The sequence below is a fragment of the Vibrio sp. 2092 genome (assembly GCF_033339635.1).
In the GTDB taxonomy this organism is placed as follows: domain Bacteria; phylum Pseudomonadota; class Gammaproteobacteria; order Enterobacterales; family Vibrionaceae; genus Vibrio; species Vibrio alginolyticus.
In genome coordinates this window covers 163941-221611 of the sequence record NZ_JAWOUY010000004.1, presented here as the reverse complement: position 1 = coordinate 221611, position 57671 = coordinate 163941, and the positions used below count along the sequence as shown (strand labels likewise).

The 57671-nt window shown below is 44.8% G+C and carries 52 protein-coding genes and 1 pseudogene (2 of these 53 cut by a window edge); 33 read left to right on the top strand and 20 right to left on the bottom strand.

Annotated elements, in window-relative coordinates; translation table 11 throughout:
* The 6 genes and pseudogenes from icmH to R7P80_RS09650 form a co-directional block, all read left to right on the top strand.
* Positions 1-15: the final stretch of a type IVB secretion system protein IcmH/DotU gene (gene icmH / locus R7P80_RS09675; protein ID WP_005373354.1), read on the top strand. The gene continues 777 nt to the left of window position 1, outside the view; only the last 15 of its 792 coding nucleotides appear in the window; its start codon lies off the left edge, out of view; its stop codon occupies positions 13-15.
* 147 nt (positions 16-162) lie between these two features.
* Positions 163-730: pseudogene (locus R7P80_RS29410) on the top strand (DUF4150 domain-containing protein); the annotation flags it as partial.
* 902 nt (positions 731-1632) lie between these two features.
* Positions 1633-3789 (top strand): hypothetical protein, encoded by a 2157-nt coding sequence (locus R7P80_RS09665; RefSeq protein WP_005386124.1) that lies wholly within the window; start codon positions 1633-1635, stop codon positions 3787-3789.
* Complete coding sequence (locus R7P80_RS09660) at positions 3782-4540, top strand: hypothetical protein (protein ID WP_005373345.1); 759 nt, start codon at positions 3782-3784, stop codon at positions 4538-4540. Before R7P80_RS09665 ends, R7P80_RS09660 begins: the two co-directional genes overlap by 8 nt.
* Before the next feature lie 31 nt (positions 4541-4571).
* Positions 4572-5075 (top strand): hypothetical protein, encoded by a 504-nt coding sequence (locus tag R7P80_RS09655; RefSeq protein WP_225491566.1) that lies wholly within the window; start codon positions 4572-4574, stop codon positions 5073-5075.
* Between the two features lie 203 nt (positions 5076-5278).
* On the top strand, positions 5279-5689 hold the full coding sequence (locus tag R7P80_RS09650) for a hypothetical protein (protein WP_054577796.1): 411 nt from the start codon (positions 5279-5281) through the stop codon (positions 5687-5689).
* Between the two features lie 114 nt (positions 5690-5803).
* Here R7P80_RS09650 and R7P80_RS09645 read toward each other — a convergent pair whose 3' ends face one another.
* On the bottom strand, positions 5804-6940 hold the full coding sequence (locus R7P80_RS09645) for a multidrug effflux MFS transporter (RefSeq protein ID WP_225491567.1): 1137 nt from the start codon (positions 6938-6940) through the stop codon (positions 5804-5806).
* Positions 6941-7039: 99 nt separating this feature from the next.
* Between R7P80_RS09645 and R7P80_RS09640 the strand changes: the two genes are divergently transcribed.
* Positions 7040-7813 (top strand): AraC family transcriptional regulator, encoded by a 774-nt coding sequence (locus R7P80_RS09640; protein WP_017820362.1) that lies wholly within the window; start codon positions 7040-7042, stop codon positions 7811-7813.
* A 90-nt stretch (positions 7814-7903) separates the two neighbouring features.
* Here the strand turns inward: R7P80_RS09640 and R7P80_RS09635 are convergent, their stop codons facing one another.
* Positions 7904-8812 carry a LysR family transcriptional regulator gene (locus tag R7P80_RS09635; RefSeq protein WP_005373334.1) on the bottom strand — a complete coding sequence of 303 codons (909 nt, stop codon included), beginning with the start codon at positions 8810-8812 and terminating at the stop codon, positions 7904-7906.
* 135 nt (positions 8813-8947) lie between these two features.
* Here R7P80_RS09635 and R7P80_RS09630 point away from each other — a divergent pair, with 135 nt between their 5' ends.
* The 9 genes from R7P80_RS09630 (at position 8948) to mnhG (ending at position 17014) form a co-directional block, all read left to right on the top strand.
* Positions 8948-9667 (top strand): SDR family oxidoreductase, encoded by a 720-nt coding sequence (locus R7P80_RS09630; protein ID WP_005373333.1) that lies wholly within the window; start codon positions 8948-8950, stop codon positions 9665-9667.
* A gap of 393 nt (positions 9668-10060) precedes the next feature.
* Complete coding sequence (locus tag R7P80_RS09625; protein ID WP_005373330.1) at positions 10061-10996, top strand: universal stress protein; 936 nt, start codon at positions 10061-10063, stop codon at positions 10994-10996.
* Between the two features lie 109 nt (positions 10997-11105).
* A complete protein-coding gene (locus R7P80_RS09620) occupies positions 11106-11297 on the top strand; it encodes a hypothetical protein (protein WP_005373328.1) in 192 nt (63 codons plus the stop codon).
* A gap of 164 nt (positions 11298-11461) precedes the next feature.
* Positions 11462-14131, top strand: a complete 2670-nt coding sequence (gene mbhE / locus R7P80_RS09615; protein ID WP_225491568.1) for a hydrogen gas-evolving membrane-bound hydrogenase subunit E — start codon at positions 11462-11464, stop codon at positions 14129-14131.
* Positions 14131-14484: a Na+/H+ antiporter subunit C gene (locus tag R7P80_RS09610; protein WP_017633704.1), complete on the top strand. Its 354-nt coding sequence runs from the start codon at positions 14131-14133 to the stop codon at positions 14482-14484. Before mbhE ends, R7P80_RS09610 begins: the two co-directional genes overlap by 1 nt.
* Positions 14481-15977 (top strand): Na+/H+ antiporter subunit D, encoded by a 1497-nt coding sequence (locus R7P80_RS09605; protein WP_053349220.1) that lies wholly within the window; start codon positions 14481-14483, stop codon positions 15975-15977. The genes R7P80_RS09610 and R7P80_RS09605 overlap by 4 nt, the downstream gene beginning before the upstream one ends.
* The gene (locus R7P80_RS09600; RefSeq protein WP_005373320.1) at positions 15974-16450 is read left to right on the top strand and encodes a Na+/H+ antiporter subunit E; all 477 of its coding nucleotides are present in this window, start codon (positions 15974-15976) and stop codon (positions 16448-16450) included. Before R7P80_RS09605 ends, R7P80_RS09600 begins: the two co-directional genes overlap by 4 nt.
* Complete coding sequence (locus R7P80_RS09595; RefSeq protein WP_005373317.1) at positions 16443-16721, top strand: cation:proton antiporter; 279 nt, start codon at positions 16443-16445, stop codon at positions 16719-16721. The genes R7P80_RS09600 and R7P80_RS09595 overlap by 8 nt, the downstream gene beginning before the upstream one ends.
* A complete protein-coding gene (gene mnhG, locus R7P80_RS09590) occupies positions 16721-17014 on the top strand; it encodes a monovalent cation/H(+) antiporter subunit G (RefSeq protein WP_005373314.1) in 294 nt (97 codons plus the stop codon). Before R7P80_RS09595 ends, mnhG begins: the two co-directional genes overlap by 1 nt.
* Positions 17015-17033: 19 nt before the next feature.
* Here mnhG and R7P80_RS09585 read toward each other — a convergent pair whose 3' ends face one another.
* On the bottom strand, positions 17034-17741 hold the full coding sequence (locus tag R7P80_RS09585; protein WP_047101298.1) for a GntR family transcriptional regulator: 708 nt from the start codon (positions 17739-17741) through the stop codon (positions 17034-17036).
* Positions 17742-17921: 180 nt separating this feature from the next.
* On the opposite strand from R7P80_RS09585, the gene R7P80_RS09580 reads away from it, so the two are divergent.
* Both R7P80_RS09580 and R7P80_RS09575 read left to right on the top strand, forming a co-directional pair.
* Positions 17922-19250, top strand: coding sequence for a 6-phospho-alpha-glucosidase (locus tag R7P80_RS09580; protein ID WP_047101299.1), 1329 nt, complete (start codon positions 17922-17924; stop codon positions 19248-19250).
* Between the two features lie 55 nt (positions 19251-19305).
* On the top strand, positions 19306-20856 hold the full coding sequence (locus R7P80_RS09575; protein ID WP_047101519.1) for an alpha-glucoside-specific PTS transporter subunit IIBC: 1551 nt from the start codon (positions 19306-19308) through the stop codon (positions 20854-20856).
* A 178-nt stretch (positions 20857-21034) separates the two neighbouring features.
* On the opposite strand, the gene R7P80_RS09570 is transcribed toward R7P80_RS09575, so the two are convergent.
* The 3 genes from R7P80_RS09570 to R7P80_RS09560 form a co-directional block, all read right to left on the bottom strand.
* A complete protein-coding gene (locus R7P80_RS09570; RefSeq protein ID WP_114139527.1) occupies positions 21035-23065 on the bottom strand; it encodes an acetoacetate--CoA ligase in 2031 nt (676 codons plus the stop codon).
* A gap of 87 nt (positions 23066-23152) precedes the next feature.
* Entirely contained in the window at positions 23153-24079 is a 927-nt protein-coding gene (locus tag R7P80_RS09565; protein WP_017820355.1) for an electron transfer flavoprotein subunit alpha/FixB family protein, read from the bottom strand.
* Complete coding sequence (locus tag R7P80_RS09560) at positions 24076-24828, bottom strand: electron transfer flavoprotein subunit beta/FixA family protein (protein ID WP_005386149.1); 753 nt, start codon at positions 24826-24828, stop codon at positions 24076-24078. Before R7P80_RS09560 ends, R7P80_RS09565 begins: the two co-directional genes overlap by 4 nt.
* Before the next feature lie 155 nt (positions 24829-24983).
* On the opposite strand from R7P80_RS09560, the gene R7P80_RS09555 reads away from it, so the two are divergent.
* The 9 genes from R7P80_RS09555 (at position 24984) to R7P80_RS09515 (ending at position 35726) form a co-directional block, all read left to right on the top strand.
* Positions 24984-26621, top strand: a complete 1638-nt coding sequence (locus tag R7P80_RS09555; protein WP_064354685.1) for an electron transfer flavoprotein-ubiquinone oxidoreductase — start codon at positions 24984-24986, stop codon at positions 26619-26621.
* 243 nt (positions 26622-26864) lie between these two features.
* Positions 26865-27665: an ABC transporter ATP-binding protein gene (locus R7P80_RS09550; RefSeq protein WP_005373297.1), complete on the top strand. Its 801-nt coding sequence runs from the start codon at positions 26865-26867 to the stop codon at positions 27663-27665.
* Positions 27665-29617, top strand: a complete 1953-nt coding sequence (locus R7P80_RS09545; protein WP_005373296.1) for a long-chain fatty acid--CoA ligase — start codon at positions 27665-27667, stop codon at positions 29615-29617. The genes R7P80_RS09550 and R7P80_RS09545 overlap by 1 nt, the downstream gene beginning before the upstream one ends.
* The gene (locus tag R7P80_RS09540; protein WP_005373295.1) at positions 29617-30510 is read left to right on the top strand and encodes a branched-chain amino acid ABC transporter permease; all 894 of its coding nucleotides are present in this window, start codon (positions 29617-29619) and stop codon (positions 30508-30510) included. Before R7P80_RS09545 ends, R7P80_RS09540 begins: the two co-directional genes overlap by 1 nt.
* A gap of 11 nt (positions 30511-30521) precedes the next feature.
* The gene (locus tag R7P80_RS09535) at positions 30522-31589 is read left to right on the top strand and encodes a branched-chain amino acid ABC transporter permease (protein ID WP_005382737.1); all 1068 of its coding nucleotides are present in this window, start codon (positions 30522-30524) and stop codon (positions 31587-31589) included.
* A gap of 45 nt (positions 31590-31634) precedes the next feature.
* Positions 31635-32879, top strand: a complete 1245-nt coding sequence (locus R7P80_RS09530; protein WP_005373285.1) for an ABC transporter substrate-binding protein — start codon at positions 31635-31637, stop codon at positions 32877-32879.
* A gap of 80 nt (positions 32880-32959) precedes the next feature.
* The gene (locus R7P80_RS09525; RefSeq protein WP_017633695.1) at positions 32960-33781 is read left to right on the top strand and encodes an ABC transporter ATP-binding protein; all 822 of its coding nucleotides are present in this window, start codon (positions 32960-32962) and stop codon (positions 33779-33781) included.
* A gap of 9 nt (positions 33782-33790) precedes the next feature.
* A complete protein-coding gene (locus R7P80_RS09520; RefSeq protein WP_206957766.1) occupies positions 33791-34993 on the top strand; it encodes a phenylacetate--CoA ligase family protein in 1203 nt (400 codons plus the stop codon).
* Positions 34994-35129: 136 nt separating this feature from the next.
* Positions 35130-35726, top strand: coding sequence for a methyltransferase domain-containing protein (locus tag R7P80_RS09515; RefSeq protein ID WP_054574666.1), 597 nt, complete (start codon positions 35130-35132; stop codon positions 35724-35726).
* 288 nt (positions 35727-36014) lie between these two features.
* Here the strand turns inward: R7P80_RS09515 and R7P80_RS09510 are convergent, their stop codons facing one another.
* The 3 genes from R7P80_RS09510 to budA are packed head-to-tail and all read right to left on the bottom strand — an operon-like array spanning position 36015 to position 39288.
* Complete coding sequence (locus R7P80_RS09510) at positions 36015-36773, bottom strand: SDR family NAD(P)-dependent oxidoreductase (protein WP_005373277.1); 759 nt, start codon at positions 36771-36773, stop codon at positions 36015-36017.
* Positions 36770-38473, bottom strand: coding sequence for an acetolactate synthase AlsS (alsS, locus tag R7P80_RS09505; RefSeq protein WP_005373275.1), 1704 nt, complete (start codon positions 38471-38473; stop codon positions 36770-36772). Before alsS ends, R7P80_RS09510 begins: the two co-directional genes overlap by 4 nt.
* Before the next feature lie 29 nt (positions 38474-38502).
* Entirely contained in the window at positions 38503-39288 is a 786-nt protein-coding gene (gene budA / locus R7P80_RS09500) for an acetolactate decarboxylase (protein WP_005373273.1), read from the bottom strand.
* Between the two features lie 97 nt (positions 39289-39385).
* On the opposite strand from budA, the gene R7P80_RS09495 reads away from it, so the two are divergent.
* Together R7P80_RS09495 and R7P80_RS09490 are read left to right on the top strand one after the other, a co-directional pair.
* Positions 39386-40267: a LysR family transcriptional regulator gene (locus R7P80_RS09495; protein ID WP_005373271.1), complete on the top strand. Its 882-nt coding sequence runs from the start codon at positions 39386-39388 to the stop codon at positions 40265-40267.
* A 178-nt stretch (positions 40268-40445) separates the two neighbouring features.
* Positions 40446-41201, top strand: a complete 756-nt coding sequence (locus R7P80_RS09490) for a PhzF family phenazine biosynthesis protein (protein WP_005373270.1) — start codon at positions 40446-40448, stop codon at positions 41199-41201.
* 69 nt (positions 41202-41270) lie between these two features.
* Here R7P80_RS09490 and R7P80_RS09485 read toward each other — a convergent pair whose 3' ends face one another.
* Genes R7P80_RS09485 through R7P80_RS09475 form a run of 3 tightly spaced genes read right to left on the bottom strand, consistent with a single transcriptional unit; the run spans position 41271 to position 43820 of the window.
* On the bottom strand, positions 41271-41399 hold the full coding sequence (locus tag R7P80_RS09485) for a DUF2474 domain-containing protein (protein ID WP_005373267.1): 129 nt from the start codon (positions 41397-41399) through the stop codon (positions 41271-41273).
* Between the two features lie 20 nt (positions 41400-41419).
* Positions 41420-42427, bottom strand: a complete 1008-nt coding sequence (cydB, locus tag R7P80_RS09480) for a cytochrome d ubiquinol oxidase subunit II (protein ID WP_005373265.1) — start codon at positions 42425-42427, stop codon at positions 41420-41422.
* A gap of 28 nt (positions 42428-42455) precedes the next feature.
* On the bottom strand, positions 42456-43820 hold the full coding sequence (locus R7P80_RS09475) for a cytochrome ubiquinol oxidase subunit I (RefSeq protein ID WP_005373264.1): 1365 nt from the start codon (positions 43818-43820) through the stop codon (positions 42456-42458).
* Positions 43821-43956: 136 nt separating this feature from the next.
* Here R7P80_RS09475 and R7P80_RS09470 point away from each other — a divergent pair, with 136 nt between their 5' ends.
* A complete protein-coding gene (locus tag R7P80_RS09470; protein WP_206957786.1) occupies positions 43957-45390 on the top strand; it encodes a PLP-dependent aminotransferase family protein in 1434 nt (477 codons plus the stop codon).
* A gap of 9 nt (positions 45391-45399) precedes the next feature.
* On the opposite strand, the gene R7P80_RS09465 is transcribed toward R7P80_RS09470, so the two are convergent.
* Entirely contained in the window at positions 45400-45948 is a 549-nt protein-coding gene (locus R7P80_RS09465) for a sugar O-acetyltransferase (RefSeq protein WP_025767897.1), read from the bottom strand.
* 337 nt (positions 45949-46285) lie between these two features.
* Between R7P80_RS09465 and R7P80_RS09460 the strand changes: the two genes are divergently transcribed.
* Positions 46286-47152 (top strand): mechanosensitive ion channel family protein, encoded by an 867-nt coding sequence (locus R7P80_RS09460; RefSeq protein ID WP_005373258.1) that lies wholly within the window; start codon positions 46286-46288, stop codon positions 47150-47152.
* Positions 47153-47250: 98 nt separating this feature from the next.
* Here the strand turns inward: R7P80_RS09460 and R7P80_RS09455 are convergent, their stop codons facing one another.
* From R7P80_RS09455 to R7P80_RS09425, 7 genes are all read right to left on the bottom strand, one after another.
* The gene (locus R7P80_RS09455; RefSeq protein ID WP_005373256.1) at positions 47251-47571 is read right to left on the bottom strand and encodes a DUF1840 domain-containing protein; all 321 of its coding nucleotides are present in this window, start codon (positions 47569-47571) and stop codon (positions 47251-47253) included.
* Positions 47572-47744: 173 nt separating this feature from the next.
* On the bottom strand, positions 47745-48647 hold the full coding sequence (locus R7P80_RS09450; RefSeq protein WP_005373253.1) for a hydroxymethylglutaryl-CoA lyase: 903 nt from the start codon (positions 48645-48647) through the stop codon (positions 47745-47747).
* Complete coding sequence (locus R7P80_RS09445) at positions 48628-50676, bottom strand: acetyl/propionyl/methylcrotonyl-CoA carboxylase subunit alpha (RefSeq protein ID WP_005373251.1); 2049 nt, start codon at positions 50674-50676, stop codon at positions 48628-48630. Before R7P80_RS09445 ends, R7P80_RS09450 begins: the two co-directional genes overlap by 20 nt.
* On the bottom strand, positions 50669-51451 hold the full coding sequence (locus R7P80_RS09440; protein ID WP_005373249.1) for an enoyl-CoA hydratase-related protein: 783 nt from the start codon (positions 51449-51451) through the stop codon (positions 50669-50671). Before R7P80_RS09440 ends, R7P80_RS09445 begins: the two co-directional genes overlap by 8 nt.
* A gap of 104 nt (positions 51452-51555) precedes the next feature.
* Complete coding sequence (locus tag R7P80_RS09435; RefSeq protein ID WP_005373247.1) at positions 51556-53163, bottom strand: carboxyl transferase domain-containing protein; 1608 nt, start codon at positions 53161-53163, stop codon at positions 51556-51558.
* 115 nt (positions 53164-53278) lie between these two features.
* Positions 53279-54448, bottom strand: a complete 1170-nt coding sequence (locus R7P80_RS09430) for an isovaleryl-CoA dehydrogenase (protein ID WP_005373245.1) — start codon at positions 54446-54448, stop codon at positions 53279-53281.
* A gap of 45 nt (positions 54449-54493) precedes the next feature.
* Entirely contained in the window at positions 54494-54880 is a 387-nt protein-coding gene (locus tag R7P80_RS09425; RefSeq protein WP_005373242.1) for a MerR family transcriptional regulator, read from the bottom strand.
* Between the two features lie 209 nt (positions 54881-55089).
* Here R7P80_RS09425 and R7P80_RS09420 point away from each other — a divergent pair, with 209 nt between their 5' ends.
* The gene (locus tag R7P80_RS09420; protein ID WP_005373232.1) at positions 55090-56268 is read left to right on the top strand and encodes a thiolase family protein; all 1179 of its coding nucleotides are present in this window, start codon (positions 55090-55092) and stop codon (positions 56266-56268) included.
* A gap of 70 nt (positions 56269-56338) precedes the next feature.
* Positions 56339-57671, top strand: the 5' portion of a protein-coding gene (locus R7P80_RS09415; protein ID WP_005373229.1) for a CoA-acylating methylmalonate-semialdehyde dehydrogenase. Its footprint extends 161 nt past the window's final position; 1333 of the gene's 1494 nt are visible here — the first part of the coding sequence; it begins with the start codon at positions 56339-56341; the stop codon falls past the right edge of the window.

Here is a 57671-nt window from a genome sequence, read left to right as displayed (position 1 = left end):
GAAATGTATAGATAACCAGAGATCTAAAATGAGATCTTCTGCCAGTTTTAGGGCTTATTGTGAATATCACTGGTCTTTTAGTGAAATTCACTAGTCATTTAGAGAGGTTGCAGTTTGCGATCTCTTTTATCATTCAATCAATAAAATTCAAATGGATTGGTTATGGGCGTAACAGTTGGTGCGAATGGACTTTCGATAGTTCATAAAGGCTCAGGTGGTGAAGCGAATGCAACGCTCCCAGATGTTTGTTTAACTAAGGTCGGCAAGCCAGTCGTCCCTATCCCTTATGGCAACAATGCTAAATCAGCAGACCTTGCTGGTGGGACTACGACAGTCTCTATGGATGGCGGTAACAGTGTCGCTATCAAGGGCAGTACGTTCTCAAAAAGTACCGGCGATGCGGGCGGTGACAGAAAAGGCGTTGCCTCAGGCACGATAGAAGCCGAAGCAAAATTCATTTCAGCTTCACCAACGGTTAAGTTTGAAGGTAAGGGCGTATGTCGCCTGTCCGATCAAATGACCATGAATAAAGCCAACACTGTGTGTCTTGGCGGCGCACAAAACCCATCGGTTTCTGTGAGTGAAGAGCAGGAAGGGACGTATACGCTGGATATAGAATGCAAATATCCAAATGGGCTCCCTTACTCTAATGCACAATTTTCTTTAGTCGAACCTTCAGGTGCTGTCATTGGGAGTGGAGTGCTGGATTCTAGCGGAAAAGCATCTGTTAATGGTCTCGCTCTAAAAGAATGCAAGTTAGTGCTCAGTGAAACTCAAGACTCTTACACCCCGAACCAATCTTTAGCTGAAAATATTGTGACGGAAACTTACCCTGATCCGAATGATTTTTGTACGTTTGTCGCAGGTCGCCGCTCACCATTTTGGGAAGATCGTGTTGGGGTTGCTAATGACTGGGGGATATTGATGTCCCCATCCTTCAGTGATGATGACTTTAAAGACATTGTGTTAGAGCAAAGCCGTATATCGTCTCCTTATGCGATTAGTCAAAATCACTCTAAAGACTTTTCTGATGCTTATGTTTCGGCACTTTATCACATCCAAACTGATACTACTGCGCTAGAGAAATATGAACCTTTAGTTGAACTGCTCTTGGAGCAAGTGCACGAAAATGGCGATATATTGAGAGTCTTATATCAAGCTGATGTGTTTGAGCCTCCCTATGAATTATTAGCGAAGCTTCGCTTTTTAGGGACTGGGAATACTGTGAAGTATTTGCAGTTTGTTTTATGGACGTTGATAAACAATCAAATCTGTTCATACATCGATGAGCTAAACAGTGAAATCATCGGTCGTTTAGATTTCATACAAAGCCAAGCTTCTGCAAGATCGTTGAGTTCTGTTGAAGAGGGTATAAACGGTTATAAAAAAGCACTTAACCACTTCAAACAAGCACTTCCTGACGTCATTAGCCAAATTTTCGAAACCAAAAATGACACCCTAATTTCTATATCGGCAATGGCCCTTGGGAGTACCGTTAACATAGCGAGCCAATCTAGCTTTGCTACTAATTTAGGTAGGGTTAATGCGGTGGTGTACACGAAGTCAAACAACTTGAACCGCCCATCATTTGTCACTTTTGACGATAACTTTTCTGACTAGGACATTTAAATCATGGATGCAGTTTTTCCGATAGCGCAACGAGAAGGTGACGCTTACTACACGCTCAGTGATTTTACGAAATTGTTTGATCAAGCTAAGAGCGGTCGTTATTTAATAGGACAAGGGTACGGTTGGCATAGTGGCATTCACTTAACATCAAAAATGTTACCGTGGGGGAAAGGGCTCAGACCTATTCAAGCGATGCTTGATGGAAAAATAGTGGCATTTCGCATAAATCCTGATTACCTAACATCAACGTACCAAGAGCAAGAGTTTAAGTATAGTAATAACTTTGTGCTTATCGAGCATGAGGCTGTAAACCCCGAAGATAATGAAGATGTATTTAAGTTCTATACACTTTATATGCACCTTGCGCCACCTTCAGATATTGGCGCCAATTCATCTATAACCACGCGTTACCGTTTACAAGAAGCGAGAAATGTACGCACTTTCAAACATAGTGATGTGCCTACTAATTCTGGTGAAAAAAAACAGTCGATGTCTAAAGGAACATTACTTGAATACCTGTATGCAGAAGAGAAGGAGACCCATCCATACCAGATCGACAAAAATACCTACAAAATGATAAAGTGCCGTGTGGTAGAGAATGGTAAATCGGCAAGTGGTAGCGAAAAAGCACTGTTAAACAAGATTGTTTGGTTTGCTTCGGGTCTCAATAGTGACTTTGACATTTTAGAAGATTCCTCTGCTGTCCTATCAGAACCAGTTTCAGAACCTAAATGGATGTCGGACAAGGCGGCAATGATTAGGGACGGTAGTGTGGTTTCTTTACTCCCACTCCTATTTAGAGAGGGGATAAAGGTTTCAGCTGGGGAAGATATCGGTTACATGGGACTGCATGAGTACAGTAACGATGCAATTGGAACTAAGAAAGAAGATAATCGTGTGCATATCGAGATGTTCTCTTTTGAGGAGCCGCCCGAATTTTTCAAAAAACAGATTTCTCCCAAAAATGCGGAAGAAAATCCACTTGTTGTTCTCGATGGGGCCGATAGTAGCGGTGCCGTTGATATGAGTAATTCGTTTATTCAGCAATTACTTGAATCTGTGACAGAAGATCAAGTAACGGACTTCTCCTCGTTCACTGCTCGCGATGCCAAAGTATACTTAGACGGTAAGCGTAAACACTTTGAGCGATTTATTGTGAAACATCCTACAGATTGGCATACAGAGTCGTCACAAAGTCTTTATGAATCAATCCATCAGACCGCAAAGGAAGCTCTAGATATTAAGTGCTCCGCTGGTTTTGTGACTATAGAGGACTACCGTAACTCCCCATGGCGCGATCAAGTGATGGATAGCTTTGATCTTTTCTCGCAATTCGAACTGGAAAGAGCAGATAAGTTCTCATGGATGCAAGATTTACAAGGTGATTTGCAACTAAGCGATGATAAGAGTCTTTGGCATTATTGGCCTTTTGTAGGAAATCACACCCAAAGTAAATGTTTCTGTAATCGTGATATTTCCAAGAGTTTTTTACTTGAAGTCTTAGGTGGAAAAGAAACTATTTTTGAGAACTCTCATTATGACAGTATGAGAAATGTTTCTTTAGATGAGTTATTAAATAGCTTGAATGACATGTTTAGGACGTATGAAATCGATGATTGTTTGAATAAAATCCACTTTCTGTCTCAAGCATTTCAAGAAAGTGATTTTTTCAAAACGACGGAAGAGTACTATTATAACGGGAAATATCCAGAGAAATGGAATAAGTACAGAGGTGGTGCATTCTATCATGGACGTGGTTTATTACAGATAACACATATAGAAAACTATGCTAAATACTTTGGTGTGAATACTAAAGATCTTACAAAAGAAATGATAGAAAGCGTTGCTAAAGATTTACACACGGCAGTAGATTCTTCAGGGTGGTTTTGGGTAAAAGGTAGTGCTTGGGGAGATATTCGTCCATTCGCTACCAAGAATGATCTATTTCGTGTAACGATCTCAGTAAATGGTGGTTACAATCATTTGTTAGAGAGAAAAAATAACTTATTAAAACTTTCAAAGTTGATTAATTGTAATTCAATATCCGATAACTATGACTTTAGTAAGTTTTATCTTAAGGATAGTTCAATGATCAATAAAAATTACTATAAAAGAAGTAAGAGTGTACATCACAAGCTGGAGTTAATGATAAATGAATAAAATGATTACATTTAGTTTAATCTTTTTATCAACATATTCTTTTGCGGAAAGCAGCATTACGCAAGAGCAAAAATTCACAGAGGCTGAGGGGCCTTTTTGTCAATATTCTCTAAAAGCAAATGGAACTTCATATGATTTTAGCTTTTTTGACTCATGTGGCACAAGCGATTTAATTAAATTGAATGAAGAGCTTTATTTGGTTGACTTGACTAATGGTAATATAAATAGCGAAGCATACTTTATTTTTGACACAGAAAAAAAAGAAGTTCCAAAAGAGATTGGTAGTTTGAACCTTAGTTATGACATTTACGATTATGGTTTTGATATTATCGATCATACATTATTGGACAGAGATAATGGTAAAATAATAAAAAACGCTAATAATAATTATACTGGCGTGTTGTCTTACATTTTCCAGAGAGATAATTTTAATATGAATATACCTAAAGATAGGATTTTGTATTGGAATAGAAATGGAGAAGAGAATTATTGTTCTTCTACAATAGTTTTTTCTGCTAATTATGACGAACATAGGCGAGATGTTTGCTGGAATAGTTTTTCATCAAGATATGAATATGTTGAGATTATTGAAGGTAGAGTAAGTTTAAGGATAAAGGGAGAGTTTGATGGAAGGCAGTTTAAGTTTGATAATAATGGTGAAGAACTGACGATTAATCCATATAATGGAAAGTATAGTACTAACAAAACCAACGAAAAATTCCCTGATGAAGACTATTTTAATATAAAGTGAATATATTGTTTTTATTTTTAATGTAGTTGAAATGCTTAAATTCAATGAAATTTATAAATCAATTGTGATGGTCGGGTTTTCATTTATTGTGTCGTTTTCAAATTTTGTAAGTGCAAGCTGCAACCAAAATTCTGTCATATTTACGTGTGATTTAGAAAATAAAGGTGGCAGTTTGAAAGCTTGCTTTAATCAAGCTGAGAATTCGATGTACTTCGTTGTTGACGAAAATGGGTTGAAAACAGTTTATGCCCCACGAAAGGGGAAGAGTTTAGATAACTATAAATGGATAGATATTTCTCTTGAAGAACCTGAATTCATTCCTTTGAAATTTGAAGTAAATGAAAACAAGAATGCGTACTTTTCATTGACTAGAGGTGGTGGACGGTTGAGTGTCGTTGCTAGCTTCGTTGACATGATTGAAGATGAAAATGCTGTTGAGTACTACTGTGAATTGGGAACTGAAACAGCTCTGGATCCCAACGTTAGATTAAAAATAAAACACGTAAAGCCTAACGACTTTGAAGCTTGGGGTTAAATAGCAATAGATTCCGGTGAGAGCCTAAATAAAATTCATTGTAATAAAAAGTTAGCTTTTCTAGAAAATCTACTCGAGACGTTTGGATAAGAAATGTTCAGATAAAAAGCGCCGAAAGGCGCTTTTTATTTTCTTTAAAATAAAGTATGGTCTCCCTCCTTTTAAAATGGTAAGTGTTGAATAATTATACAGTGGTTAGGTAAATGAATAAAATAACTAAACTCGCTTTGGCTTTGTCCGTATTGACATCTGTTGTTGGGTGTCAACTGGTCTCAAATACGCCGATGCAATCGACAGCAACGAAGGAAATAATTGAAAAAGCAAAGGCAGAGTTTGATGGACAACGTTTTTATAAGTTGAATGAATATGATGAAGAAATCAACGTTTCAGATGACGGGGTCATTACCTTCAAGTCTTACTTACCACGCAGTGGCGGCTATGAATGGGTACCAATTGTTATACGCGATACTAGTTTTCGTGTTTCTTGCGATTATTTCAGTGAATATGTTGAAGCTGGAATGGTTGTTCAGGTTCAGTTTGTAGGTAAACGCGGGCGCATTGAAAATTACGACAAGCAACGTTGTGAAGAGTACGGTGAGCCAACATGGCAATAAGATCTATGGATAATTAAAGCGCCGACAGGCGCTTTTTATTTACGTTTTAGTTAACCGTTAGAAAAGATGTAGACCAATCTTCGGAAGATTAGGCAAGCAATGCGTAGTATCTGGTCACAAGTTGGTATGAACTTGCCTTTTAGAAAACGCTAATAAAATCGCTAAACAGCTACATGATAATAGAACGACACCTAAGTTTTGTACTGTTCCAGCCATCGCTAATCCCGTCCCGATCATGATGTAGTACATGAGCCCAAATAAAGCGCCTGCGCTGCCAACCTGTTGTTTATAATTAACGAGTGCATCACTGAGTATGTTGGGTATCGCAATCCCGTAAGACATGACGACTAACACCATTGGAGCAACAAACCAGATTGATTGGTTCAGAATCAACACAACGACTGATCCAACGCTAATCAATATTGCTGAGAACCAAAGTAGCTGGCTTTTTTGAACATTTTTGGACACTAGGGATTTGTTTAAATAACTCCCAAGCAGAGTGCCTAACCCCAGTACCATGCCACTGTATCCAAATTGTTCGGAGTTATACCCAAGTGCTGAGAAAGTAAATGCGCCAAGCTGGTAATAAGAAAATAGAGCAATGTTATACAAAGCAACCAGTAATCCTGAGCGCCAAATTCGCGCGTCTCTTACCATTTTCCAGCTAAGTTGATGCAACCGTACTGGTGTCTGTTCCTTCTGTGTTTCAGGAAGCTTAATAACGTTATAAGCGAACAATACTAACGCGATTAAAAACAAGGCAAAAAATACATAACGGTATCCACCAAGCGCTGTAAGCTGCCCGCCTAATAGCATGCCAACTACCGGGCTGATTGATATACCCATCCCCATTAAGCTGAAGACTTTACTCAGTTCTTGACCGTCAAACGCGTCACGAAGCATGGTCTGTGTGACAACGGATCCTACCGCGATACCAAATGCGCTTAGGGCTCGCGCGGCCATGACAACAGCAAAGCTTTCGGTTTGAGTTGCGAGTAAAGATGCGCAACCATAGATAAAGAGCCCAATAAGCATGGTGGGCCTTCTTCCCAGTTTATCTGCGAGAACTCCCCAAACTACAACGCCAATGGCAAAAGCTAGGAAGTAAATCGACAATGTTTGGGCTGCTTGTGCGTGGTTTACATCAAATGATAGAGCGATTGAGCTCAACGCTGGGCTATAGATGGTTTCTACAATTTGCGGAAACATCAACATAACCAGCATGAGCCATAAAGAGGGCTTAGTATTCATATTGTTACCCATCGTTAATGAAGTTGGCGGGCAGTATAAATGAGGCTATGATTGATCTAATAACAACATAAAAACCAAATACATCAATATTCGGACAAAATGGCGCTTATTAACGAAAAAACACAATTTGATGCAGACAAGATTACTAATTATGTAGTGGGAATTGCTGCGGATATTGGCAAGCACGACTCAGGTATGCATATGCACAAGAAAGGGCAGTTATTGTACGCACCTCAAGGTTGTATGAGTTTTGCTCTGGAAGACTCGATTTGTATTTTGCCACCGACAAAGGCGGTTTGGATCCCACCTAATACGCCGCATCGTGCACTAATGACGAATGTGGTGGCGTATCGATCTTTGTATTTTGATTGTGAGGAGTTTGCCTGTCCGAGTAAGATCGCGATGATAGAAGTGAATAATTTACTCCAAGCTCTTATTGATAAAATGTCATTTTGGGAGTGGGATAAGCCTAGCAGCGAGATGGTAAATACGACGGCGCTTTTTTGGGAGGAGTTTTATGCTGCGAAACGTTATTCGTTTCAGTTGCCTTTGCCATCGCATCGGCGCTTAACAACGTTTCGTCGAGAGTTGGTTGAACCTTCATTTCTAGCTCCTTCGCTTACTACTCTTGCAAGCAAAGTTGGGGCAAGCACCAAGACGGTAACACGATTATTTAAGTCGGAAACGGGTATGAATTATCAAGATTGGCGGCAACAGTGGAGGCTTTTAAAAGCAGTTGAATTGTTATCAACGGGCATGCCAGTCAGCGCAGTTGCCGATTGGCTGGAGTTTTCGTCAGACAGTGCATTTATTGCATTTTTCAAAAAGCAAACTGGACAAACACCTCTGACGTTTATGAAAACCAAGCCTTAAGAGTCAAAATGCTCACACTCTTTCTAGAACAACCCCCAGGTTCACAGGCTCAGCCTATAAAGCATACATAGACAGGTACCAACGTGCAGGTTACTTGTCTTTACTCTGCAGTTTGCGAAAGTATTGCGTGGTAAAATCAACAAAGGCTCGGATGCGTTTTGGTTGATGTCGGTCGTGATGATAAAGGAGTGAAAATTCCACACTCGGAATGCTCCAATTGGTAAACACTTCTTTTAGCTTGCCTGTCTGGAGTTCTTGTTGACAATAAAGTGCTGGCACACGGATGATGCCATTTCCCGCCAAGGCTGCTTTTATCATTACTCTGCCACTCTTACATCGTAACTGTCCACGTATCTGGTGTTCCGTTGACTGCTTTGTATTCGTGTTCTCAAATGCCCACCGTGTCACACTACCTGTCAAACAAACGTGTTTTTCTAAGTCCTTTGGATGCGAAGGATAGCCATATGTTTCTAAATAGTTTGGGCTTGCGTATGTCCCCATTTCCACATCGATCAGTTTGCGAGCGATAAAGTTGGAGTCGTCTAACTTTCCCATTCGAAAAGCGATATCGAATTCATCTGCGATTAAATCGACACGATGGCTGCTAAAATCTAAGTTAATGCTCACTTGTGGGTGTTGGATTAGAAACTGAGCAACGATATCTGCGACAACGTCTTCTCCTAAATAGCCCCCCACACAGTTGATACGAATGTCACCTCTTAAGTCTTCTACATCATCAACCACTGCCATAACAGCTTGATCAATATTGTGAAGGGCAGTTTCACACTGTTTATACAGAACCTTGCCTGCTTCGGTGAGGTTCAGTGTTCGAGTGGTCCTTTGTAGCAAAGTGACACCAATCTGTTGCTCCAGATTTGTTATTTGACGTGAAACGTGTGAGCGAGAAACGCCAAGTTGCTCTGCTGCTTTCGTGAAGTTTCCTAGTTGAGCGATTAGGACGAAAGAGCGAATATCCGCAAGGTTGATGTGTGTTTGCATGATGACTTCTTCATAATTCAAAAAAGTATTGTTGCAGTATAACAACAGTGTTTCAACTAGGTCGGTATATATCAACAAACAAAGTTTTCTTAAACTTACCGCCACTGATGTAAACCGTTCGATTAAGGATTCAAAATGAAAAAGTTAATTGTTATTACAGGCGCTAGTTCAGGCATTGGTGAAGCGATTGCACGTCACTTCAGTGAACAGGGCCATGCTCTTCTTTTGTTAGCAAGACGTGTAGAACGTTTGGAAGCATTAAACTTACCAAATACGCTTTGTGAAAAGGTAGATGTGACCGACAAAGCTTCTTTTGAGGCTGCAATTGAGAAAGCTGAAGCGTTGTATGGTCCGGTAGATGCACTTGTAAATAACGCAGGCGTTATGCTTCTCGGTCAGATAGATACTCAGGAAGCATCGGAGTGGAAGCGCATGTTTGATGTGAACGTAATTGGTTTGCTCAATGGCATGCAGTCCGTCCTAGCACCTATGAAAGCACGTAACAGTGGTACGATCATTAACATCAGCTCTATCGCGGGCAAGAAAACATTCCCTGATCATGCTGCTTATTGCGGTACCAAATTTGCGGTTCATGCTATTTCTGAAAACGTACGTGAAGAAGTTGCGTCATCGAATGTTCGCGTTACGACGATTGCACCTGGTGCAGTGGAAACGGAATTACTTTCACATACAACGTCTCAAGATATTAAAGATGGCTATGACGCTTGGAAGGTGGATATGGGCGGCGTGTTGGCAGCAGACGACATTGCACGAGCAGTGCTGTTTGCTTATCAGCAACCGCAAGGTGTATGTGTTCGTGAAATTGCTTTGGCACCGACAAAACAACAACCTTAACATTGAGTTACGGCGATTTTAGGTCACTAAAGCCGTAAAACTTTGCATATCGATTCGTGATTGAGATTGCATCTTTAAACTAAGTTGCGTGAAAATTTAGGTCATCCATTTAAATCCGGACACTAAGTGTGTTATTGCTTATACCCAAGTTACTCAAGGTGAGAAAAAACTTTGAGTAATTTGGGTTTTTATTTGGTCTCAATTTTAGGTAGCGGAATTTATTTAGGTCGAAGGCGATAGTTGTGAAGAAAGGAGAGTGTGACGTAAAACAAAATGAAGCAATATCCGTCTCTTAATGAGAATTGATTTCATCAACGTCACAAGCCGTTACAATTATCCGTTAGGTATTATACTTTGTGGGTGGTTAATATTTAACCAAACAAGGAGGTGTGTATGAAACGATTCGCAAACATACTTTTTGCAACACAAGGATTGCCAGGCCATAGTGACGCCCTCGAACAAGCGATGAGGATTGCATCTAGCAACAAAGTGCCTGTCTCAGGGCTAATAGCGTGTCCTGATTTCCCAACAGACATGATCCAGTATCAGCAAAGTTATGAGCAATCGCTGCAAGACTCCCTCAAACAAAGTATTCACGAATACAGACAGAAGCTGGGACTCTCTGAAGAGGATCTCGCATTTCCTCTTACTGTGAAAAGCAGTGAAAAGCCCGCTGTCTGTATTATTCAAGAAGCATTAGCTGATAACAAAGATCTCATCATCAAAGAAGCTGAACCGCTCGGTGAAGGTGCTGAGGGTTTCAAAGCTATTGATATGACTCTGTTACGAAAATGCCCTTGTCCGCTTTGGTTGCACCGACCAATTGATAAGCCAAGAGATAAACGCCGTGTTGCTGTGGCTATCGACCCATTAACGGCAAGCGATGAACAGCACTCATTAGCCGTGCGTTTACTCGAATTATCGCGTTCGATAGCCGACACCTGCGATAGTCGTTTACACGTGATTTCTTGCTGGGAGTATTACTTAGAAAACTACCTTAATGGTAACGCTTGGATTCAAGTCGATGATGCTGAGTTGAAACATGAACTCGATAAGGCAAAAGCCGATCATAAACAAGCTCTGCAACAGCTGTTGGAGGAGTCTGGGATTACAGGTGAAATTGTGATTCACCACCTGCATGGAAAACCCGACGAAAAGATTCCAGATTACGTAGAGAGTATTGAGGTAGACGTGCTGGTAATGGGAACCTTAGCGAGAACTGGTATATCTGGCTATGTCATTGGTAATACGGCTGAAAATATTTTGCAATCGATTAACTGTAGTTTGGTCGCTCTTAAGCCCGATGGTTTTGTCTCACCGATTCAGTAATTGGGGTGTAACAAAGTTGGGTTTAAGTGATGTTTTAGGTAAAGGAGGGAGATGGATCTCTAGAACATGGAATTATCAATGTATCAATAAGTTATCAGAGGAGAGTGACATGAAAAACCTATGCCCGAAATGCCACACAGAAATGATAGAACGTTCGAATGTTTATGTTTGTCCGAGAAATGATATCGGTGACTGCACCTACGATGCATTCGAGTTAGCTGATGACGATAATCCATATACATTCAGCCAAGAACACGTAAGTAGTGACCTACGTTCTTATGCCGTAGCAGACAGCAAATAGCGGTTTGTATCGGCGTTCCTCTAAGTAGCACTCAGTGATTACTGTTTGCTACTTTTCCCTTGGTTTCATGATCGTTTTTGAAGCGCTTGGGCTAAAACAATACAGTGGAGTTTGTCATTTGCGCCGGATAGGGCGTATCTTCTTATAATAACGAATGGGCTGCGATGTTGAATAACATAACGGGTAAAGAAAACCTACCGAAAAACCTAGATAATCAGTTGGTCTTACTGATTTTCCCTGCGCTGCCAGTTTTAATCTTCTCTTTTCTCTTCTATATCTATACTCCTGCAGGCGTGAGCTGGAATGCGGAATGGATACCAAGCCTCGATATCAACCTTAGCTTTAGATTAGATGGTCTTTCATTTCTTTTTGCGGGACTGATCAGTGGGATTGGCGCACTGATTCAAATCTACGCTTTGGCTTATTTACGAGAAAGTGATAGCCGGTTTTCCTTTCATTTGTATCTAACCCTATTCATGCTTGCCATGCTAGGGATTGTGATGAGCGATAACATTCTGTTGTTATTTGTTTTCTGGGAACTCACCACCATCACTTCTTACTTACTGATCGGGTTTAATCACGAAAATAAAACGTCTCGGAAAAACGCCTTGCAGTCGCTGATTGTTACCGGTGCTGGTGGACTAGCGTTGCTAGCTGGTCTTATCTTGCTGGGAGCAATGGCTGGGAGTTATGAGCTAAATACCATTATCGAGCAGGCAGACACTATTGCGCAGCATGAATGGTTTATCCCATCTCTAGTGCTCATACTACTCGGTGCATTTACTAAATCTGCGCAATTCCCGTTTCATTTTTGGCTACCTAACGCGATGGCAGCTCCCACTCCGGTCAGTGCGTATTTACACTCGGCAACAATGGTAAAGGCAGGCATTTACCTATTAGCACGTTTATCGCCAGTTTATGCCCACAGCGAGATCTGGTTTTATGCTTTAGTCATCACTGGGAGTATCACGGCCATTTGGTGCACATTTGTCGCATTAAAACAAACTGACTTGAAGCTGATGCTAGCCTACAGCACGAATGTTGCTTTGGGTAAATTAACATTATTACTAGGTATGGGCACAGATTTGGCCGTTAGTGCGGTATTGATGTTTATTCTCGCTCACTCTTTCTATAAAGCTGCGCTGTTTATGGTGGTGGGTAATATCGACAAAGCGACAGGAACACGAGATATTGATCAATTGTACGGTCTGAAGTCAGTTCTCGTCATCAGCATGGTTGCGGGGAGTTTGGCTGCATTGTCTAAAGCGGGGTTCCCGCCGTTGTTAGGCTTTTTGAGCAAAGAATACATGTACAAATCCGCAGTAGAGCTCAATAACAGGATCGCCTTTGTACTTTTAATCGTGAATATACTGATGGTCGCGCTAACCATTATGCTTATTGCGAGACCATTCTTTGCTCGCCGTGATCTCGTGCCGATTGAAACTAAGCCAGTTGAGACAAAAAAAGCCATGTGGATCTCGCCTTTGCTCTTGGCAGTTGGCAGCCTCCTAGTTCCGTTATTCGGTTTGAATTGGTTAGATCGCAATATTATTTTTCCGGGCTCTGCTGACATTCTGCCCACAGCAACTCTTAAAGAGACATCACTATGGCATGGCGTGAATGTACCGTTAGTGTTAAGCGTTATTACGCTAGCGTTGGGGTATGTGGTGTACCGTGTTTATCCTACTGTGTCTGCATTTTTTCAGCGGTTACATCTATTCGTCCCCAAAGCGGAGAATATTTTTGAACGACTATTAGATGGCATGATGACAGTGGCGAAGTGGCAAACGGCGCGGTTACAGCAAAAGAAATTGAGTCGCTATGTCCTATTATTTTTCACGGTACTTGCCGTTGCGTTACTGAGTCAGGTAGCGCTTATTCCTCTGCCTTTGGTTGGCGAACTTTCAAGTGTCACTTTCTATGAGATTGGTATTGCCTTATTGTTGATTGGTGCTGCGCTCGTATGTACGTTGTCCCACGCAAGACTTCTTGCGATTTCTGCGCTTGGTATGATTGGCTTCATGACCACGCTTGTTTTTATGATTTATAGCGCCCCGGACGTTGCGAAGACTTTACTGTTAGTGGAAACATTAATGGTGGTCTTTCTTGCATTGTTAATGCGTCATATGCCACGTCTAACCACCGTGCCCAAGCATTCAATAAGACGTAAAGTAGCGAATATTTGCATAGCAGGTGTGATAGGAGTTTCGGTTACTTTACTTTTGTTAGGAATCACGTCTCAGCCGATGGACTCTTCGGTGTCAGATTTCTTTGCAGAAAACAGTGTCCCGGGTGGACATGGGCGAAACATTGTTAACGTTATTCTGGTCGACTTTCGCGCATTTGATACATTGGGAGAAGTTGTCGTCGTTGTTATTGCTGGGATTGCGGCAGTGAGCTTGCTTAAGACAAGAGCGAAAAAGCAAAATCGTATCCAATCATTAATTTTTGCAACCACGGCACACATCGTTTCGGCACTCATGCTCGTATTTTCAGTGTATCTGTTGTTACGTGGTCATAACGAACCGGGTGGTGGCTTTATTGGTGCGTTGATTGCCGTTATTGGTTTATCACTTCTCATGTTCGCGGAATCACCGAAATACGTTCGTTCTAGGTTGTATTTCAAACCGTTTCTCATTGCGTTATCTGGCATCACATTGAGCTTAGTTTCTGGTGCTTTGAGCTTTGCGTTTGATAAACCGTTTTTGACCGGACTGTGGTGGAAAGACGTGATACCACTAGGGACGCCATTGGTTTTTGATGTTGGTGTTTACCTTGCCGTTATAGGTGGCGTGATGGGTATGCTGCTTCGTATTAATGAGGAGCTAGAGTGATGGAAATAGTCTGGAGTGTTGTCGTTGGAGTATTTGTCGCAGCAGGTGTTTATTTAATGCTTGAAAAGCATATCTTGCGCCTTTTGTTCGGCATCATGTTACTCAGTAGTGCGGTTAACCTTGCTATTTTTACCGCTGGAAGGCTGACGCCCGGAGAGCCGCCATTGATTGGCGATAATGCTCTTTTACCACCAGATAGCGCGGCAAATCCTTTACCTCAAGCGCTTATCTTAACTGCGATAGTCATCGGTTTTGGACTACTTATTTTTGCTTTAATGCTGTTCTATCGAGCTTATAAAGACACTGGAACTGCAAACGTCGATGAAATGCAACGTTCTGAGGAGGGTCAATGAGTTCGATTTTGCTTACGTTACCGGTTGTTCTCTCGCTGAGTACGGCGTTGACTATCTTCTTCGTCCGTCGCTCAACAAAAAGTGTTGAGTGGTTGAGCGGTGTAAGTGCGATTTCGAACCTTTTCGTTGCGGGCTTTCTCACAGAAAACATCATAAGTAATGGTATTCAAGCCGTTGCTTTTGGTCAGTGGAGTGCGCCATTTGGTATCGTGTTTGTCGCAGATTACCTCAGCGTTGCTATGGTGATGATAACGGCGGTGATTGGTGCGATATGTGTTTTCTACGCGATGGCGGACCTTCACCGAAAGCCCTCCTATAGCAATTACCATGCGTTAATGCACGTGTTGCTTGCTGGCGTTTATGGTGCTTTCCTGACTGGAGATATTTTTAATCTGTATGTTTGGTTTGAGGTCATGCTCATTTCATCATTTGGTTTAATGGTGTTAGATGCAACGAAAACTCAAGTTGATGGTGCAGTAAAGTACGTGATGTTGAACCTGATTTCGACGCTGGTATTTTTGCTTGCTATCGGTTTATTGTATGGCGCAACGGGCACCTTGAACTTGGCCGATCTCTACACCAAAGTAGGGGAAAATGAATTGAGCATCAACATGATGCTGTCCGCGCTATTTTTGTTTGCCTTTTCTATTAAAGCGGCACTCTTTCCTTTATTTGCTTGGTTGCCAGCTTCTTATCACACGTTACCAAGCGGTGTGGTGGCACTGTTTGCCGCGTTGCTTACTAAAGTCGGTGTATACGCGTTGATAAGAGTCTTTACCTTGGTATTTCCGCTCGCCGAGAGTGGTTGGCAACCGACGTTAATTTGGGTCGCAGGGCTAACCATGTTAACGGGCGTTTTAGGAGCGGCTAGCCAATTCGACATTAAGAAAATTCTTTCTTTTCATATTATTAGCCAAATAGGCTATATGATCATGGGGTTGGCTATTTACACTCCCTTAGCTTTAGCCGGTGCCATTTTCTACATTGTTCATCACATCATTGTAAAAGCGAATTTGTTCTTAATAGGTGGATTCATCGAGCGCAAATATGGCTCTAGTCAACTTGAACATTTGGGTGGGGTATACAAAGCTATGCCTTGGTTAGCGTTCTTGTTTCTTGTCCCTGCGTTTTCTCTGGCCGGTTTCCCACCGCTATCGGGTTTCTGGGGAAAGCTATTGGTCATCAAGTCGAGCATACAGGCTGAGTATTACTGGTTAGCAGGTACCGCGTTATTGGTGGGGTTGCTTACTGTCTACTCGATGACGAAAATTTGGAGTGAGGCATTTTGGAAAAAGCCATTTAGAGAGAAGCCAGAACAGACTCTGCAGGCCAAAGTACATTGGTTGTACTGCGTTCCAATTATTGTATTGACAACGTTGACGCTAATCATTGGCTTAGTGGCGGAGCCTTTTTATCAATTTTCCGTTCAAGCTGCAGAACAACTGTTAAATCCGACTGAATACATCAGAGTGGTGTTAGGAGGAAATGCATGATCTATCTATTCCTCAATTTTTTCTTAGCGTTAGCGTGGATGATGCTTAATGGCAGCTATTCGAGTCTGAATTTTGTTGTCGGATTTACGGTCGGCTTTTTTGCTTTAAGGTTGAGTCAACCATTTGGATTGAAAACGAGCTATTTTCAACGTTTTGCATCTGCATTGAAGTTATTGGTGTACTTCGCTTATGAAATGGTTATATCGGTTGCGAAAGTGGTGTGGGACGTCGTGACACCTACTCATTTGAGTCAGCCTGATATCGTTTATGTCCCTCTGGAGGTCGATTCTGACCTAGAAATCACATTACTGGCGAACATGGTTTCTTTAACACCGGGTACGCTTAGTTTGGATGTTACGGCTGATAAAAAGTATCTTATCGTTCATGCCATGTTTGCACCTGAACATGAAGAGGTTATTCGCGGAATTAAAGATGGGTTAGAGCATCGAATTTTGGAGGTGACGCGTGGATAGTTGGCTGCAAATAACGGTCACTTTTGCCTATTCTGGGCTACTACTCAGCTTTGTTATGGCTTTTGCTCGTTTAATTCTAGGACCAACGCTAGCTGATCGAGTTGTGGCGTTAGATCTGATTTCATTTATCACTATCGGATTTATTACGGTTTACACCTTAGACAGCGGTGAGGACGCTCTGTTAGACATCGCCATTACATTAGGTTTGGTCGCATTTCTCGGCACGATCGCATTTGCACGTTTGATCGTTAAAAGAAAGGAGAAAGAATAATGGACGTGTTGATTGGACTATTTTTATGCTTAGGAACATTGTTGACCTTGGTTGCAAGTCTAGGTGTCCTGAGGCTTCCTGATTTGTATACCCGAATGCATGCAGCGACCAAAGCTGGAACTGTCGGAGTGAGCTGCTTGTTATTAGCGGTCGCTTTCTCACTCCCTGAAGTTACCGTGATCTCTCGGGTTATCGGTACGATGTTGTTTATCGTTCTCACTGCGCCAGTCGCCTCCCACCTGCTCGGCAGAGCAATGCGAGAGGTCGGATATAAGATTTGGCGCAATGATTAACCATTAGCGTCGAATAGTACTACGTCCTAGTTGAAATAAACTCGAAGCTGTATTGATGAAGTCGGAAGTAATTGACGGTATATTCAAATGCACGACCATCTTCTAGGTAACCAGTGGACTCAACTTTTAGAATAGGGGAAGCTTCTGATTCATTCAGGTATGAGGCCGTCTCTGTATCTAACAAATACGGTTTGACAGACTGACTGCTTTTCGCAATTTTCAATCCTTTGCTATTTTCAATGTACTCATATTTAGAACCATTCATTATGGCTATGCTCAAGTCTGGAAATAACATTGCTGGCATATGAGTGACTTCGTAAATTTCAGGCTCATCATTAATACATCTGAGTCTATGTATTTCATATGTATCATCATTGGGCGAGAGATTTAACTGCTTAGCAACCTGCTCATTCGGCTTTTTAAGTTCGAACTTTATGACTTGAGAGCTAGGCGTTTTCCCCTGTTTACTGACTTCCTCGATAAAACCCAGCAAATGTAAGGCATCATGTTGGGCTTTTAGATCGTTTACATAAGTTCCACTACCTCTTGTCCGACTAATTAAATTATTGTCGACCAGAATTTGTAAGCTTTTTCTGATGGTTACGCGGCTTACGGAAAACTCTTCTTGCAAATCACTCTCTTTTGGAAGCATCGATTTAGGTTGTAGTTCCCCATCTTTGATCTTTTTTTCTAATCGTTCCGCAATGTCTATGTATTTGGGTTTCATAATACCTCGCTAAGTCTTGGATCATGATAGCAAGAATGTGATCTGAGATGTAGTTAATACTTTTCCTTAGGATCTTTGTGTGATTTTTATCTCGTATCTTTGTGCTTACACTTTAAATGTATCATAAAAGTATTAATACTTATTTTATACATTTGCAGGGTAAACATTTGAGGTAGCGGAATGAAACGTCAAAAATTAACGATTGTTGGTGCTGGCAGTACATACACACTTGGTATGATGAACAGCCTTATTGCTGAAAAAGATAACTTTCCACTCGCAAAAGTCGTGTTTTACGACATAGATGAGAAACGCCAAGAGTCGAATGCATTAGCTACTGAAATTCTATTGCGAGAACACTATCCAGAAGTTGAAGAGTTTGTTTATACAACGGATAAATCTGTCGCATTCTCAGATTCGGACTTTTTCTTTATCCAGATCCGCACTGGTGGGTTGGCCATGCGCGAGCGCGATGAACAGATCCCGCTATCCAACTCTTGTGTTGGGCAAGAGACATGTGGCGCGGGAGGAATGGCATATGGACTTCGCTCTATCGGCGACATGATCCAGCTAGTGAACGAGATCCGACAAACGTGTCCAGATGCGTGGATTCTTAATTACACCAACCCGGCGGCAATTGTCGCTGAAGCTTTAAATCGTGAATTTCCGCATGATAAGCGAATTCTAAATATCTGTGATATGCCAGCAGCGATTATGGTCAGCTATGCGCAATTGTTAGGATGTGAAATTTGGGACTTCGTTCCTGAATATTTTGGGCTTAATCACTATGGCTGGTTTACCAAAATTCGTAACAAACAGGGTGAAGACTTAACGGACAAAATTAAAAATATCATCCTAAAAGAAGGGATCAGTGCGGTTGATGCGGAAATAGCGGATGACCCATCGTGGCAAGCCACATTCAAAAACATGAGAACAATGCTTGTTGATAATCCAGAGTTTTTGCCGAATACGTATCTTCAGTACTATTTGTACCCTGAAAAAATGGTGGCGAAAGAGGATATCAACAATACCCGCGCAAGGCAGGTAATTAACGGCCGTGAGAAACGAGTGTTCGAATTGAACGCAAGAATAATTGAAGCGGGCACCACGAAGCACGAAACACTGCATGCCGATATCCATGGTCGATACATGGTGAGAGTCGCGGCTTCGCTAGCCTACAACTTGAGCGATGTGTATCTCGTCATCGTACCGAATAATGGTGCTATTACAAATTTACAAAATGACGCCATGGTAGAAGTTCCAGCTGCGCTAACTAGTGATGGACCGAAAGCTTTTACTGTAGGAAAAATCCCAACCTTCCAAAAAGCCATGATTGAAAGCCAACTTGGTTACGAGAAATTAGTCGTGGATGCTTGGTACGAAGGAAGTCAGCAAAAGCTGATTAATGCACTCACACTTAACCGTACCGTGGTTAATGTGCCAAAAGCTAAAGAAATAACAAAACAATTACTAGAAGAAAATAAAGCCTACCTTCCTCAATTTTTTCAATAACAACTGGACGTTCGGGGCCTACTTGTAGGCTCCGTGAATGAAACAAGAGGTTTATATGAAAGACATTATTCAAAGGTTCGGGGCCGCGATGTTTGTACCCGTTCTATTATTTCCAGCAGCGGGCATGTTATTGGGTTTCTCTGTTGTGCTGTTAAATCAAGAAGTGTTTCCTTGGGCACTAGAGGGGAGTGCTTGGGTTAAAGTCTCGACGATCATTTTACAGGCATCTCTCGCTGTATTTAAAAATATGGCACTTATTTTTGCCGTTGGGTTACCTATCGCTTTAGCTAAAAAAGCATCTGGTCGCGCTGTACTTGCAACACTTGTTTCCTACATTACGTATAACTACGTTATTGGTGGAATCCTTCAATTTTGGGGGCCAGAACTGGGCGTTAACTATACGGAAGGTGAGCGAGGTTTGACTGAAGTTGGTGGCATTCTAACGCTTGATACCAACTTGCTAGGTGCGATTTTAATTGCAAGTCTCTCTGTTTGGGTTCACAACCGATTCTTTGATAAAAAGCTACCGGATTGGGCGGCTGTATTTGGCGGAACGCCATTGGTTGTGATCATTAGCTTCCCAATTATGGTCGTGATGGCAATTCTAACTTGTTTGACTTGGCCAAGTATTCAGCATGGTATTAACAATCTGCAATCATTTTTGGTTTCTGCTGGATCGTTAGGGGTATGGCTATTTACGTTTTTAGAGCGAATCATGATACCAACGGGGTTGCATCATTTCGTATATGGTCCCGTTTTTTATGGGCCTGTTGCAGTCGATGGCGGAACGGTTTCCTATTGGATTCAAAATATACAGACATTCGCCCAGAGCTCGGAAAGTTTAACGACACAATTTCCTCAGGGTGGTTTGATGTTGACGGGAATGGGTAAAGTGTTTGGTTGTACGGGTATCGCACTAGCACTCTATTCAGTTGCGAAAAAAGAAAATAAAAAGATGGTGATGGGGTTAGTGCTCGGAGCCGCAATCACAGCAATTCTTACAGGGATCACCGAACCAATAGAGTTTACATTCTTATTTATCGCACCTGCGCTGTTTGCTTTGCATGCGTTGTTATCTGCGACAATGGCAACGATCGCCTTTATGTTTGGTGTTTCCGGTAACTTTCAGACTGGCTTGATAGACTTCATTTTCCAAAACTGGTTGCCTTTGGCTGGTAACCATGCAGGAACATACGTGATTCAGATTATTATTGGTCTCATGTTTACTGGTGTTTACTTTGTTACGTTTCGCGCGCTTATTTTAAAATACAACATACTTACTCCGGGACGTGAAGGTGCAGATAGTAAGTTGTATTCCAAAGCTGACTACAAAGAAGCGAAAGCGGTCCATAACAGTAGCGCAAGTCCGTCACAAGCTAGTGCCTTTATTGAAGGTCTGGGTGGAAAAGAAAACATTGAATTGTTAACTAATTGCGCGACGCGTTTGCGTGTTAAAGTTAAAGATGTCTCTCTTGTAAAGGAGAACGCATTTTTCACACAGCACGGAGCGGTGAATATTGTTAGAAATCAAGAGAGCCTTCAAATCATCGTTGGTTTAACGGTGCCACAAGTTCGCGAAGATATGAGCCAACTGATAAAAGCTTAACCCCCAAACTAATGCTCCAGCTCATATGGCTCAAAGGTGAGATATAATTATCTCACCTTTTTTGTGTACATGAAGCATATTTCGCGCAGTTTCCACGAAAGTGGGGAGGAGTTATCGAGCGAGCTAAAAATACAGTTAGGTTATACCCGTCTGTATTGTTGGAAGACTTGTTGAGTCTCTAATTGACAGTGGCGCCACTTTCTATGTTGAAAAGCGTTTTAATTTCTTCCAGCACTTCTGGGTTAGCAATAGCACCAATGTTTTTTACAGCTTGTCCGTTTACCAATTGTTTCACTGCTAGCTCAACCAATTTGCCTGAGCGCGTTTTAGGAATATCACTGATGGCAAAAATTTGTCGTGGGACATGGCGCGGTGAACATTTTGTTTTCAATGTTTGGCGAATTGAATCGGTGAGTTGTTGGGTTAACTCGACGTTGTGAGCGAGTTTTACTAGTAACCAGATTTCTTCAGACTGCTGGTTTAACTTGCCGACAGCGATGGAGTCTTCAACCTCGGGTAACGTGTTCACTTGCTGATAGATTTCAGCGGTACCGATGCGTACGCCGCCTGGATTTAAGGTTGCGTCACTACGGCCATAAAAAATGAAGCCGCCATGTTCGGTTTGCATCACATCGTCGCCATGGTGCCAGATATCGGTAAACTTGCTCCAATAAGTGTTGTGATAGCGTTCGCCGTTGTCGTGCCAGAAGCCAATAGGGAAGTTAGGTAGTGAGTTATTGCAAGTTAGTTCGCCGCGTTGCTGTGTAATGGTTTTTCCCTCGTCGTCCAAAACACGCACGTCGATTCCCAGCCCTGCGCCTTGGCATTCACCTTTGTAAACTGGTGAGATAGGGTTTCCCAGTACAAAGCATCCGCAAATATCCGTGCCGCCAGCGATAGAAGCGAGATGCAAGTCCTGCTTGATGTGCTGATAGACATAACTAAATTGTTCTGGGTAAAGCACCGAACCAGTTGAGCAAAGAGTTTTGAGTGACTTCAGGTTATGTTCTAGTTTTGGAGAGCAGTTTGCCTGTTCCAGTGCTTCTAAGTATTTCGCTGAAGTACCAAACAGCGACACGCTATGTTCTTCTGCTAATTGCCATAAGATGGAGTGATCAGGGTAAACCGGACTACCGTCGTAAATCACTAAGGCTGCACCACTCGCAAGAGCGGAAACATGCCAGTTCCACATCATCCAACCACATGTTGTGTAGTAGAAAACCTTGTCTTGCGATTTGATGTCGCAATGCAGTTGATGTTCTTTGAGGTGATTGAGCAAGGTACCGCCTGCGGAATGGACAATACATTTAGGTTGACCTGTTGTACCAGAAGAATACAAAATGAATAACGGGTCATTAAACAGCGTTGGTTGATATTGAATTGATTGTGGAGAAAAGTGGTGAGTAATATCGGACCAAGAAACAAACTCAGAAGTGCTAGCACTCTCAGCGTTTTGTAAATATTCGATTTGGCATACGCTAATAGTAGTCTCTTCGGAGGCACTGCTTAACTTACTACTAAGAGTGGTGTTCTTGTTCGTCATATCGAAAGCTTTGCCTCCGAACTGGTAGCCATCACAGCAAAAAAGAACTTTCGGTTTGACCTGACCAAAACGCTCTACGACGCTATCGATACCAAAATCAGGAGAGGTTGAAGTCCAAATGGCACCAAGACTGGTGGTGGCCAGCATGGCAATAACGGTTTCAGGAAGGTAGGGCAAATAACCCGCAACGACATCGCCTTTACCGACACCACAATTGAGTAGCCATTGTTGAATGGCAGAAACTTGTTCAAGCAACTGTTTACCGGTGAGTTGTCGGTGTTCACCGCTTTCATTGCTAAAAACAATAAACTCACGCTCTGGTGATTGTTCAGCCTGAGATAGGAGGTTCTCTGCGTAGTTCAGCGTGGCGTCAGCAAACCATACTGTGTCTCTATTTACATGATGATGATTAGAACCTGTTGGTGTCCATTTGGGACTGCCAAGGCTCTTGACTTGCGAACCCATATCTCCGATTACGTTGCAAAACTGCCAAGTATGTCGCCAAAATTCATCATTGTGCTCAATGGACCACTGGTGTAGAGACGTGTAATTGTTGATTACGGTACCTTCGGCTTTGTCTTTATTAACCTTTTCGATGAACCGTAATAAGTTGCTATTGCTGACGCGCTCAGCAGATGGTGACCAAATAGGTGCAGAATTTGGCATAGGTCCCTCTAATTTCAATTCTTTTGAATATGACCAAAAACAAAATAAAGAGGCGAACATAGCAGTGTTCGCCCCTTATCTGATCGTTTAAAGTTGTTCGGCAAGCTGAGGTAGTACCTCAAATAAATCACCAACCAATCCATAGTCGGCAACTTCAAAGATAGGAGATTCTGGATCTTTGTTGATCGCGACAATCACTTTGGATTCCTTCATTCCTGCAAGATGCTGGATGGCACCGGAAATCCCAACCGCTATATAAAGCTTAGGTGCAACGATTTTACCGGTTTGACCCACTTGTAAGTCGTTGGCAACAAACCCGGCATCAACCGCCGCGCGAGAAGCGCCAATGGCAGCACCTAGTTTATCGGCAACTTGTTCGATCAACGCGAAGTTCTCTTTGCTACCGACCCCGCGTCCACCTGACACAACCACCTCTGCCGCGCTTAATTCAGGACGTTCTGACACGGTTTTATCGACAGAAACTAATTCAACCATTGGAGCTGAGATAGTGACCTGCTGATGCTTAATATCAGCTTGGTTGTGACAAGTAACCGGCTCAAACGCAGACGCGCGCACGGTGATGACGCGAACCTTGTCGCTGGTGGTCACTTTGGCAAATGCGTTTCCTGCGTAAATAGGGCGGATAAAAGTGTTTTCATCGATAACTTGGACAATATCGGAAATTTGCCCAACGCCGAACTTCGCAGCTACTCGAGGTGCAAGGTCTTTCCCTTTTGATGATGAGCTAGCCCAGATTGCGTCAAAACCTTCAGCAATACTCACTACAATAGGTGCGATACTCTCGGCAAATTGATGCTTAAGTTGCTCATCATCGACACAAATTACGTTTGATATACCATCAACGCGACAAGCTTGCTGAGCGACTTCTTCACACTGGTGGCCCACTACGATCAAAACATTGTCTTGGCTGACTTGTTTTGCTGCATTAACCACTTTGAGTGTGTCCGCATGCAATTGGTTATTGTCATGCTCTGCTATGATTAAGTTCTTCATGAAATCACCTTCGCTTCGTTACGCAGCTTATCGAGAAGCTCTGAGACAGATTCAACCTTGATGCCACCTTTTCTTTGCGCTGGCGGTGTGACTTCTTGAATGGTTTGGCTAAATACCACTTCAACACCCAGACTGTCAGGTGTGATGGTATCTAACGGCTTGCGCTTAGCTTTCATGATATTAGGCAAAGAGGCAAAACGCGGTTCATTCAGGCGTAAGTCAGTACTGATCACCGCAGGTAAGTTCATCGCGACTGTCATCAAGCCGCCGTCCACTTCTCTCACGACCTGAACTTTTTGATCTTCAATCTTCACGTCGGAAGCGAAAGTTGCTTGAGGCCAGTCAAGTAGGGCGGCCAGCATCTGAGCCACTTGGTTGTTGTCCGTATCAATGGATTGTTTACCCGTAATCACAAGCTGTGCTTGTTCTTGCTCAACTAGAGCTTTGAGCAGCTTAGCAACAACTAATGGCTCTATTTTGTCTTCAGTATCGACATGAATAGCGCGATCGGCGCCTAATGCAAGCGCGGTACGTAGTTGCTCCTGACACTGGCTACCGCCGGCACTGACAACGATGACTTCATCTGCAATACCTTGCTCCTTTAGTCGTACGGCTTCTTCAACGGCTATTTCGCAAAATGGATTAATCGTCATCTTGACGTTATTGGTTTCAACATCGCTATGGTCCGCTTTCACGCGAACTTTAACGTAGGGATCAATGACCCTTTTGATTGGAACTAGTATTTTCACGTTAGATTCCTTTTACAGTGAAGACTATGTGTTAACAGTGAAGACGATGTGATGACGTCTTTAAAATGATGTTAATTTACCTTTACGTTTGCGTCAACTTTAAATATATTGTTGATTAACAAGTTGGCAACATGCAAAGAAAAAGGAATGCAATCATGGAAAGAGACTGCATGGAATTTGATGTTCTGATTGTAGGCGCAGGTCCCGCAGGCTTGTCTGCGGCATGCCGAATCAAACAATTAGCAGCAGAAAAAAAACAAGAGCTCTCTGTTTGCGTGGTAGAAAAAGGTTCTGAAGTTGGAGCGCATATTTTATCGGGTGCGGTGTTTGAAACGCGGAGTTTGGATGAGCTTTTTCCCGACTGGGAAGAGAAAGGCGCTCCGCTCAATACCAAAGTAAACCAAGATAAAACCTACTATCTAGGCAATGACATCAATGGTCATGAACTGCCTTCTTGGGCGGTGCCTAATACGTTACATAACAAAGGTAATTACATCATAAGTTTGGGCAGTCTATGCCGATGGATGGCGTTGCAGGCTGAGAACTTGGGGGTGGAGGTCTACCCAGGTTTTACCGCCAGTCAAGCGATCATCGATGAAGATAGTCGTGTTTGTGGCGTGATCACGGGCGATATGGGATTAGATAAAAATGGTGAACAAAAAGGAAATTTCGAACCTGGTATTGAACTACGAGCGAAGTTTACTTTATTTGCTGAAGGCGCACGGGGGCATATTGGTAAGCAGTTGATTAACCGATTTAATCTTGCTGAAGAGAAAACGCCTCAACACTACGCTATCGGTTTTAAAGAGCTGTGGGAAATCCCATCAGAGCAGCATCAGCAAGGTTTAGTAGTGCACGGATTAGGTTGGCCGTTATCAAATGAAGCTACAGGTGGCAGTTATCTCTACCATTTAGAGGGAAACCAAGTTGCCGTCGGGTTGATTGTTGACTTGAATTATAAGAATCCGCACTTGAGTCCATTTGATGAGTTCCAACGTTTTAAACACCACCCGTTGATTGAGCAATACCTCAAAAATGGGAAGCGTATTAGCTATGGCGCGAGAGCGATCACCAAGGGCGGCTTTCATTCGCTTCCCACGCAGCAGTTTGCTGGTGGCTTGTTAATTGGCTGTGATGCAGGAACACTTAACGGCGCTAAAATCAAAGGCACACACACCGCAATGAAATCTGGCATGCTTGCCGCTGAAGCAGTATGTGAAGCCCTTGAGAGTCAGTCAGTTACTGCTGATTATCAAAAGCATTTCAAACAGTCTTGGCTGTATGAAGAGCTTTATCAAGCACGTAACTTCTCAAGTGGTATTCACCGCTTTGGATCGTGGCTGGGCGGTGGTTTAGCGCTGCTGGAACATAACGTATTAAAAGGCAAAGCTAAGTGGCATATCCGCTGTGATAAGCCTGATCATCAGTCTCTGTTATTGGCGGAAAACAGCAATGAAATTGTCTATCCGAAGCCTGATGGCGTGTTAAGTTTCGATCGCCTCTCTTCTGTTTATCTATCCAATATCTTCCATGAGGAAGATCAACCATGCCACTTACGACTGGAGAACCAGCGGATTCCTATTGAGCAGAACCTTGAATTATATGCAGAGCCAGCACAGCGCTATTGTCCGGCTGGCGTGTATGAAATCGTACAGGGGGAGCAGCAGCCAGAGCTGCAAATAAATGCGGCCAACTGTATCCACTGTAAGACCTGCGACATCAAAGATCCAAGTCAAAATATTACCTGGACTCCACCAGAAGGTGGTGGTGGTCCGAACTATCCAAATATGTAAGCGTTTGAGAATAATTTTTATTAACAATTTATTTACTTAAAGTTTGCGTTAGTTCAAATCTTTCTCGATGAACTCGATTGCAACTTAATCTTTCAGGCACTATTCTGATTTTAAATTGACGTTTACGTAAACTGAATACAAAGTTGATGCATAGGTGTAAAAGCGGTTACCAGTATCAAAGTTAGGTTTGATCAAAATAGTGCTCAATGGAACGCACTTAAAATAACGAAAGGGAGATCAACTATGGTATCGGAATCGCCTCTGTTGCAGGTAAACGATATTTCATTGGCTTTTGGTGGGGTGAAAGCTTTAACTGACGTGAGCTTCCATGTGAATGAAAAGGAAATTTTTTCAATCATTGGTCCAAACGGTGCAGGTAAAACCTCAATGCTCAATTGCATCTCTGGTCGATACACACCAAACAAAGGCTCTGTAATCTTCGCTGGAGATGACGTAACTAAACGTACACCAAGCCAACGAGCTGAGTTAGGGCTGGGAAGAACCTTCCAAAACTTAGCGCTCTTTTCTCATATGTCGGTACTGGACAACATCATGGTTGGCCGACACCACCTACTGAAAAATAACTTCGTCACGGGGCCACTCTATTGGTTCTCCAATGCGCAGAAAGAAGAGATGGCGCACCGCAAATATGTGGAAGACGTGATCGATTTTCTAGAAATCCAGCACATCCGAAAAGCGACTGCAGGCACCCTATCTTACGGCTTACGTAAGCGTGTAGAGCTTGCTCGTGCCATTGCCTTAAAACCTAAGTTACTGCTGCTTGATGAACCAATGGCAGGTATGAACTTGGAAGAAAAGGAAGACATGGCACGTTACATCATGGATCTGAATGAAGAATTAGATATCACGATCATCATGATTGAGCACGACATGGGCGTGGTCATGGACATCTCTAATCGCGTTTTGGTTTTGGATTTCGGGAAACACATTGCTACGGGTGAGCCTGAAGAAGTGATGGCCAACCCACATGTGAAGCAAGCGTACTTAGGCGAAGAGCTACCGACATTAGAGGAGAGTGCATAATGGCACAGCAACATAATGATTGGGCAGATATAACCCGCTTAGATACCTTTCCAAAAGTGTTGCAACACAATGCCAAGAACTGGCCCGAACAAGTCGCAATGCGTGAAAAGGAGTTTGGTATATGGCGAGAGTTCACTTGGAAGGATTATGAAAACCGCGTCAAGTGGATGGCACTGGCACTACGAGATTTGGGTATTGGTGAGCAAGATGTCGTTGGTTTGCTAGGTGATAACCGCCCTGAATGGGTATGGGGCGAGTTAGCGGCACATGCGATCAAAGGTTTCTCGCTGGGCATCTATCAAGATTCTATGCACGAAGAGGTGGCGTACCTTATCAACTATGCAAAAGCAAAAGTCGTGATTGCCGAAGATGAAGAGCAATGCGACAAGCTGCTTGAGCTTGGTGATGAAATTCCTAGCGTTGAATACATTATTTACTGCGATCCTCGTGGAATGCGTAAATACGATGATCCAAGATTAATTGATGTTGAACAGGTCTACAAAAAAGGTCAGCTGATTGATAAAGCGGACCCAGACAAATATCTCAATATGGTTGTTGAAACCAAAGGCAGCGATCTTTCAATTCTTTGTACTACGTCGGGTACGACTTCTAAACCAAAATTGGCTCAGCTACACAGTGGCACGTTCTTGGATCACTGTGCGGCTTACTTGCGTGCAGACCCTCGTTCCCCAGGCGACAACTACGTTTCTGTTCTGCCTTTGCCTTGGATTATGGAGCAGGTTTACGTGGTTGGTCAGGCGTTGATTTCTCGTCAAATCGTTAACTTTGTGGAAGAACAAGAAACCATGATGTCCGACTTGCGTGAAATCGGTCCAAACTTTGTGCTGTTAGCGCCACGTGTGTGGGAAAACATTGTGGCAGACGTGTCTGCACGAATGATGGATTCGACACCGTTTAAGCAAAAGATGTACAAACTGGGCATGAGCTTAGCCAACAAAGCGCTGGAGCAGGGTAAACGCTCTAAGTTGGCTGAATGGATTCTTCTGCGTGCTCTGCGTGACCGTTTAGGGTTTTCGAACCTGACATCTGCGGCAACCGGCGGTGCGGCGATGGGACCGGATACTTTCCGTTACCTACAAGCTATTGGTGTGCCACTTAAGCAGCTTTATGGTCAGACCGAAATGTGTGGCGCATACACCGTGCACCAAGCGGATGATGTGGATTACGATTCCGTTGGTGTTGCGTTTGATAATGCAGAAGTGAAAGTCATCAACCCGGACAGCAATGGCGTTGGTGAAATCATCGCGAAAAGTACAGGCATGTTTACTGGCTACTTAAACAACCAAGCAGCATATGATGAAGATGTTCAAGATGGTTGGATGCACACAGGCGATGCGGGCTATTTTAAAGATTCCGGTCACTTGGTGGTGATTGATCGTCTGAAAGATATGTCGGAAACCAGCCATGGCGACCGTTATTCGCCACAGTTTATCGAAAACAAACTCAAGTTCTCGCCGTTTATTGCAGAAGCCGTGGTGGTAGGTAAAGGTCGACCTTGGCTGTCTGCCATCATCTGTATTCGCTATGCGATCGTCGCGAAGTGGGCAGAGCAACGCGGCTTGGCATTTACCAACTACACCAACTTATCTGCTCAACCAGAAGTGTACCAAGCGATTCGTGAAGAAGTTCAAAAAGTGAACGAATCCCTACCGGATGCACAGAAGATCAGCAAATTCATTCTACTTTACAAAGAGCTGGATGCCGACGATGGCGAGTTAACTCGTACGCGTAAAGTGCGTCGTGGTGTGGTTGCAGAGAAATACGGAGACATCATCGAAACCATCTACAGCGACGATCCAAAAGTCGATGTCGATACAGTGATCACTTATCAAGATGGCACTAAAACACGCATTCAAACGTCGCTAGTTATTGAAACGCTTATTGAGCATGAGCCAACACTAGTGGATAGCGAACAACGGAGGATCGCATAGTGAATACGGATTTATTACTGCAACTCGTCATTAATGGCGTGATCGTTGGCATGTTGTATGGCGTTGTCGCCATGTGCTTTGTATTGATCTACAAATCGACCCAGGTGGTCAACTTTGCTCAGGGGGAGTTCTTGTTGATTGGCGCATGGGTATGTTGGGCGGCATTGGTACACCTACAGTTACCGTTTTTTATCGGCTTTTTACTCACGCTCGCGTTCATGATGATTTTTGGTATCGCCGTGCAAACCATTGTGCTCAGACCGTTGATTGGTGAACCGATTATCTCTGTGATCATGGTGACCATTGGTCTATCGATGTTTTTCCAAGCGCTGATGAAGTGGATATTCGGCGTCTCGGCTGTGTCGTACCCGCAAGTGTTCGAAACCAACGTTGTGAATATCGGAGGTTTGAATGTTGAGTTTGCTTACATTCTGAGCTTGATCTTCTCAATGCTCATCATGGGCGCGTTCTACTGGTTCTTCAAATTCAGCAAAATGGGTCTGGCAATGCGCGCAACGGCATTCAACCAGCAAGTAGCCCAGAGTCTTGGCATTTCCATCAAGAAAGTGTTCGCCATCAGTTGGGCCATTTCGGCAATGGTATCTGCAACAGCAGGGATTGTTATCGGTATCGTTAACGGCGTATCTGACGCGCTATCCATTATTGGTATCAAAGTTTTCCCAGCCGTTATTTTAGGTGGCTTAGATTCGGTGGTCGGCGCAATTGTCGGTGGTATTACCATCGGGGTGCTAGAAAACTTGGCTGAGTTTTTTGATAGCCAATACCTGCAAGTGGGTAACCTGTACAACATCGCACCATTCTATGTGCTGTTAATCATTCTTGCCTTCAAGCCATATGGCCTGTTTGGTACCAAAGATATTGAGCGTATTTAAGGAGAAATAACATGGCTCAACTTAGCATGCGCCCATGTGGGGATTTTCGAACCACATACAAAAGCGATACGCCAATTTTTGAAACCAAAACCATCAGAAGCCTTGCGATTGCTGGTGTCATCGCCATGCTGGCAGCACCGCTGGTCTTGGATATTTACTTCCTAAACCTGTTTATTCAGATTGCATACCTCGGTATCGCGGCATTGGGCTTAAACATTTTGGTTGGTTTTACCGGACAAATCTCGCTAGGTCACGGTGCGTTCTTTGGCTTTGGCGCCTTTGCATCGGCTTGGCTAAATAACCAGTTTAACATTCCAGTCGTGTTTGCGATTCCGCTCGCGGGTTACTTAACCATGATTGTGGGGATGCTGTTTGGTCTGCCAGCGGCTCGAATTAAAGGTTTATATCTAGCTATCGCAACGTTGGCGGCGCAGTTTATTCTAGAGGACTTCTTTGCTCGCGCAGATTGGTTCAGTGGCGGCTCATACGGTGCAAGCGCGAACCCAATTAATTTGTTTGGCTTTGAGTTTACGACTGACGAAAGCTTCTTCTACATCGCTCTGTTTGCGCTGATCTTCATGTATATGTGGGCATCAAACTTAATCCGTTCTCGTGACGGTCGCGCGTTTGTCTCAGTACGAGATCACTATCTGTCAGCAGAGATCATGGGCATCAACCTAACCAAGTATCGTCTGCTCTCATTTGGAGTGTGTGCATTCTATGCAGGCATCGGGGGCGCACTCTACGGACATTATCTAGGGTTTGTATCAGCAGAAGGCTTCACCATCATGATGTCTATCCAGTTTTTGGCCATGATCATCATTGGTGGCTTAGGCTCAGTCAAAGGTACGCTGATGGGGACGATATTTATCGTACTGCTGCCTGAAGTTTTAGAGTTTGGCGTAACGGGGCTTTCAGCGTTTGGTGATACCACCGCTTTCACTGATGGTCTGGCTTACTTCAAAGAAATGGCGATTGGTTTAGTCATCATGCTGTTCCTCATTTTCGAACCTCAAGGATTATCGCATCGCTGGCAACAGATTCGAGCATATTGGAAACACTATCCGTTCTCATATTAACGTGGAATTAAGTGGAATATACCTCAATAACAAGGACAACGAGTTATGAACAAAGGACATTTAGCGACAACGTTGGTGCTGTCATCTGCACTGTTTACTACCGCAACTTGGGCAAAAGATTCTGTGTTTGTCGGACAATTAGTCGATTTTTCTGGACCAACGGCCTATGTGAGCAAGCCTTATGGTTCTGGCGTGCGAGACGCATTGCGTTGGATTAACCAAAACGGTGGCATTAACGGTACCGAGCTCGAATTTGAAACAGTAGACATGGCGTACAAAGTACCAGTGGCGATTTCTAACTATAAACGTTGGGTGGCGCGTAAAGACATGGTTGCGCTGCAAGGCTGGGGTACGGCGGATACCGAAGCACTTATTTCGTTTGTTACCAAAGACAAAGTGCCGGTGTTCTCTGCTTCTTACTCTGGTCACTTAACTGACCCAACTGGCAAAAACCCAAAAACCGCGAAACCAGCGCCTTATAATTTCTTTTATGGTGCGTCGTACTCAGATGCGTGCCGTGCGCTAGTTAAGTGGGCGAAAGAAGATTGGGAATCTAAGGGCAATCAAGGTGCGCCGAAATTTACGCACATTGGCGATAACCATCCATTCCCGAATGCGCCAAAAGAAGCGTGTGCAGAGTACGCCAAAGAGCTTGGTTTTGATGTGCAAAACCCAGTCGTTGTGTCACTAAAACCAGGGGACTTCAAAGCGCAATGTTTGTCGCTGAAAGAGTCAGGCACCAACTACGGTTACATTGCCAATATCGGTAGCTCGGTTATCTCACTAGTGAAGTCTTGTAACACGGTTGGGACAGAGTTCCAGTACATGGCAAACATTTGGGGCGGCGACAAGCCAGTGCTTGAAGCAGCAGGCGATGGCCTTAAAGATTACGTTTTCCCAGGTATGACGGCGTTTTGGGGAGACGATAACGAAGGCATGAAGCTGGTTCGTGAGATTTCTAAGCAGTCTGAATCAGAGCCGGGCGAATTCAGAACTCACCATTACATTCGCGGTATTTGTTCTGCGTTCTATATGAAAGAAGCGATGGAGTGGGCGAAAGACAACGGTGGTATCACAGGTGAAAACATCAAGAAGGGCATGTATGTCCATGACAACTGGGTACCACAAGGCTTAGAAGGTGTTTGTGTCCCTGCGAACTGGAAACCGGAAGATCACCGAGGCACAACAACCGTGAACGTCTTTATGGGCAACAACGATGGCGGCGCAGTTGATATTAAGAAAGTATCTCAGGTGACATTGTCACGTCGTGACGATTGGCTAGGTTACTAATCTACGACTTATTAATAACAAAGCTTACTGAAAATAAGGATGGGTGAGAGAACACTCTCACCCTAGCAAGGAGTAGCTTGATGGCTGAATTAGCAACGAATATCGAACCGGCAGAAATACTGCTTTCAGTGAACAACATTGAAGTCGTCTACGACGAAGTAATACTAGTACTTCGCGGTGTGAGTTTAGAAGTTCCAAAAGGGCAGATTGTGACCTTACTGGGTGCCAACGGTGCGGGTAAATCCACAACGTTGAAAGCCATTTCTGGTTTATTGAAAACCGAAGATGGTGAAGTGACGCGCGGCGAAATCAACTTCATGGGCGAGCGTATAGACAACAAAAGCCCGGAAGAGATCGTCCGTTCGGGAATCTTCCAAGTTATGGAAGGGCGCCGAATTGTTGAAGATATGACGGTAATAGAAAATCTTCGCTTAGGCGCTTATACGCGCTCTGACAACGAAGTTGAACAAGACATCGAAATGGTGTTTGACTATTTCCCGCGACTCAAAGAGCGCACTGGCCTGGCGGGCTATTTGTCTGGCGGTGAGCAACAAATGTTAGCGATTGGCCGAGCGTTAATGGCTCGACCGAAGATGATTTTGTTGGACGAACCGTCTATGGGGCTTTCTCCACTGCTAGTTAAAGAAGTATTCAGCATTATTAACAAGATCAACAAAGAGCAAGGTATTACCATGCTTTTGGTTGAACAGAATGCCAACTTCGCTCTTCAAGCGGCCGATTACGGTTACATCATGGAATCAGGCAAAATCGTACTGGATGGCAGCAAGCACGAACTGTTAAACAATGAAGACGTAAAAGAATTCTACCTTGGCGGAGGCGATGAAGATCGCAAGAGCTTTAAGAATCTGAAATCTTACAAACGTCGTAAGCGTTGGTTGTAAGGAGCAAGGATGAACGAACTATTTGATGCGAAAGAATCGTTGTCTCCGCAGGCGCGAGAAGAGTCGCTGTTTCAACGTCTGCCAGCGCTGATTGAAAATTCGAAAGCCAATAGCGAACATTACGCAGCGCATTTTTCTGAGTTTGATCCTACATTGGCAAACAATCGTGAAGGGCTTGCTCAGTTCCCGATTACACGTAAGTTCAACGTGCCTAATCAGCAGCAACTTAAACCGCCGTTTGGTGGCTTAAATAGCGTTGCCATTGGTCAAATGGCGCGTGTTTTTCAGTCTCCTGGGCCTTTATATGAGGCTCAAACGGATGAGGTCGATTTCTGGCGTATGGGGCGCGCGTTTCACGCTGCTGGGTTCTGTGCGGGTGATTTAGTGCATAACACGCTCTCTTACCATTTCTCTCCTGGCGGATTTATTATGGATGGTGGCGCAAGGGCTTGTGGCTGTGCGGTATTTCCGGCTGGAGTAGGCAATACCGAAGCGCAAATAGAGGCAGTTAAACAGCTTCAACCTAATGGTTACACTGGTACACCTTCGTATTTGCTGACGTTGCTACAAAAGTACCAAGAGAAATACAATGAGCTGCCTAGCTTTGAGAAAGCTCTGGTCTCTGGTGAAGCGGTTACAGCAGACATGCAACAGATGTTTGAGGAAAAAGGCATTGCAGTCTTTCAAGCCTACGCAAGTGCAGAGCTTGGTTTGATTGCTTATCAAGTGTCTGGTGAACAAGGATTAGTGATTGCCGAAGATATTATTGTTGAAATCGTTGATCCTGATGGTGTTCCTGTACAACCGGGAGAAGTCGGTGAAGTCGTTGTAACGTCGCTTGATGAGAAGTTCCCGCTGATTCGCTACGCAACGGGAGATTTATCGGCATATCTAGAGATTAGTTCTGATTCTTCACGCACGAATGCACGAATTAAGGGCTGGATGGGACGAGCAGACTCTGCGGTGAAAGTAAAAGGGCTGTTTGTTTATCCGCATCAGATCCAAGAAGTCTGTCGTCGCCACGATATTAAAGGCTCCTTGAAAATTGAACGCGATGGCTTCAACGATGCCATTACTTTCTGTTGTCATGATGTGCATGTATCAGCAGAGGACATTCAAGCAACACTCCAGTCTGTCACTAAACTGAAAGGCAATGTCCAGTTTGTACCGAACCAAGCGGAGCAGCCGTTAATCAATGATCTTCGCAGTTAACTCATTGGTGGCATAAGTGCAGTAGAAAGTGGTTGTCATAAAAAACTAACAACGTCAGACAAAAGGCTAGAAAAGGGATACCACATTGCGCTGCGTATCCCTTTATTTTTTACTACCGCAATCAGGGAGCGGGTAAATGAAACAGGCACCAATGATTAACACACAATTCTGGGATGATTTGTTTATCCGAGGCACTATGCCTTGGGATGCCCAATCGACACCTCAAGAACTCAAGGACTATCTCGACAATTCACTTCATGTAGGCCAGTCAGTGTTTATTCCTGGGTGTGGTGCCGCTTATGAACTGAGCACTTTTATTCAATATGGGCATGACGTGATCGCGATGGATTATAGCCAAGAAGCGGTAAAAATGGCGCAATCAACGTTAGGTAACTACAAAGATAAAGTCGTATTGGGTGATGTATTTAATGCCGATTTTTTTCAATCGTTTGATGTCATTTACGAGCGGGCCTTTCTCGCAGCACTACCGAGAGACATGTGGTCAGAATATTTCTCTATGGTGGATAAATTGCTGCCAAGAGACGGTTTGTTAATTGGTTATTTCGTTATAGATGATGATTACCACTCTCGCTTCCCTCCATTTTGTTTGCGAAGTGGGGAGTTGGCAGCTTTTCTAGAGCCCACGTTTGAACTTGTGAAGTCCTCAGTGGTGGCAAACAGTGTTGAGGTTTTTAAAGGCAGAGAGCAATGGATGGTGTGGCAGAAACGTTAGTCGTCACTGAGACTTCTTTAGAAAGTATTCGCGGAAACTGTCTGGTTCTTTGTGAATCGCTGATACATAAGTCTTCACTCTATGCCTGATGGAATGCTCACATAGTTTGTCGGTTTGTGTGAAACATTAATTTCTCGTTGCTGGTTTAAGTTGTTGAGATATCTCTAACAGCGGTTGAGTGGTTGAGTTTATTGCTGGCATGGGTTGTGTGCTCAGAGCGTAAAGCGACAGATCAGCATCGATCCGAAAGGTAGTAGAACGTCTCTTACTGATCTGTCTATTTCATGCTTACACTATTTTAGGCTGACCATCTGATGCGGTGGCACCGCCGTCTACAGGTAGGTTTACGCCATTAATGAAAGATGCGTCATCACTTGCCAAGAAAGTCACGACAGACGCAATTTCTTCAGGTTCGGCTGCTCGGCCAAGCGCAATGCGCTCATTGAATTTATCGCGGATGTCCTGCGGCCAGCCGTTTGTCATGTTGGTTTTTACTAAACTTGGGCATACGGCGTTAATTCTTACCCCATCCGCACCATGGTCCAATGCCATCGCTCGGGTAAGGTTCACCACTGCGCCTTTACTCGCGCAATAGAATGCGGCACCCCAGTCACCACCCAAACCGGAAACGGACGCGGTATTTACCATACAACCTTTCGTTTTTAAGAGTTCAGGCAAAGCAAACTTCGCGCAATAAACAACACCATCAATGTTTACACCAGAGATCTTCTTCCAGTCTTCCACACTACCTTCAATCACGGAACCAGGGACATGTACGCCAGCATTGTTTACTAAAATATCCAGTTTACCGAAACGGGTAACAACATCAGAAATCAGTGCTGCGACTTTGTCTGGATCAGAAACATCAATGGAATGTGCCGACACACGCTGTTTATCAAAGCCCTCAACGGCGTTTGCCAACTGCTCTTCATTCCAATCGGCAAGAGCGACGTTTGCGCCTTCTTCATACAAACGTTTTGCGATGGCCAAACCAATGCCATTGGCAGAGCCAGTCACGAGTGCGACTTTATTTTTTAATCCTCTCATGCGATTTCTCCTTCGAAACTTACAAAAACGGGATCTTGATTTTTCTCTGTGCGCGGCAACATCAGTTTGTCGTTGTCGCTGTAATCTACGGGGATAGCCACCACTGCTGGTCCTTCAACATCCATGGCTTTATTCAATGTCGGTAGTAATTCGTGTTGACTAGTCACTGCGAAGCCTTTCGCGCCAAATGATTCGGCGTACGCCTTGAAATCAATTGGTCCAAATTTCACACCAGAGCAGCGCTGATATTTGTTGATCTCTTGCATTTCTACCATGTTGTAGGCGTTATCAACCCACACAATATGGACGATATTGCAGTTCAGTCTAACCGCGGTTTCTAACTCCATGCTCGATTGCATAAAACCGCCGTCTCCTGATATCGATACCACTTTGCTACCAGGTTTTAGTAGGCTGGCACCAATGGCCCATGGCAGTGCAACGCCCATCGTTTGTTGGCCGTTAGACACCAGCATTTGGCGAGCTCGAAAACAGCTTAAGTAACGAGCGATCCAGATGTGGAAGCTCCCCATATCAAGGCATAGCGTGGTATCTGGTGTGATGATAGATTGCATGGCTTTAATTAGCGCCAGTGGATGAAACCCTTGCTTGTTATAGACATTGGGATAGGTCTTGATCACTTGCCGTTGCAGTGCTACCTCTTCCAGTACTGAAAGTGCCGTTGGGGAAAGGCGAGCATATTCAGAGATATAGCTGCCCATTTTGTCTAATGACTGCGCAATGTTTCCGACGATTTCAACACAAGGTTGATAATTAAGTTGGTATTCTGCTGGTTCAATATCGAGGTGAATCACTGGGTTGCGGTGGCTGTTCCAAAGCTCAGGGTCATACTCTATTGGGCTAAAGCCGATGGTGAGAATTAAATCGGCGTCCCGCAGTAAAACATCGCCAGGTTGGTTATTAAACAAACCGACACGCCCAGCAAAGTGATGATAGTAATTGATGTCTACCGTGCCGGCGGCCTGGTAAGTGCCGACAACGGGTAGCTGCGTATTTTGAAGAAATCGGGCGATAGCAGCAGCGTTTTGACTGCGGCTCGCGTGAAGGCCAAGTAAAACCACACAGCGCTTTGCTTTACTGATTCGACTGACCGCTTCTTCGATTGCTGCGATGTCTGCGCAACCAGGCTGTGTGTAAGGCGAGGGGACAATAATGTCCGTTTGGGTTTGCTCGGATAAAACATCTTGGGGGAGACTCAAAAAGCAAGCCCCAGGACGACCTGACTCTGCGATACGAAACGCGTTCGCCATGATCTCGCTTGCGGCGTCCACATGCTGCACTTCAGCACTGAACTTGGTTATAGAGCGAAAAATACTGACGGTATCCATGCTCTGGTGTGTTTGTTTTTGCTGGTCAGTTCGTTTCACTGCACCACCGATAGCAATCAGCGGATCGCCTTCGGAGTTTGCTGTTGCCACCCCCGTAACTAGATTTCCACAGCCTGGACCTGACGTAACCATGGTGACGCCTGCTTTGCCGGTTAGTCTTCCCATAACGCCCGCCATAAATGCGCCGTTAGCCTCGTGGCGTACCGGAATCATTTGGATGTTAGTGTCTTCAATCGCATCGAACAGTCGATCGATTTTTGCACCGGGAATACCGAATATGTACTTAATGCCGAGAGACTCTAGCTGTTGAGCGATCAACTGAGCTCCATTCTTATTTGAAGATTTGGATTGCATTTGTTGTCCTTATTATTTGCCTGACTTTGTTACTTTTCCGCCTTTTCTATAGCGGTATTTATATCTTCCGGAGCCAAATTGGCGTTGAGAAAGTCTGTCGATACCGGGGTATCAATCACTAGCCGCGAGACTTTGCCAATCTGGAGGAACCCTGACGAAATGCTGTAATCCTGAATATGACCACCTCCTTGGCGGTCATCAGTAATAAAGTGTTCGTGATAGCCGGGCACATTGATGCCAGTCGTATATTTAGGACTGCGAAAGCCGGCGACCACGCCTTGCTTATGCGTGAAGCGGAATGTTGGTTGCTCTTTGACCACTTCAAGCATTGGTCGATAAGGGCGTGTTTGTTTAGGTACGGTACGAGTACGAACTGAATCGAAAACGCCATCAATGCGCACTGCGCAAAATAGGTTATCGCTTGGAACCATGTCGTCTATGAGGCTATGGACTTCATGACGTGACATGCGCGATGTTAGTGGCAGCTCGATATCAGGCTTAAAAAAAGTCATGACAGCAAAGGGCGTTTTTTGCGCCAGGTCTGCCGGGTTTGCGGAGCCATCCGACTTGAGTTGAAAAACTTCCTTATCAAACGCAATCAACTCACCATCCAATTCATTGAACGTACCTAAACCAAAATCCCCATGTTTTAGCAGTTCTTCTATGGTTGTCGAGCCTTCGTAAACACCAGCGATCAAAGCACTCATTAACGAAGTCTGATAAATCTCACCATCTCCGGTAACGTGATGGTATTCAGAAAATTCTTTCGCTACTTCAAGCGAACAAGCACATAGAGGGTTATAAAATCCACGCATGAGTAAGACCAGTTATGCAATGAAGAGTATATTTAGATTGACTTCTACACGGTGCTAAATCCAATATAAAAAAGATTTATTTTGATATGGAAAATATATGGAATTTCGCTACCTGAAGTATTTTGTCGCGGTCGCCGAGACTCGTCACTTTACCCGAGCAGCTGAACAGCTAGGGATTGCGCAACCTCCTTTAAGTCAACAAATCAAAAAGTTAGAGCACGAGCTTGGCGTAGACCTATTTAAGCGCTTGTCTAGAGGAGTAGAGCTGACCCATGCAGGGCAAGTCTTTTATACGGATGCGGTAAATATTCTTGCTGATGTGGAACGCGCTAAAGCAAAAGCTCGACAGATTGCCCGTGGTGAAAATACGCAGGTTAAAATCGCGTTCGCAACGTCAACATCAACTTGCATTAAGGTATTAGAGAGGGTGGGGCGAATTCAAGAGAATGGGGTTCACTTCCAGACGGCGGAACTGTCAATGCCAGAGCTTGCCACTCAGTTAAAAAGCAAACAACTTGATCTCGCAATCATGCGGCTACCCTGTTACGCCAGTGAGCCTTTTGAGCACAAGGTGTTGTTTAACGACCCGTTTGTCGCGGTGATTCCGGCGGGGCACGAACTGGCAAAATATCCCTGTATCCAGATGAAACAGTTGAGAGGCCATAAAATTTTACTGTTTCCACGAGAGACTGGACCCGCACTGTTTGATGGCATGAGTACACTTTTTGCCGACGCAGGAGTAAGGCTCGAACCACAGTTCGCAGCACCGCAACTTCGTACGACGATTGCCATGGCGCAGGCTGGGTTAGGTATTGCTCTCGTTCCGCGCTCACTGGCTGAACATCTCGATGATTCCGCGACAGTCGCCGAGATTGATGATATCCCCCTAACCAGTCGTGTTGTCGTTGCTTGGGAGGCATCTAATCTCAATAAACAAGCGCTAAAAGTAGCCATGCACATCGGTCATGTTGAGGCTTAAAGCTTTGTCATATAACCTGTCGATTGTACCCAACGAACAAAACTTACTGAAGATTGCGACTCTGTTGTCGTATATATTACCTACATCAAGTTGACTTGATAGCTGAACTCTCGTTTTTATCGAGATGATAATGACGAGGACCTTGATTTAATGCATGGTTAAACCGCAAGGGTGATGGATGATTAAAGCACAAATATATGATGTATTTTGTGATGAGTTAGCTCAAGGTAACCCATGTGGCGTTGTCGAACTAAATCACTGGCTGAGTGATTCTGAATTACTTCAAATCACTCATCAGGTCGCTCAACCTGTCACATCATTTGTGGTTCGGTCTGGCACTGACTACCACATTCGCTGGTTTAGCCTAGAAGGAGAGATCAACCTATGCGGACACGGAAGTTTGGGCGCAGGCGCTGCAATCATTTCCAACTATCATCAGAATGAGATCATTCTAAAAAGCCAGTATGGCCATATTACCGTTACTGAACTTGATGGAATGTACAGGATCGTGATGCCAAGTTGGCAAGCCAAGCCTCATGCCATCCCCTTGGATATTTCAGGTTTTTCCAATCGCCCCGTAGATGCTTTTACAACGCGTGATTTGGTTGTTGTTCTCGAGTCCGAAGATGATGTTGTTCTCTATCAACCTAACTTTGATGAGCTGATTAAAATTGATGAGTTTCATGCGGTCATCGTGACGGCTCAAAGTTCTGATAGTGGCTATGTGCTGCGTTACTTTGCACCTAAAATCGGTATTTCAGAAGATCTTGCCACAGGTTCGGCTCAGTGCTCATTGGCGCCTTATTGGTTTGAAAAGCTAGGCAAAGAAAAATTGACGGCTCGTCAGCTATCTCGTGCTGGTGGTTATTTTGAAGTGGCTCGCGGTTTAGAATCTACGATCGTATTGTCTGCACACGTGAAAAGTCGGACTTGAATGCAAACGCCTCTAGCTCTTACACAAGATCTAGAGGCATCCATTTTTTATTGACTTAAAAGTGCCGAGCTAAGATTTTAACCCGGCAGCGGTCATCATGACGCGAAATAACATAGACACTAACCCTAATGCAGCGACGCTAACGACCCAAATTCCAACCATCCAAGCCCATTGGCGGCACCAATTTTTGATTTTCATACTCACTCCTTATCAACTCGTTAATGGTACGCTTCGCCTTCTTTTACTTTTCCGGAGAAGACGTAGTAACTCCAAAAGGTGTAAGCCAGAATGATCGGGATGATGATCACTGCTCCAACGAGCATAAAGCGCTGACTGCTTGCAGGAGCCGCTGCTTCCCATATTGATATGCTAGGAGGAATGATATTTGGCCAGATACTGATGCCAAGCCCAGCGAACCCGAGAATCACGATCACCAATGCCATCACGAAAGGGCTGCGCTCTTTACGCTTTTTAACGGAGTCGGCAATCTTCAAACATACCAGCCCAGTAATGACAGGTACGGGCAGTAAGTAGAACAAATTAGGCAGAGAAAACCATCTTTCCGCAATGGCAGGGTAAGCAAGTGGAGTCCAAGCGCTCACAATGACTAATGCGGAGATCATTGCCAGTAGTGTTTTGTTAGTGAAGCGGTACATCGTGTTTTGCAGTTCACCTTCCGTCTTCATGATGAGCCATGTGCTACCAAGCAGCGCGTACGTTGCGACTAAACCCAAACCACAAAAGATGGGAAAAGGGCTGAGCCAGTCGAGTTGGCTACCTACGAAGACGCGGTTTTCCACCGCAAAGCCTTGAATTACCGCGCCAACAACGATGCCTTGGAAAAACGTGGTTAAAATCGAGCCGACCATAAAAGAGCGATCCCAGAACTTTAAGTGGCTTTCCAATGCTTTAAAGCGAAACTCAAACGCGACGCCACGAAAGATCAAAGCAATCAACATCAACGTTAAAGGGATGGTTAGCGCTTCAATAATCACAGCGTAAGCCATCGGAAAAGCGCCAAATAGAGATGCGCCTCCAAGTACAATCCAAGTTTCGTTACCGTCCCAAACAGGTGCGACACTGTTGACCATGACGTCTTTTTGCTTTTCATCCTTGATGAAGGGCATCAGTACTCCAATACCCAAATCGAAGCCGTCCATGATGATGTACATCAAAGTGGCAAAAACGATGATCGCGAACCAAATCACGGATAAATCAAAATGCATATTTTCTACCTTCACTTTGTGACAAATTCTAAATGCGACCTGAAACGGTCGTCATGTCGTGCTCATCGTGTTCGATTGCATCGGGGCCTTTCTTGATTTGGTGGATCATGTAGTAATAACCAAAACCAAATACCAAGCTGTATACAACAAGGAAACACAGCAGGCTGATGCTCATTTGTAGGTCTCCGTGTGCAGAAACCGCATCACGCGTTTTTTGTACGCCATACACGACCCAAGGTTGCCGACCAACCTCTGTCGTAAACCAGCCAGCGAGTATTGCGATAAGACCAGATGGCCCCATAAACAATGAAAACTTGAGGAACCAACGCGAAGTATAAAGCGTGTTCTTTTTTCGTAACCATATGCTGTAGAAGCTCTGAAAAATCATCAGAAGTCCTAGCCCGACCATGATTCGAAATGACCAAAAGACGATAGGTGAGTTCGGTCGTTCCTCTTTCGGGAAGTCTTTCAGCGCCGGGATTGGCTCAGTTAAACTGTGGCGTAGGATCAAACTTCCTAAAACAGGAATTTCTAAGGCATAGTCTGTGCGTTCTTGTTCCATGTTTGGCATGCCGAACAATATCAATGGGGTTGGTTTGCCATCGCTGTTATCCCAATGTCCTTCGATGGCAGCGATTTTGGCGGGCTGGTGTTCCAGAGTGTTTAGCCCGTGCACATCGCCAATCACGGCTTGGAGTGGCGCAAGGAACACTAAGATCCCGAGCGACATCGAAAACATGGTTTTTACCGCAGTCGATTGATTGCCTCTCAATAAATGCCAAGCGGCTGACGCGCCTACAAAGAGTGCTGAACTGACGAAAGCCGCGACGCTCATGTGCGCCAAACGATAAGGAAATGAAGGATTGAAAACGATAGCAAACCAGTCGGTTGGCACCACACGTCCGTCGACAATTTCATAGCCTTGTGGCGTTTGCATCCAACTGTTGGAGGCGAGAATCCAGAACGTCGAAATGATCGTTCCTAACGCCACCATCGAGGTTGCAAAAAAGTGCAGCTTTTCGCCGACGCGACGCCACCCAAACAGCATTACGCCAAGAAATCCGGCTTCGAGAAAGAAAGCCGTTAACACTTCATAAGTCAGTAATGGGCCTGTGATAGAACCAGCGAAGTCGGAGAAACCACTCCAGTTGGTGCCGAATTGATAGGCCATGACAAGACCAGATACAACACCCATTCCAAAGTTAACCGCAAAAATTTTCGACCAGAAGTGATAGAGCTTTTGGTAATCGGGATTACGTGTTTTTAGCCATAAGCCTTCCAGCACGGCGAGATAGGTGGCCAAACCTATGGTGATAGCGGGGAAAATAATATGAAAGGATACCGTAAAGGCGAACTGTATCCGTGCAAGCATAAATGCGTCGAGGCCAAACATTAAACTTCCTTTGATCTTTTAAGTTTTATGAGAGAGCTATTTTAAAAGGAGCGGAATGAGGGAAGTAGGTACAGACAGTGACTATAAACCTATAACAGATTAAATATTGAAGTGTTATTATTTTGAATTCGGCTTTATGGAAGGGGATTTGCGTTTGGCGAAGTATCAAGAGTTAGTGGAACAGCTTAAAAGGCAGATAAAATCGGGGATATGGCATCCGGGTGACAAGCTGCCTTCGCTGCGTCGCCAATCTGAACACTCGGGTTTGAGCTTGATGACGGTGTTGCACGCGTATCAAATTCTGGAATCTCAAGGCTGGGTCACGTCACAGCCGCGATCTGGTTATCGAGTCGCGCCCAATATTAAGAGCTCAAATGAACCCCAAGCGCCAGCCGCGGTTTCGTGGACTGAGCAGGTAGACATCAATGAGTTTATCTTTGATGTTCTGCAGGCGAGTAAAAATCCATCCATGATCAATTTTGGCTTTGCCTATCCAGACCCAAGTTTGTACCCACGATATCACGTGAATCGGGCGATGAGCGCAGCCGCTCGCAATATGCCGATTTCCACCACCTTTGATAACTTACCGCCGGGAAACGAGCAATTACGCACCATCATCGCGAAGCGTTATGCTGCGAAAGGCATTGAAATTTCACCCGATGAAATTGTCATTACGGCAGGCGCGCTGGAGGCGTTAACGCTCAGTTTGCAAGCCTGCACAAGACCGGGAGATTGGGTGGTTGTGGAGTCGCCTGCATTTTATGGTGCATTGCAATCCTTAGAGCGGTTAGGTTTGAAAGCGCTCTCAGTAAGAACAGACCCAGTCACGGGCATTGACCTAGACTCATTGGAACGAGCGCTGCAAACACACGATGTGAAAGCATGTTGGCTGATGTCGAACTTCCAAAATCCTCTGGGTTTTACGCTCACCAACGAGAAAAAACAAAAGCTGATTGAGCTGACACAGCGATATAACGTGCCAGTGATTGAAGATGATGTGTACAGCGAACTGCATGCCGAGAATGACTCGGTTTACCCACTAAGAATGTTTGATGACACGGGCAATACCATGTTGTGCTCCTCGTTTTCAAAATCGTTAATCGCAGGGCTACGTATTGGTTGGGTTGCGGCGGGAAAGCGGGCGCTAGAGGTACAAAAGTTACAGTTAATGAGTACATTAGCGACGAGTGCACCAGTGCAAATGACATTGGTGCACTATTTAACAAGCCGCAATTATGAATCTCATTTGAAGCAGTTACGGAAAAAGCTGTTTGAACGTAAAAGTAAGATGACGGTTCTGCTTAGTGAGCTGTTACCTGAAGCAGTCAAAGTGTTAAGCCAAAGCGGTGGGTACTTTATTTGGTTAGAGCTTCCCAAGCATATTGATGCCTTGCAGATATATCGAGAAGCGCTAAAAGGTAATATCAGCATCGCACCGGGAAAGATGTTCAGCCTGACAGAACAATACGATCACTGTATTCGTCTTAACGCTTCTTTTGAGCTCAATGACAGATATGTTCATGCTCTCAATCTGCTCGCTAATATTATTCGCGAGCATTTGGCGAAATAGCGACTTTCTTCAGTTTTTTGGTTTAATGGAGCGCGCCGGATTTCCAACAACTCGATCGCCCGGCGCAACGTCTTTGGTTACGACAGAGCCAGCGCCGACGACGGCCTCATCGCCAATGGTCACGCCCGGCAGTATGATTGCGCCCCCACCAATCCAAACGTTATTGCCAATTGTTACCGGTTTGGCGATCTCATCTCCGGCTAAGCGTCTTTGTGTATCGAGTGAATGAGCGGCTGTGTAAATTTGCACTCTAGGCCCAATCATGACGTTCGCGCCAACCTCAACCTGCCCATTGTCCAGAATAATGGCATCCCAGTTGATGTAGGTGTTTTCTCCGATGGACAAGTGACAACCGTAGGTAAGTTGTAGCGGTGGCTCTATACAGGCGCTGTTTTTTAATTGGACGCCCATTTCCGCCAATAGTTGTCTACGGATATCTGGGTTTGGCTCGTGGTTAAACTGGAAGACAAGCTGCGCAGTTTTGGCGCGCATTAGCTTTAGTTCTTCATCCAGACAATTATAGGTTTCTCCAGAGCGCATCCGAGTCAGTTCTGACATAACAATCATTCCATCAATATAAATTGCAATAAGGTGCATAATAATAAGTGAGAGTGATTCGAAGTGAAAATTTGACGCTTAAAAATCAGAAAGTTATCACTGATTTGCCTTGCGTATCCAGTTGGTTGATTGGCTCGTTTAGTTCACAAAGACGTGCTCCCTAAATGGCTTAATCGGTTGAAGCCAAAGTGGGAAACCACTCGAAGCGTTTTACGTAGATTACAATATAGTTAATAAGAAGAACTTAGTTGAGCCGCTTGCGCTATCGATTGACCTAAAAATTTAAGACTTATGCGCTCTGGCTTGCTGGCAACGATGAATCAAGAGTGAACACTTTATGTTCGAACGGGTCATTTCATTTTTAGAAACAACGCTGTTTACCTTTAACGAACAACCTATCACGTTATGGGCGATATTGATGGTGCCGACATGGGTGATTGTCGCTTTATGGTTATCAAAAATTTTGATCAAAACCGTTACGTCAAGAATGTCCTCATCGGGGAAAGACCCAAACGTGATTCATTTGGTTAAACGGATATTATTTGTCATCGCTCTCGCCATTATTTTTATGACCACACTTTCGATGATCAATGTGCCAATTACCGCGTTTGCCTTTCTGTCTGGTGCCATCGCTATCGGCTTCGGTTTTGGTGCGCAAAACATCATTAACAACTTCATAAGTGGCTGGATTTTGATTGGTGAAAAGCCAATTCGAATTGGGGACTTTTTAGAGGTTGAGGGCGCCAAAGGCACTGTCGAGCAAATAAATACACGTTCAACGAGAATCAGACGAACCGATGGTGTTCATATGCTCATACCCAACAGTCAGTTGATTGAGAACGTGGTGATCAACTGGACGTTATGCGACAGATTAGTTCGTGGCTCGGTCGTCGTCGGCGTCGCGTATGGGAGCGATGTCAAACAGGTTGCTGCCTTAATGGCGGAAGTGACTTCGCAGCAAGCGCAAGTTCTGAGTTCGCCAGCGCCAGATGTGTTTTTTCAAGACTTTGGTGACAATGCTTTGATCTTCGAATCTTATTTTTGGATTAACTCAACGGTTGAGGGCGGTATTCGCTCGGTCGCAAGTGCCATGCGTTTTGAAATCTACGAAGCTTTCGAAAAGCACGGCATTGAAATCGCGTTTCCACAACGAGATGTGCACATTGATGGGCAAATCAAGTTGTCTAGGGAGAGAAACGGATAGGGCGATAAGCGGTATTGGTGTTCTTATCTTGGTGTCGAGTAACCATAGCGAGGCGGTCACAACACGGATTCACCTCGCTAGAAACCAGTTTGAAGGCGTTATTGGTTGTCCCACATGACTTCGCATTCTTCTTTGATTGCTGATTTTAGCAACTCAATCAGTGGAAACGCTCTGCGTCCTAGGCTTACCGCGGGCTCTGCTTGTTCTTCCTCTTCGTCTACATCAGTAGGGAGGTTTTCTTCAGCTGCATTTTTCGCAGATAGAGCAGAAGTTAATCTTGATAACGCGTCAGGAACATCTTGAGCGGAAATTGATCCCGGCACCGTGCCGCTGTGACCCATCATTTTGAGCATATCTAATGCAATATCACCAAACATTGTGACGTTTGAGTGGCTTCGACAACGAAATGTTATGAGCATTTACCTGATCCTGTTTTATATGTTCGCTTTGAAACTAAATTGTAGCTGAAATCAGGCACTAATTAATGTGATGAAGACCGTTGAGCGTTAAGGTTTTTATGAGTAACAATAAAAAACGGGCACGTACGTCTGCATGCCCGTTTAAATACATTACCTGATTGGTTGTTGATGATTTACAAGCTATACGGATCGCCCAGAGCTAATGCGACCCTAGAAGCAGGAGACTTTCCTAACGCACGGCAAATTTGCCAACCCGCTTCATTGATGACGCCAAGGTCAACGCCTGTTTCAATCCCAAGTTGCTCACACAGATAAAGTACATCTTCCGTTGCAACATTGCCACTGGCTCCTTTCGCGTAAGGGCAGCCGCCGAGCCCCGCTACTGCGCTATCAATGGTGTTGATGCCCATTAACAAGGCTTGGTAGATATTGGCTAATGCTTGTCCATAAGTGTCATGAAAATGTACTGCGAGCGCGTCTTTTGGCAGTAGCGTTAACAACGAATCCAGCATGGCGATAACGCGATTAGGCGTTGCTTTACCGACAGTATCACCGAGCGAAATCTCATAACATCCCATATCAAACAACGTATTGGCGACCTTGGTAGTTTGCTCTGGCTTTATTACTCCCTCATATGGACACACCATGGTACAAGACAAGTACCCGCGTACAGGAATGTTGTGCTGGTTCGCCAATTCGATAACGGGTTCAAATCGAGCGAGACTTTCGGTAATGCTGCAGTTGATGTTCTTCTGGCTGAACGTTTCTGAAGCGGAGCCAAACACCGCAATTCGCTTTACACCGCTTTCCAGCGCACGTTCTAACCCTGCGAGATTTGGTGTGAGCGCGCTATAAACCACTTCAGGCTTTTTTGAGATACCAGCAAACACCTGATCGGAATCGGCCATTTGAGGCACCCACCTTGGAGAGACGAAAGATCCCGCCTCAATATGCTTTAAGCCACTGCTGCTTAGTTGGTTAATCAAACGGATTTTATCAACCAGCGTCACTGACGTTTCATTTTGCAGACCATCACGAGCGCCGACTTCGACGATATTAACCTTCGCTGGTAGCATATTCGCGCTCCTTATCTTCACTGACGTTATCCGATATCAAAGCCAAATTCAGCAGGATGGAACCGTGCTGTACTTGGTCCCCGTGCTGATAAAACAATTCGTCGACTTTTGCTGCTACCGGAGCCGTGATGGTGTATTCCATTTTCATTGCTTCGAGTACCAAAAGCGGATCGCCCGCCGCCACTTCGTCACCTTTAGCCACCATAACTGCTGAAATTATGCCGTTGAGTGGTGCGGTTGGACTTAGTTCATCATCTACATCTTTTGCAGAGTCAAAGTTAGGTTGATGAGCGAACGTGCGCTGCTGACCAAGATAAAATAGTGTTGTTCTTTGTTCATCGCTAAGTGCATTAAAGGTGTAACGCACATTATCAATATCGACGATAAACTGGTTGTCACTTTCAAGCAGGATGACCTGATGCAGATCCTCGCCGCATCGGACAGTGAAGTGAGATCCTGTATCTTGCGATGATTGTTGCAAACGTGCCTGATGGTTGGCATTGGCATCCGTGAAGTTAAATCGGTAAACGTTGTCAACTGACAGTCTAAAACCTCGTTTGGTTGGCGCGGGTAACGTTGAGCTGTCTGATTTTGAAATGAGATCATTCCAACGAGCAACCGCCGCCAATGTAAGCCAGATTGAATCCGAGACGTCTTGCTGCTCATTTATGCCTTGTTGATGTCTTACGAGGAAACCTGTATCGAGCTCAATCTCGGCAAAGGCTGGCTGCGAAATAATACTGTGCAGATAACCAATGTTTGTCGTTACGCCACGTACGTGATATTGAGTTAACGCCTGCTTAATCTGCTTTAGAGCGATATCACGAGTTTGCCCCCAGACGATCAGCTTGCTGATCATTGGATCGTAATATTCGCTGATGCTATCGCCTTGGGTAACACCACTATCAACGCGTACGCACGCTAGGCGCACACTACTGTCTGATACGGGTTCTTTTAAGTAATCAATGCGGCCAGTCGACGGCATAAAGTCATTGTCTGTATCTTCTGCGTAAATTCGCAGCTCAATTGAATGACCGTTGTGGGTGATTTCCGATTGCGAAATAGGTAAATGCTCGCCAGCTGCGACTTTGAATTGCCACTCCACCAAATCAACGCCGGTGATCAATTCAGTGACAGGGTGTTCAACTTGCAGACGGGTATTCATCTCCATGAAGTAGAATTGACCTCGGCTATCGAGTAAGAACTCCACCGTGCCAGCGCCAACATAGTCGATCGCTTGAGCGGCCTGAACCGCAGCTTCACCCATTTGTTTACGCAGTTCATCACTAAGACCGGGAGCTGGTGCTTCTTCGACTACTTTTTGGTGACGACGCTGAATGGAACAATCGCGATCAGAAAGATAGACACAGTTGCCACGCTGGTCTGCGAATACCTGAACTTCCACGTGGCGAGGCTGCAATATGCATTTTTCGATTAGAAGCTGCTTATCGCCAAAGCTTGAAAGTGCTTCACGCTGCGCTCCGTCGATAGCCAGCGGCATTTCGGCTGCGCTGTTGACCACTCGCATGCCTTTGCCGCCGCCACCTTGTGTTGCTTTAAGCATCACTGGGTAACCGATTTTTTCAGCTTCCGCTAATAAGTGCTCTACGCTGTTGTCTGTGCCGTGATAGCCGGGAACCAAGGGCACGTTCGCCTCAGACATGATGGCTTTGGCTTGCGACTTCGAACCCATTGCTTCAATTGCGCTGGTGGGAGGGCCAATAAAAACAATGCCATTTTCGCTGCACGCTTTCGCCAGTTTAGGGTTCTCGGAAAGAAAACCATACCCAGGGTGGATAGCATCGGCTTGCCATTTTTTCGCAGCGCCGATAATTGCATCGATATCGAGATACGATTCACTCGCAGGAGCGGGGCCAATGAATTCAGCGAAATCCGCTTGTTTAACATGTAAGCTGCTGCGATCCGCTTCGGAATAGACGGCAACCGTCTCTATAGCCATGCTTTTTGCGGTTTTAATGATTCGGCAGGCAATTTCACCGCGGTTTGCGATCAGTATTCTTTTAAACATGATTCCTCCAATTGGCGGCGCGCTTTTCAAAAAATGCACTCAGTCCTTCTTGTCCTTCTTCGGACACGCGGGCGGTTGCAATAGCTTGGCTGGTGTATTCAATTAATGAATGCTCGATAGGTTGATTGTCACAACGTAAGCAGAGCGTTTTTGCTGCCTGCATGGCTTGTGGACCGTTGTTAAGCAGGTGATCAATGGTGCGATTGACGGCTTCACGTGGTTGAGAGTCTATCTGATGAAGAATACTCATCGATAGTGCGGTTTCGGCATCAATCAGTTCCGCGGTTAAAAAGTAGCGTCGGCTTTGTCGTTGTCCAATCGCTCGAATGACGTAGGGTCCGATTGTCGCGGGTAACAAACCGAGTTTCACTTCACTCAAACAGAAGCGGCTTTCAGGTGTACCGATAGCGATATCGCAGCAGCAGATAAGCCCAAGTGCGCCGCCAAATGCAGCGCCATGCACCATAGCAATGGTTGGTTTGCTAAAGGTATCCAGTTTGTGCAAGAGCAACGCTAACTGCTGTGCATCTTGCAGATTTTCCCCCTCGGTTTTGGTGGCCATTGACTGCATCCAGCCAAGATCCGCACCCGCAGAAAAGTGTTTACCTTGCGCCGTTAGTACCAATGCACGTAGAGAGTTGTCTCTCTCAAGTTTTTCCAAGGTGTCGATAAGTGAAGCAATTAATTCATCATTAAACGCGTTGTGTTTCTCTGGTCGATTGAGGCTCAACCAAGCAACGCCATTGCTGTCTTTTTCAAGCAGTAGTCCGGTCATGTGACTTCCTTTGTCTGACATTTCAGTCTGTATTTCAATGCTCGCTAACCATTACTTTTTAAACATCGGTATTCGCGAGGAGTTAAGGTTTGCCTTGCATCCGGCTACATGCGGAAGATGCCAAATTTACTGTCTGGTATTGGCGCATTAAGCGCAGCAGACAGAGCAATGCCGACAACATCACGGGTTTTCGCAGGGTCAATAATGCCGTCGTCCCACAGGCGTGCACTGGCGTAGTATGCATGGCTTTGAGTCTGATATTGCTCCGCAATTGGACGTTTGAACGCTTCTTCTTCCTCTACGCTCCAGCTTTCACCTTTGCGAGTTTTGATATCGCGGGTCACTTGCGCCATCACGCCAGCCGCTTGCTCTCCACCCATGACGGAGATGCGCGCGTTTGGCCACATCCACATCATGGTTGGATCATAAGCGCGGCCACACATGCCGTAGTTTCCTGCGCCATACGATCCACCAATAACCACGGTAAACTTCGGCACGTCTGCACACGCAACAGCAGTTACCATTTTCGCACCATGTTTGGCGATGCCTTCGGCTTCGTACTTCTGACCGACCATAAAGCCCGTGATGTTCTGCAAGAAGAGCAGAGGAATTTTGCGTTGTGCGCACAGCTCAATAAAATGCGCGCCTTTTTGTGCTGATTCCGAAAATAGAATGCCGTTGTTAGCGACAATGCCAATCGGCATACCGTGAATATGGGCAAAGCCACAGACCAAGGTTTCGCCGAACAAGGCTTTAAATTCATCGAACTGGGAATCATCAACAATTCGGGCAATGACCTCTTTAACATCAAACGGCTTTTTGAGATCGGTCCCGACGATGCCGTACAGCTCTTGGGCAGGAAAATGTGGTTCCTGTGGTGCTTTTTGCTTGAGTTGAACGGGTTTCAAGTGGTTAATTTGAGAAACGGCTTGTCTTGCCAACTCTAACGCGTGGTGATCATTTTCTGCGTAATAGTCCGCCACACCAGAGGTGCGACAATGAACGTCTGCGCCACCAAGATCTTCCGCACTGACTTCTTCACCTGTCGCTGCTTTTACAAGAGGTGGACCTGCCAAAAAAATCGTGCCTTGTTCTTTGACTATGATGGATACGTCGCACATGGCAGGGACATAAGCGCCGCCAGCGGTACATAGCCCCATGACCACCGCAATTTGTGGAATGCCTTTGGCCGACATACGGGCTTGGTTGTAGAAAATACGGCCAAAATGGTCTTTATCTGGGAAGACTTCATCTTGGCGGGGGAGGTTAGCACCGCCAGAGTCGACTAAGTAAACACACGGCAGTTGGCATTTTTCTGCAATTTCTTGTGCTCTTAAGTGCTTTTTCACGGTGAGTGGGTAGTAACTGCCGCCTTTTACCGTCACGTCGTTCGCGACGATCATGCACTCAGTGCCGTCAATCACACCCACACCTGCAACCACTCCAGCACATGGAACGTAATCTGGATACACATCCCAGCCAGCAAATTGACCAATTTCTAGAAAGGACGAACCAGGGTCGAGTAGGGCAAGAATGCGCTCACGTACCGGAAGTTTGCCTTTCTTCTGCTGATGCTCGCGGGCTTTCTCACCGCCACCATCTTCTATTTGGGCAGTCACGGTATAAAGTTGATCTACAAGTGAAGCCATAGAGCGGTAGTTTTCCTGATACTGCTCTGAATGGGTATTAATATTGGTCGTCAAACAAGCCATAAATAGCCGAGCTCCATTCGGTAGACGGGTGTCACCACCCGTCTTTATTTAGGTTGAATAAGATTTAGATTGAATAAGGAAGTTGTTTCGAGTTCGAACCGCCTAGGTATGATGATTAGGCGCTTTCGTTAAACAATTCGCGACCAATAAGCATGCGGCGAATTTCTGACGTGCCCGCACCGATTTCATACAGCTTGGCATCTCGCAACAAACGGCCCGTATCAAACTCGTTGATGTAGCCGTTACCGCCAAGTAGTTGAATCGCATCCAGTGCCATCTTGGTTGCCAGCTCTGCGCTGTAGAGGATCGCGCCAGCAGAATCTTTACGTGTGGTTTCACCGCGATCACAAGCGGCAGCGACGGCGTAAACATACGCTTTAGCGGCATTCATTTGTGTGTACATATCCGCGATTTTTGCTTGAACTAGCTGGAATTCACCGATGGATTTACCGAACTGTTTACGGTCGTGAATGTAAGGCACAACGATATCCATACACGCCTGCATGATGCCAAGTGGGCCGCCTGCAAGCACCACACGTTCGTAGTCGAGGCCGCTCATCAATACTTTCACGCCTTGGTTTTCTTCGCCGAGAATATTCTCCGCAGGGACCTCGCAGTTTTGGAAGACCAGCTCACACGTATTCGAGCCGCGCATGCCCAACTTGTCGAGTTTTTGTGCTTGAGTAAATCCAGGGAATCCGCGTTCCACAATAAACGCCGTGATGCCTTTGGAGTGCTGGCTTGGGTCGGTTTTTGCGTAGACAACATAGGTGTGTGCATCAGGGCCGTTGGTGATCCACATTTTGTTGCCATTTAATAGGAAAATATCGCCTTTACGTTCGGCTTTAAGCTGCATAGAGACCACATCAGAGCCGGCGCCGGGTTCACTCATAGCAAGGGCGCCGATATGTTCACCGGAGATGAGCTTAGGTAGGTATTTCTCTTTTTGCGCTTGTGTGCCGTTACGGTGGATTTGGTTGACGCAAAGGTTGGAGTGAGCGCCGTAACTTAACGCAACCGAAGCGGATGCTCGGCTTATTTCTTCCATAGCGATAACGTGGGCGAGATAGCCCATGCCTGCACCACCAAACTCTTCGCTGGTGGTCACACCTAAAAGACCCATGTCACCTAATTTGGACCAAAGATGGTTTGGAAAGTCGTTAGTTTGGTCGATAGATTGCGCTAGCGGCGCAATTTCTCTTGCAGCAAAACTATTGATTTGCTCGCGAAGCAAATCGGTATTTTCGTCATAAACAAAGTTCAGGGAAGAGTAGGTAGATTTCATTGCGTGTCCTTGCCTTTACGTCACCTACATCCCAGAGTTGAGGTGTTAGGTGACTTTTTCGCCTTTCATGGATCTCAGTGTGTTTTGGCATCGCAACTGCGCAGCATTTAACTCCATCATTACCGCTTGAATGTCGTTTGCTTGCTGTTGCAATGCTGCCTTCTTCTCTTCGATCAACCGAATCATATAGTTCAACTGCTCAGTACTTTGATCGGTATCGTAGAGTTCAAATAACTCTTTGATATCTGCAAGAGAAAAGCCCAATCGCTTACCTCGCAAAATCAGTTTTAGTCTAATTCGATCGCGACCATTGTAGATTCGAGTGTTGCCTTTACGTTCTGGAGTTAGGAGACCTAAATCTTCGTAGAAGCGAATGCTTCGAGTAGTAATGTCGAACTCTTTCGCGAGCTCGCTGATCTTAAATGTGTTCATTCCTTAACCTTACGACTTTCGTATAACATTCACATGAATATACAATTCGTTAACGTTAAAGTAAACAAACAACATCCACTCTTGAGCCTTGATATCACTCGCATTTACTCGAAATCAAAGAATCACTCGAACAAACAATAACCTCAAACTTGACGTTAACGTAAATGTTAGTATAGTTATGACGTAAACGTCAACAAAAGGTTAATGGAATGAAAAATGAAACATGGATTGTTGCCGCTAAGCGAACGCCTATCGGCTCTTTTCAAGGTGCATTAGCTTCAACAGATGTCACGGAACTCGGTGCGAAAGCCATTCAAGGGGCGCTAGCCGAAAGCCAACTCGATGTGCACAAAATAGACGAAGTGTTGATGGGATGCGTTTTAACCGCCGGTGTGGGGCAAGCGCCTGCAAGACAAGCAAGTCTTAAAGCTGAAATGCCACAATCGATTGGTTGTACGACACTGAACAAAGTTTGTGGTTCGGGTATGAAAACCGTCATGCTGGCATATGACCTTATTCAATCTGGCAATGCGCATGCTGTCATCGCTGGTGGCATGGAAAACATGTCGTCTTCTCCTTATCTATTAAAGAAAGCGCGTGATGGTTTCCGTTTAGGTCACGAGCAAGTGCTTGATCACATGTTTTATGACGGGTTGCAGGATGCCTACCAAGGCGAGCTGATGGGTGTCTTTGCAGAACAGACGGCGCAAAAGTATCAGTTTAGCCGTGAAAGTATGGATGCCTGGGCGCAGCAGTCGGTGACTCGTGCGCAGCAAGCAATCGAACAAGGTTTGTTCAAAGAAGAGATCGTGCCTGTTAACGTAAAAAGTCGGCGCGGCGAAACCTTGGTTGTAGATGATGAGCAACCGAGCAAACTCGACGTCACTAAAATTCCTACCTTACGCCCTGCGTTTGCCAAAGATGGCGGCGTAACCGCAGCAAACTCTAGTTCCATTTCGGATGGTGCGTCGGCAATGATCTTAGTCGATAGTGAGTTTGGTCGTCAGGAAAACCTTCAGCCTCTAGCCAAAATTGTCGCGTACAGCACGCATGCAAGACAGCCTGATGAGTTCACCATCGCACCAGTCTTCGCGATTGAATCGCTGCTGGAAAAAACGGGCTGGGACAAATCAGACGTGGAACTTTGGGAAATCAATGAAGCTTTTGCTGTCGTGACTCAATACGCGGTGAAAGCTCTCGAACTGGACGAGAGCAAAGTGAACCCTCGCGGAGGGGCTTGTGCGCTGGGGCATCCAATAGGCGCAAGTGGCAATCGAATCCTTGTCACTTTGATTCATGCGCTAAAACAAACTGGTGGTAAGCGTGGCGTTGCATCGCTTTGTATTGGCGGCGGCGAAGCTACCGCTATCGCGATTGAAATCTGCTAAATCACTCTCAACAAAGTTTCACTTACATAACAGTAGTCAGTAACAAGCTGAAAAATACAAGGATGTCATCATGACAGAACAAGTAAAGCAGTATATCGGTGGTGAATTTGCCATCTCCGATTCAAAACAATGGCTAGATGTAACTAACCCGGCAACCAACGAAGTGATTGCACAAGTACCTTGTGCCACGGAATCGGAAATGAATGCGGCGATTACCAGCGCAACAGAAACGTTCAAACGCTGGAAAGAAGTTGCAGCGCCGGAGCGTGCTAGATTGATGTTGCGTTACCAACATCTGCTAAAAGAGCAACACGATGAGTTGGCGATACTGCTTTCAAGTGAGACAGGCAAAACCCTCGCGGATGCAAAGGGTGACATTTGGCGCGGAATTGAAGTGGTAGAGCAAGCTGCAAACATTTGTAGCTCAATGATGGGCGAAACGGTTGAGAACGTCGCGACCAATATTGATGGTTACTCTTACATTCAACCGCTCGGCGTTTGTGCTGGCATTACACCGTTTAACTTCCCTGCGATGATCCCATTGTGGATGTTCCCGATGGCGATCGCTTGTGGCAACACCTTTATTTTGAAGCCGTCAGAGCAAGTGCCACTAACGGCAATGAAACTGGCGGAGCTGTTTGAACAAGCTGGCGCACCAAAAGGCGTATTGCAAGTTGTTCACGGGACCAAAGAGCAAGTCGACCGCATTCTGACTGATCCAGTTGTTCGTGCGATCTCTTTTGTTGGCTCTGTGCCCGTTGGTGAGTACATCTACAAAACAGGTACAGACAACCTGAAACGCGTGCAGTCATTTGCAGGTGCTAAGAACCACATGGTCATCATGCCGGATGCAAACAAACAGCAAGTCATCAATAACCTAGTTGGCGCGTCAGTTGGTGCTGCAGGCCAACGCTGTATGGCGATTTCGGTTGCCGTATTTGTCGGCGAAACCAAAGAATGGATTCCAGAGCTTAAAGAGGCGTTAGCTCAGGTTCAGCCTGGCGCGTGGGATGATGAAACCGCCGGTTATGGTCCACTGATTAGCCCTCAAGCGAAGCAGCGAGTGGTGAATCTGATTAATGAAGGCAAAGCGTCAGGCGCGAATTGTGTTCTGGACGGGACAGATTGCCAAGTACCTGGCTTCCCGAACGGTAACTGGGTGGGGCCAACACTGTTTACCAACGTGACCACAGACATGTCGATTTATCAGGAAGAAATTTTCGGGCCTGTACTGTTAACTATGGAAGTGGATGACCTAGATGAAGCGATTGAACTGATCAATGCAAACCGCTTTGGTAATGGTACGTCTATTTTCACGGCGAACGGCGCTGCCGCGAGAAAGTATCAACACAATATCGAAGTAGGTAACGTAGGCATCAACGTACCGATTCCGGTGCCATTGC

Excerpts from the sequence above, each read along its gene's own strand:
- R7P80_RS09510 (WP_005373277.1), bottom strand. The coding sequence starts at position 36,773 with ATGAGAGGATTAAAAAATAAAGTCGCACTCGTGACTGGCTCTGCCAAT.
- R7P80_RS09640 (WP_017820362.1), top strand. The coding sequence starts at position 7,040 with ATGGCGCTTATTAACGAAAAAACACAATTTGATGCAGACAAGATTACT.
- R7P80_RS09545 (WP_005373296.1), top strand. The coding sequence starts at position 27,665 with ATGGCACAGCAACATAATGATTGGGCAGATATAACCCGCTTAGATACC.
- budA (WP_005373273.1), bottom strand. The coding sequence starts at position 39,288 with ATGCGTGGATTTTATAACCCTCTATGTGCTTGTTCGCTTGAAGTAGCG.
- R7P80_RS09570 (WP_114139527.1), bottom strand. The coding sequence starts at position 23,065 with ATGCCAAATTCTGCACCTATTTGGTCACCATCTGCTGAGCGCGTCAGC.
- R7P80_RS09655 (WP_225491566.1), top strand. The coding sequence starts at position 4,572 with ATGCTTAAATTCAATGAAATTTATAAATCAATTGTGATGGTCGGGTTT.
- R7P80_RS09580 (WP_047101299.1), top strand. The coding sequence starts at position 17,922 with ATGAAACGTCAAAAATTAACGATTGTTGGTGCTGGCAGTACATACACA.
- alsS (WP_005373275.1), bottom strand. The coding sequence starts at position 38,473 with ATGCAATCCAAATCTTCAAATAAGAATGGAGCTCAGTTGATCGCTCAA.
- R7P80_RS09605 (WP_053349220.1), top strand. The coding sequence starts at position 14,481 with ATGAGTTCGATTTTGCTTACGTTACCGGTTGTTCTCTCGCTGAGTACG.
- R7P80_RS09660 (WP_005373345.1), top strand. The coding sequence starts at position 3,782 with ATGAATAAAATGATTACATTTAGTTTAATCTTTTTATCAACATATTCT.
- R7P80_RS09515 (WP_054574666.1), top strand. The coding sequence starts at position 35,130 with ATGAAACAGGCACCAATGATTAACACACAATTCTGGGATGATTTGTTT.
- R7P80_RS09460 (WP_005373258.1), top strand. The coding sequence starts at position 46,286 with ATGTTCGAACGGGTCATTTCATTTTTAGAAACAACGCTGTTTACCTTT.
- R7P80_RS09490 (WP_005373270.1), top strand. The coding sequence starts at position 40,446 with ATGATTAAAGCACAAATATATGATGTATTTTGTGATGAGTTAGCTCAA.
- R7P80_RS09610 (WP_017633704.1), top strand. The coding sequence starts at position 14,131 with ATGGAAATAGTCTGGAGTGTTGTCGTTGGAGTATTTGTCGCAGCAGGT.
- R7P80_RS09585 (WP_047101298.1), bottom strand. The coding sequence starts at position 17,741 with ATGAAACCCAAATACATAGACATTGCGGAACGATTAGAAAAAAAGATC.
- R7P80_RS09465 (WP_025767897.1), bottom strand. The coding sequence starts at position 45,948 with ATGTCAGAACTGACTCGGATGCGCTCTGGAGAAACCTATAATTGTCTG.
- R7P80_RS09475 (WP_005373264.1), bottom strand. The coding sequence starts at position 43,820 with ATGTTTGGCCTCGACGCATTTATGCTTGCACGGATACAGTTCGCCTTT.
- R7P80_RS09620 (WP_005373328.1), top strand. The coding sequence starts at position 11,106 with ATGAAAAACCTATGCCCGAAATGCCACACAGAAATGATAGAACGTTCG.
- R7P80_RS09425 (WP_005373242.1), bottom strand. The coding sequence starts at position 54,880 with ATGAACACATTTAAGATCAGCGAGCTCGCGAAAGAGTTCGACATTACT.
- R7P80_RS09650 (WP_054577796.1), top strand. The coding sequence starts at position 5,279 with ATGAATAAAATAACTAAACTCGCTTTGGCTTTGTCCGTATTGACATCT.
- R7P80_RS09555 (WP_064354685.1), top strand. The coding sequence starts at position 24,984 with ATGGAAAGAGACTGCATGGAATTTGATGTTCTGATTGTAGGCGCAGGT.
- R7P80_RS09565 (WP_017820355.1), bottom strand. The coding sequence starts at position 24,079 with ATGAAGAACTTAATCATAGCAGAGCATGACAATAACCAATTGCATGCG.
- mbhE (WP_225491568.1), top strand. The coding sequence starts at position 11,462 with ATGTTGAATAACATAACGGGTAAAGAAAACCTACCGAAAAACCTAGAT.
- R7P80_RS09630 (WP_005373333.1), top strand. The coding sequence starts at position 8,948 with ATGAAAAAGTTAATTGTTATTACAGGCGCTAGTTCAGGCATTGGTGAA.
- R7P80_RS09635 (WP_005373334.1), bottom strand. The coding sequence starts at position 8,812 with ATGCAAACACACATCAACCTTGCGGATATTCGCTCTTTCGTCCTAATC.
- R7P80_RS09535 (WP_005382737.1), top strand. The coding sequence starts at position 30,522 with ATGGCTCAACTTAGCATGCGCCCATGTGGGGATTTTCGAACCACATAC.
- R7P80_RS09435 (WP_005373247.1), bottom strand. The coding sequence starts at position 53,163 with ATGGCTTGTTTGACGACCAATATTAATACCCATTCAGAGCAGTATCAG.
- R7P80_RS09495 (WP_005373271.1), top strand. The coding sequence starts at position 39,386 with ATGGAATTTCGCTACCTGAAGTATTTTGTCGCGGTCGCCGAGACTCGT.
- R7P80_RS09450 (WP_005373253.1), bottom strand. The coding sequence starts at position 48,647 with ATGCTACCAGCGAAGGTTAATATCGTCGAAGTCGGCGCTCGTGATGGT.
- R7P80_RS09530 (WP_005373285.1), top strand. The coding sequence starts at position 31,635 with ATGAACAAAGGACATTTAGCGACAACGTTGGTGCTGTCATCTGCACTG.
- R7P80_RS09645 (WP_225491567.1), bottom strand. The coding sequence starts at position 6,940 with ATGAATACTAAGCCCTCTTTATGGCTCATGCTGGTTATGTTGATGTTT.
- R7P80_RS09445 (WP_005373251.1), bottom strand. The coding sequence starts at position 50,676 with ATGTTTAAAAGAATACTGATCGCAAACCGCGGTGAAATTGCCTGCCGA.
- R7P80_RS09440 (WP_005373249.1), bottom strand. The coding sequence starts at position 51,451 with ATGACCGGACTACTGCTTGAAAAAGACAGCAATGGCGTTGCTTGGTTG.
- R7P80_RS09575 (WP_047101519.1), top strand. The coding sequence starts at position 19,306 with ATGAAAGACATTATTCAAAGGTTCGGGGCCGCGATGTTTGTACCCGTT.
- R7P80_RS09430 (WP_005373245.1), bottom strand. The coding sequence starts at position 54,448 with ATGAAATCTACCTACTCTTCCCTGAACTTTGTTTATGACGAAAATACC.
- cydB (WP_005373265.1), bottom strand. The coding sequence starts at position 42,427 with ATGCATTTTGATTTATCCGTGATTTGGTTCGCGATCATCGTTTTTGCC.
- R7P80_RS09550 (WP_005373297.1), top strand. The coding sequence starts at position 26,865 with ATGGTATCGGAATCGCCTCTGTTGCAGGTAAACGATATTTCATTGGCT.
- R7P80_RS09485 (WP_005373267.1), bottom strand. The coding sequence starts at position 41,399 with ATGAAAATCAAAAATTGGTGCCGCCAATGGGCTTGGATGGTTGGAATT.
- R7P80_RS09625 (WP_005373330.1), top strand. The coding sequence starts at position 10,061 with ATGAAACGATTCGCAAACATACTTTTTGCAACACAAGGATTGCCAGGC.
- R7P80_RS09520 (WP_206957766.1), top strand. The coding sequence starts at position 33,791 with ATGAACGAACTATTTGATGCGAAAGAATCGTTGTCTCCGCAGGCGCGA.
- R7P80_RS09455 (WP_005373256.1), bottom strand. The coding sequence starts at position 47,571 with ATGCTCATAACATTTCGTTGTCGAAGCCACTCAAACGTCACAATGTTT.
- R7P80_RS09525 (WP_017633695.1), top strand. The coding sequence starts at position 32,960 with ATGGCTGAATTAGCAACGAATATCGAACCGGCAGAAATACTGCTTTCA.
- mnhG (WP_005373314.1), top strand. The coding sequence starts at position 16,721 with ATGGACGTGTTGATTGGACTATTTTTATGCTTAGGAACATTGTTGACC.
- R7P80_RS09420 (WP_005373232.1), top strand. The coding sequence starts at position 55,090 with ATGAAAAATGAAACATGGATTGTTGCCGCTAAGCGAACGCCTATCGGC.
- R7P80_RS09470 (WP_206957786.1), top strand. The coding sequence starts at position 43,957 with ATGGAAGGGGATTTGCGTTTGGCGAAGTATCAAGAGTTAGTGGAACAG.
- R7P80_RS09665 (WP_005386124.1), top strand. The coding sequence starts at position 1,633 with ATGGATGCAGTTTTTCCGATAGCGCAACGAGAAGGTGACGCTTACTAC.
- R7P80_RS09600 (WP_005373320.1), top strand. The coding sequence starts at position 15,974 with ATGATCTATCTATTCCTCAATTTTTTCTTAGCGTTAGCGTGGATGATG.